The organism is Xylanivirga thermophila (assembly GCF_004138105.1).
GTDB lineage: Bacteria > Bacillota > Clostridia > Caldicoprobacterales > Xylanivirgaceae > Xylanivirga > Xylanivirga thermophila.
Window position 1 is genome coordinate 1 of the sequence record NZ_RXHQ01000016.1, and the last position, 57,671, is coordinate 57,671.

A 57,671-nucleotide genomic window follows, 5' to 3' on the forward strand; every position below is an offset into this window, starting at 1 on the left:
ACCTGGCTCTCTGTAGCCTTGTACTATAGATAGATAAACCCTTCCATTGGGTTTCCTGTCCTTCTTTAGAAACATTTTCATCACCATATATATTATACCATAGAACATCATAGAACAACAGGAAAAAAGATTAAAATTTGACAAATAATTTGGCTTGTATCAATTGGCATTGCAGGGCTATAGTTTTTAGAATTGTATTATTTGCTGCGAAACTAAGGATGTATACTGTAGGTAGGAATGTTAATAAATTAACAATCACGGCTTACATTTTACATAATTTAACATTTCATTAATGTTTAATATATTATTAATTTAAAGGGGGCAAAGGGATGGGTACTTGTACAAGTCTAAAAGATTATGGATTTAATGAAGAACAGTTAAAAAAGCTAGACGAGATAATTGACAAACATAGTTGTCAAGAAAAATTGATTCCCATGTTGGAAGAGATTCAGCAATTACTGGGCTTTATTCCAGTTGATGTGCAGGAACGTATATCTCAAAAAACTGGCATTTGTGAAAATGATATTTATGGAGTGGTTTCGTTTTATTCTTATTTTACTATGGAACCACGGGCTAGACATAGAATTCAAGTATGCCTAGGTACTGCATGTTATGTTAAAGGTGGTAAAGAAATCGCCAATAAGATAGAGTCTAAACTCCATATAAAGCCTGGTGAGAGTACTGAGGATGGGAAATTTACCTATGAAGAGGCAAGATGCTTCGGTACATGTGGTTTAGCACCGGTTATGGCTATAGATGGAACTGTTTATGGCAAGGTAAAAGTTGAAGATATAGACGAAATATTAAGTCAATATGAATAAGTGGGGGGGATTTACTTGCTAGTTAAAGATTTGGAAACCTTGAATGATATAAAGAATAAAGCTTTGAAAATGGGGCAGTTAGATGTTAATGGCAAAAAGGCAAGAATTACAGTGCATATGGGTACTTGCGGAATAGCTTCTGGTGCAAAGGATGTTCTGGATACATTTAAGAAACTTGTTAAAGAATCCAAGGCAAAGGATGTAAAGGTAGAGACTACAGGATGTATGGGCATATGCTCTAAGGAGCCTTTGGTTACAATTGAAGTGGTTAATCAGGAGCCCATAATATATGAATATGTAAACGGAGAAAAAGCTACTGAAATATTCAATGCCCATATAAAAAATGGAAAGATCTTGAGCGAATATGCATTAGCAAGGGGCAAAGAGGTCGAAATTGAAGAGAGAATTAAAAATAACGGCAAGATTGAAGGAAAAGAGGTGTTAGAGGATTCCATAAAAGGAATAGAGGAAATACCATTTTTTAGCCTTCAAAAAAGAATCGTGATGAGAAATAGGGGAGCTGTAGATCCCTTCAAAATAAACGATTATATTGCAAGGGACGGCTATCAGGCAGCATATAAAGCTCTTAAGGATATGGATAGCAACAATGTTATTGATACAGTTCTTGAATCTGGCTTAAGAGGAAGGGGAGGGGCTGGATTCCCCACAGGACTTAAATGGAAGTTTGCGTCAAAATCAGATTCTGATGAAAAATATGTTGTTTGTAATGCAGACGAAGGTGATCCAGGTGCTTTTATGGATAGGAGTGTCTTAGAGAGTGATCCCCATTCAGTTATAGAAGGTATGGTAATAGCCGGTAAAGCTATTGGAGCCAATAAAGGCTATATTTATTGTAGGGCAGAATATCCATTAGCTGTAGAGGTACTCAATAAGGCAATAAATCAAGCTAAGGCCTATGGACTGTTAGGCGAAAATATTTTTGATTCTGGCTTCGATTTTGATATTGAGGTATATGAGGGTGCTGGGGCATTTGTTTGTGGTGAAGAAACGGCATTAATAAGTTCAATCGAAGGCAAAAGGGGTAATCCTAGATTAAAAGTTCCTTATCCAGCAGAGAAGGGTCTATTTAAGGAACCTACAATTATAGATAATGTAGAAACATTAGCAAATATAGCCCCTATAATCTTAAATGGCAGCGAATGGTTTAAAAATATAGGTACGGAAAAGAGCAAGGGTACTAAGGTCTTCTCTATAACTGGAGATATAGTCAATGTTGGATGTGTAGAAGTTCCCATTGGTACCTCTATAAAAACGGTTATAGAAGATATAGCAGGTTGCCCAGTAGATGGTAAGAAGATAAAAGCTGTACAGCTTGGAGGTCCTTCCGGTGGATGTCTGCCAGTAGAATATTTTGATACTCCATTGGATTATGAGCCACTTCAAGAGCTTGGTACTATTATGGGTTCCGGTGGAATGATCGCTATAAATGAGGATAAATCTGCAGTGGATATAGCGCGATTTTTTGTAAAATTCTGTGCAAGTGAATCTTGTGGAAAATGTTTACCATGTAGAGAAGGTACACGTCAAATGGTAAATATCCTCGATAAGATTTGCAGTGGAAATGGGAGCAAAGAGGATATAGATAAATTGGAAGACCTGGCACAAGTGTTTAAGAAGACTGCACTTTGTGGACTCGGCAAAACTGCTCCAAACCCGGTCTTAAGTACATTGAATTATTTTAGAAATGAATATGAAGATATTGTTAAATAGATAGAAGAGGGGTGATATTTGTGATCTTTAGTAATTCGATAAAATATGAGGATTTAACCAGTCAGCTGGATAAGGAAAATGATGTTATTACCATAATAGGTTGTAATACATGTATAAGGGTTTCTGGTGCAGGTGGTCCGGAAAAGATGAGAGAATTGGCATTAAAGCTAAAAAAAGATGGATACAATGTAAAAGACGGTTTTATGTTGCCTATTGCATGTATGGAGCCATATCTTGCTACTGCAAAGCTATCTAACGAGGTCAATACAATTGTTGTTTTGGCATGTACTGCCGGGGTTTCTAATATTAAACGGAATTACCCCCATCTTAAGGTAGTGGAAACGGTGGATAATATAGGACTTATAGTGGCAGATACAAATAAAGGAGTTTTAAAAGTTGCAATGCCTTATGAAAAACATAATAAAAAATTGGGCGAAGAATATCCTATAGGTTCGGACGGGAAAAACAAGATGCCCAATCAACAGATACCTATACAAGTGGGGGTGAAGTAAATGATTATATCTTTAAGGGATTTAAGCTATGAAGAACTTAAGGGCAAATTAAGTAAAGACGATAAGGTATTATTGTGGAGCTGTAATACCTGTATAAAGTTTTGCGGAGTTGGCGGCTATGACAATATGGTATTATTGGAAGATATGCTTACTGCAGATGGATATGAGGTAGTGGGAAAAGAATTGGTTAGTATCGCATGCATGTATTCTTTGGCAGAACAGCATAGGGATGATCCAAATAAAAAAGAATTATTCGATGAAGCTACAGCTATAATTGTATTAGCCTGTGAAGATGGGTATGAAGTTGCAGAGGCAGCTTTTAGTGATAAGAAGGTTATTAGAATAGTTAAGACTGTAGGTGTTGGTAATTTCACTATGGATAGGGGTCCGGTACTAACTGCACCATTTGAAACTACTGGACTAGAGCAGACAGATAATGGTTATTCATTTCCAGAGGTTGCAGAAAAGTTAAACCTATATCCAACCTTTTTTGACAGAAATGAAGCTGCAAAAAATAGCGATGATGGTTTTATAAGTGTAACAATAAATGGGACTCAGTATAAAGTAAGAAAAGATGTAAATATAATGCAAGCATGTGAAGAAAATGGTATAAAAATACCTCACCTATGCAATGAGCCTGATTTGACACCTGATGCTAATTGCAGATTATGTCTGGTTAAAGTCAAGGGTGAGAGGGAATTGGTTCCTGCATGTGCAACACCGGTAAAAGAAAATATGGAGATTGTCACTGAAGATGATGAATTAAATCATAACAGAAGGATTTTGCTTGAACTACAGATGGCAGCCCATGAGCATAATTGCTTGACTTGTCATAAGGGAAATCCATGCATTGCCGGTTCATGTGAATTGCAAGAATTGATACGAGATTTTGATATTGAGGAATCTAGGTACGAGCAAAATAAAGAAAAGCTTCCCGTGGATAAAACCAGTCCGGTACTTGTATATGATCCAAACAAGTGTATATTGTGTGGAAGATGCGTGCGTGCTTGTAGGGAGATAGCATGCCAAAATAACTTAGGATTTGTAAATAGAGGTGATAAAACCTTTGTAGCTGCAGGGGCAAATAAGACATTTGATCAATCCCCTTGTGTTACATGCCTGGCATGTGTATTTGCATGTCCTACTGGTGCAATTACTGAAAAGATCTCCCATTTTGATGGGGACAACTGGGATGAAGAGTTGATTTTTCAGTCATAATGCTTAAAATATGCTAATAAAAATGTATTTGACAAAAGAGGGAATTCAAATTATAATCATTGTAAACCTAATCTACAATTTAGGTTTACAATGATTATAAGGAGATGTTTTTATGAATAGCAAAACAAAAGATATGATTTTGGTATCATTGTTTGCAGCTCTTACTGCAGTAGGGGCATTTATCAAGATCCCCCTACCACCTGTTCCATTTACACTACAGGTATTTTTTGTTATCTTTTCCGGATTGTTTTTAGGTTCAAAGTTAGGATTTCTATCACAGATTGTTTACATAGCCCTTGGGCTCATTGGCATACCTATATTTGCAAATGGTGGAGGAATACAGTATATATTCAACCCGGCATTTGGGTATTTAATAGGATTTGCGGTGGCAGCCTTTGTTGTTGGGAAAATGACTGAAAAATTGCCTAAGCCATCCTTCGGTAAGTATTTTATTGCTTCATTGGTTGGGTTAGTTATCAGTTATGTATTTGGGGTATCATATCTTTATATTATTTTAAAGTATGTAAATAGGGTTTCTACGTCATTTTCAAAGGTGATGATGAGCGGATGTATAGTATTTCTTCCCTGGGATATTGTGAAAATGGCTGCTGTTTCTTGGATAGCAAAAGAGGTTCGTATACGCATAAGGATAGGAAGTGGTCAGAGTGCTTAAAACAATAGAGGAAAAGGTATTAGAAGGTAATGGTATAACTTGGGATGAGGCATTGAACCTTTCAAAACTTAAAGGTGATGATATAAAAGCCCTTTTAGATCTGGCAAATAGAGTCAGAGAGAAAAATGCAGGTAATAGAATTGATCTTTGCTCCATAATGGCTGCAAAGGTGGGAAGATGTTCAGAAAACTGTAAATTTTGTTCCCAGTCGGCTCACCATTCATGCAATATTAATGTTTATGATCTAATAAGCGATGCTGATGTTTCAAAACGTATAGAGGAGATAGAAAACTCCGGTGCCCATAGATTTTGCTTGGTCACAAGCGGTGAAAAGTTAACGGATAAAGAATTTGAACGAATTCTTAAAATATATGATCTGTTAAATAGAAAGACAGATTTAAGCCTATGTGCTTCCCTTGGTGCCCTTGATGCGAATAGGGCTTATGCCTTGAAACAGGCAGGCGTAAAGATGTATCATCATAATGTAGAAACATCACGCAGTTATTTTTCTAAAATTTGTACAACCCATACTTATGATGATAGAATTAATACCATTAAGGCTGCTAAAAAGGCTGATTTAAAAATTTGTTGTGGTGGCATTATTTCAATGGGGGAGAGCATGGTCAATCGTTTGGAGATGGCGTTTGAGATAAAGGAGTTAGATGTGGATTCAATACCTATAAATATATTAACCCCTATTAAGGGAACTCCATTGCAGGATATTAAATTATTATCCCATGATGAGATATTAAAGAGTATAGCACTTTTCCGACTTATTATGCCCCATAAGGTTATTAGATTGGCGGGAGGAAAAGAAAATGGCCTTGGAGAAGATGAGAAAAAGGCCTATATAGGTGGGATAAATGGAGCTTTAGTAGGAAATTATTTAACTACCTCGGGACGAAGGGTAGAAGACGGCTTGAATATGTTTAGACAAATAGGTTATGAAATTAATTAAATATTTTTTATAAATAGGATTATTTAGGTCTAGTGATAGATATTATTTTTATGTATATCACTAGACCTAAATACTTTTTTTAATAGATGAAAGGCTATTATATCTCTATCTGCTGTAATTCACTATAGATCTTATTTTCCAACCGATGTATTGTCCTATAATAAGAGGGTATTAGAAGCAGGTCAGCGCTCAGCCATGCAAAAACTTCTGCTATGGCAATACCGGTAAATCCTAAAAATTTTGGTAAGAAGGCTGCAAGTGTAATCCGTGCTGCAAGCTCAAGACCACCAGAGATCATAGGTATTACTGTATTCCCAAATCCCTGCAATGCAGAGCGATAAATAAACAGTAAATTTAATACACAAAGCATACTAACAGTTATATGCAAATACTTATGAGCAATTGCAATGACCTCCACCTCTTCTTGTGAAACTATAAGTCCAATAAATGTTTCACCAAAAAGAAAAATAATAGCCATTATGCCAATGCAAAATCCCATTGATAGCTTTATGCATTTTTTTAATCCTAAGCGAATTCTATCAAATTTAACTGCACCCAGGTTTTGGCCTGCGTAGGTTGCCATGGCAAAGCCAAAGGTAGCTCCCGGTTGCTCAATGATGCCGCTAATTTTAATTGCTGCAGTATAAGCTGCAACATATAGAGCACCGTATCCGTTAACCACATATTGTAATACCATTGCACCTATAGAAATAATAGAATTCTGCAATGCCATAGGTAGGCCTAATATCAAAAGGTTCTTTACAAACTCTTTTTCAAACTTCCAATCTTTCTTTGCAATATGAAGAAAGTCTATCTTTCGAATAGCCAATATGCAAAACAAGCAGGAACTTGCCTGTGCGATTAATGTGGCATATGCAGCCCCTGCAATACCCATATTAAATTTCATGACAAATAATATATCCAAAACAATATTTATCGAACATGCTATCAATAAAGCAATCAATGGTGTTCTACTATCTCCTAATGCCCTCAATGTAGCAGATAAAAAGTTATAGAACATAGTAATTATGATTCCACCAAAAATAATACTGATATATAAATTTGAGTTATCAATAATATCTGCAGGTGTATTCAATATCTTTAAAATCGGCATCGATAATAGTTGGCTTATAATGGTAACTATAACAGCCACAATGGCAGTTAAGTAAAATGATGTTGTAAATGCTTTTTTTAATCCATTATAATCTCCCGCCCCAAATTTTTGTGCTATTAGAATAGCAAAGCCCTCCGATAATCCTATGCAAAATCCTAATATAGCCCAATCCAAAGAAAATGTAGCTCCAACAGCTGCTAAAGCCTCTACACCAATACCCTGTCCTATTACTATGCTATCGACCATACTGTAAAGCTGCTGAAATATATTCCCGATTAACATGGGGATAGCGAATGATAATAATAAGCGGGTTGGATTGCCACTTGTCATATCCTTTACCATATATACACCTCTAAATACAATTTTCATAACACAATATCATAATAAATCTATTTTGTAAAGCTCTGATTTGCAGCGATTTATCTTTGTTAATTATAGATAAATTGGGTATATAATAGAATAGTAGACTTTAAGGAAGGAGAGATATTATGAAGGCCATTGTATTTTTAGCAGAGGGTTTTGAGGAAGTTGAGGCTTTAACAGTAGTTGACTATCTTAGGAGAAAGGATATAGGAGTAGATACTGTATCCATTACACAAAATAATATGGTGAAAGGAGCCCACGATATTACATTAATAGCTGATAAAAAGATAGATGATATAAATAATCTAGATAGATATGATGGAGCCATAATACCGGGTGGTATGCCAGGTGCTATCAATCTCAGAGATAATGCCAGAGTAATAGAAATTTTAAGTATAATGAATAAAGATGACAAGATGGTAGCTGCAATATGTGCAGGTCCAATAGTACTCCAAAGGGCCGGGATTATAGCAGGAAAAAGGGTTACCTCCTATCCAGGCTTTGAAGAAAAGTTAAAAGATAGTATATATATGGAGGAGCCAGTTGTACGAGACGGTAATATTATAACTTCAAGGGGACCTGCATTGGCGGTAGATTTTGCGATTGAGATAATCAAATATCTAAGGGGAGAAGAAAAAGCAGAAGAACTTAAAGAGGATATATTATACAAATAGTCATAAAAAGCTGTTGATCTATATATTATCAACAGCTTTTTATTGAGAGACTAAATACCCATGATCTTTAAACCAAATAATAGTGTCTTTAAATGTTTCAATTATAGGGCGGACATTATAACCTAATTCAGATGTTGCCTTATCGTGGCTAAATAGCGCATTGCTTGATAAGGTATATAGGGAATAGGGGGTATACAGAGGCCTTTTGCCGGTTATCTGGGCATATTTTGTAACGAACGGATGACAAACTTTTGCAACCCATATAGGAATTTTTATCTTTGGAGGATTCATTCCAGTTATATTCTTTAATATATTAAAAATATCCTCTATAGAAAGGAGGTAGCCTGAGAGTATATAGTTATCTCCTATGGATCCCCTTTGCCCTGCTAATATTATTCCATCTGCCACATCTCTAACATCCACAAAGTCGTAGCTTCCATCAATACGAAAGGGGAGTTTGCCGTTTATAAAGTCCAATATCATTTGTCCCGTATATGAAAGTCTGTATTCATATGGACCTATAACACCTGATGGGTGTACTATAACAGCATTTAATCCATCTTTTACTCCCGCCAGTACGGCTGAAGTTGCTTCAGCTTTTGATTTACCATAATCGCCTATTATTTTCTGAGGTTCAAAATTCAATGTTTCTTTTATAGTTATACCTTTAGGCAGTTCGGTAAAAGCATGGACGGAACTAGTATATATGAGTTTCCCTACATTACATTCCAAACATGCCCTTATTACGTTTTTGGTGCCTTCAACATTAATTTCATACATAGTCTTAGTATCTTTAGATATTATCGATACGATTCCTGCAAGGTGATATACTGTATTCACTCCATTAAATGCTCTAATTAAATCATCAATATTTCTTACATCACCATATATTATTTTTAAATCTAGATGTTCTATGCAGGATGTGTCATCACCAGGTGCTACAAATGCTGATACCGATTCCTTGTTTGCAATAAGTGCTCGTACCAGTGCATTGCCAATATGACCTGTTGCACCTGTAACAACCACCATTTTTATTTCCTCCTTTTAAACAAATGTTTTAATTCTAATTTCAATATACACCAAATACGGTATAATGGCAATACTTTTTAGAGCATATGTCTGGGAAAACATTGATAAATATTCAGTACTATAGAGATCATTGGCATATTCATTTTTTAAAATTTTTGTTCAGTAGTATTTATATAAGTGGTTTCTTTAAAGGCATAGGTGGTTAAATTCGTCGCATATTCTGCCAAGAAAACATTAGATAAACTTTTTATTGACTAATGTGTGATACATGTGTATAATGTGATGTATAAAGAAGCACAGTTTGGGAGGAATAGTGTGAATATTATAATTTCAAATACTTCTGATGTACCTTTATATCAACAAATAAAAGATCAAATAAAAGATGCTATCTTAAGAGGAGAGCTTGAAGATGGAGAACTATTACCATCTATCAGGAATTTTTCAACGGATTTGCATGTAAGTATACTGACTATTAGGAGAGTATATGAAGAGCTTGAGAAAGAGGGTTTTGTATCTAGCCAAGCTGGTAAAGGAACATTTGTACTTGCGGGAAATGCTGATCTTATCAACGATACGAGAAGGCGAATGGTTGAAGAAAAAATGATAGAGACGGTCAACATAGCGAAATCAATGGGTGTTACTAAAAATGAATTAGCGGATATGCTATATATCTTATTTGAGGAGGAATAGTGTATAAATGAAATACTTAGAATAGACAATATATCAAAAAAATTCCCCGATTTTACCTTGAGTGGTATTTCGGCTTTTCTCAAAGAGAATTATATAACTGGATTATTAGGAAAAAATGGTGCAGGAAAATCAACTTTGATTAAAATTATCTTGGGTTGGTTTTTATATTCCTTTAACTTATAAAATGGGATATGTAAAACTGCAAGTTATTAGTGCTGGATTAATATTCATTGCACCTTTTGTTTTTTCCCTAATAATAAAAAGTTTAGGTAGTGACGTTTTAACATTAGCATTTATTGCCGATATTTCAATATGGGTTATCGCTTTTATAGTAATATCCATCTCTATTGTTTCAGTTGCAATCGGCGTGATAGTGTCTAGTCTGATTTTACGCGGTAAAGAATTTTGAGAGGTGAGGAGTATGACTGAGGAAGAGATAGCTATAATTTTAATGTTTGTTTTTGGAATTATTGCACTGCTGTATTCAGTTGGTCAATTCATTAATTTGAAAAAACATCAGGGCCAGATAGGACATGCTATAGGCACTATTATTGATACCCAGACTGTAGCCCCTGAAACTATGAGAATTAACAATTCGAAATGGGCAAAAGTAAGTTATCAAATTGGCGGGAGAGAATATATATCCACCAATTGGGTGCAAGTTTCAATGAATGCTTCACTAGGAGATGAAGTAGAGATATCATATTATAAAAATGATCCTTCAAAACTGTTTTTATCAAAAAATAGTCAGTTTATTATCTTCCTTATTATTGCAGCTGGTTGTATTATAGCAGGACTAATAATATTGCATATCTCTAAATTTCAATATTAAAAAAATATGTTTATCCATTTATCTTCTTTTGTCAAGGGAATAGAGAATGGTATAAGCGGTGATTAGGAATTTTTACAAATGCAATTGGCGTGTGTTTCTACCTACCATTTTATCTGCCATTTCTCTTGTATAATGAAAAATAAAAATGTTTGTAAAAAGCTGATTATGGTAGTAAAATATGAGCAAGTGATGATGGAATTTTTCAGGAAAGAGAGTGATATATATATGGAAAAAGCGGGACTCGTTCTTGAGGGTGGAGGCATGAGAGGTGCATATACTGCTGGATTATTGGCTGCCTTTATGGATGAGGGTATAACGTTCCCTTATGTAATAGGGGTATCAGCCGGAGCCAACAATGGAGCCAATTTCATAGCCAGGCAAAAGGACAGGGGTAAAAAGGTTTTTGTAGACTATGTAGTTGATAAAAGATTTTCAGGGTTAAAAAATATAATAAAGGAAAAAACTTATTTTGGTATGGATTTTTTATTTGATGTATTGCCTAATAAACTGGCACCCTTTGATTATAAGACATTTCATAATTCCAGTACCGTATTTAAGGTAGGGGTTACAGATTGTAAAACAGGCAAACCCATATATTTAAGACACCATGATTTTGATCCACACATATTTATGGAGAAGGTATTAAGGGCATCTAGCAGTTTGCCCCTCATATCAAAACCAGTGGATATTGACGGGCGGAAATATTTAGACGGGGGTATAAGCGATCCTATTCCCATAGAAAAATCTGTTCAGGATGGTAACCGTTATAATGTCGTTGTGCTAACTAGAAATGCTGGTTATAGGAAGGAAGCATCAAAGGTCAATATGCTAGTTAAACGCTCTATTTCAAAATATCCTAATCTTTTAGAAACTCTAAAGCAAAGACATAATACATATAATGAAACTTTGGACAAGATAGATACCTTGCAAGGAGAAGGGGATGTTTATGTATTTAGACCCAAAAAGGAAATAATCGTGGACAGATTAGAACGTGATATAGATAAACTAGATGATTTATATAAACAAGGTTATAATGAGACTATGGAAGAAATGGAAAAGTTTAAGATGTGGTTGAATGGTTTAGATATTGTGAATTATTGTGAATGAAATCAAGTCAAAGGGGTTATAAATTTGGCTTGATTTTTTGTAAATTAAGTTAGTGTAATATTAATGAATTTAGTATATTATATAATAAAGATGATAAAAAATAATGATGAAAAGGGGGTGCGCGTTTGAGAAAAAAGATATTGTTGCTATTGGTTATTATGCTTACTGTTCAAGGTGCTTTTTTTACTATAGTGTATGCTGATGATGTGGATATATCCAAATATACAATACATGCACAGATAAATAAAGATGGTTCTATGGACGTGGAGGAGATTTTGACATATGATTTTGGCGGGAGCTTTAACGGAGCCAGATGGACTATAAACTTAGATGAAAATTTGCCTATGGAAAATATAAAGGTTTTTTTGTCTTCTCAAATAGAACCAAATCAGGTGGATGAAGAAACTCTTATTCCATTTAAATTTGTTGATCAAGCTCAAAAAGGCGATGATGGTGTAGTAAAATTAGAGGATTATGGTGGGAAGAAAGAGATTTGGATATATTCACCTTCTAAAGGGGAGAAAAAGACATTTGTTATCAGTTATACACTAAAGCATGTTATAAAAAGTTACGAAGATACTGCAGAACTATATTGGAAATTCGTGGGTGAAGGTTGGGATCTTCCCATACACAATGTGGATATATCCATAAATTTGCCTAAGGCTACATCAGAAGATTATATAAAGATATTTGGACATGGTCCTCTCACAGGAGAGTCAAAAATAGTTAATGATAAAACAGTTGCTCTGTTTGCAACAGATGTGAAGCCAGGGCAGTTTGTAGAAGCAAGGCTTCTTTTTCCAACGGGTTTAGTATCTGATGTGGAAAATGTAATACCTGAAAAGGCATATGATAGCATTATGGAAGAAGAGGCAAGATGGGCAAATGAAGCGAATGCCGAAAGGGAGACCCATAGGAGAAGGCTTATTATAACAAATATAATAGTAATTGTTTTTATTTTATCTAATGTTATTATATTTATATACCTATATACAAAATATGATAGAGAGTTTAGACCTAAACAAGATATAAAATATTACAGGGAACTTCCTGGGGATTATTCACCTGCAGAAATGAGCGTGCTGTATAACTTTGGTTCGATAAACACCAGGGATGTTACAGCAACATTAATGGATCTCGTTCGTAGAGGCTATCTTAAAATTGAAACATATAAAGTGGAAAAAAGAGGGTTGCTAAAAAATAAACAGGAAGAGGAATATAGGTTTGTAAAGATAAAGGATGCAGATAATGGCATTATTCCACATGAAGCCTACCTGCTAAAATGGTTTATAGATTCTATTGGAGATGGTACATCAGTAACCCTTAAAGCCATTGAAAATTATCCCAAGTCAGCATCAAAAGCTCAGAAATTTAAGAATAAATATGATGTATGGACACAGATGGTCAAGGATGAAGCGAAGGAACGGGGATTTTTCGATGATAGTATAAAGATGGCAAAGGCAAAGGGTGCTATATTTGCATTTGTGGAGTCTATTATAGGATTTATAATAATGCAGATGGGGAATTTAAATGCTGTATTAATGCTTATTGCCGGAATAATACTTTTTATATACAGTATAATGTTTAAAAGGCGTTCCCATTATGGAGCTGAGCAGTTCTATCTTTGGAAAGCATTTAGAAGATTTTTGCTAGACTTTAGCAATATGAAGGAGCATACTATTCCTTCCATAGTCATATGGGAACATTATCTTGTATATGCCATATCCCTTGGGGTGGCAAAGGAAGTAATAAAACAGCTGAAATTGGTTATACCGCCAGAAGAGTTTGCAAATCCATCCCTTACCTATCTATATATGTCTAATTTAAACCACCAATATATATGGATGGACAGGATGGATCATATGACTGGCACATTTGATAGGACCATAAATGCTGCCATTGCTGAAAGCGTAAAATCATCTGCTAGTGGAACAGGTGGTGGATTTAGCGGAGGCGGTGGAGGTGGTGGCGGAGGTACCGGTGGCGGTGCCTTCTGATCATCGACTTTGATAATATAACAAAAAAGGAAGGAGAAAAGTAAATATGAAGTGGATTATATTAGCCATAATTTTATTGATAGTATTTTATGTTATAGGCATCTACAATTCATTGGTTGGAAAGCGAAATAAAGTAAGAAATTCATGGGCCCAGATCGATGTACAGCTAAAGAGAAGGTTCGATCTTATACCAAATTTGGTAAATACGGTTAAGGGGTATGCTGCTCATGAAAAGGATACCCTGGAGAAAGTTGTGCAGGCTAGAAATAAGTTTATGTCTGCTACCACGCCAGATGAAATGATGGAGGCTAATAATGAGCTTACACAGATGTTAAACAGGCTTATGGTGGTAGTGGAAAGGTATCCGGAATTAAAAGCAAATGCTAATTTTATGGAATTACAAAAGGAATTGTCAAATACAGAGGACAAGATAGGATTTGCAAGGCAGTTCTATAATGATACAGTTATGAGTTATAATACATCTATTGAGAGATTTCCTAATAACATAATAGCGAATTCCTTTAATTTTAAGCAGGAGCCCTTTTTTAGAGCAGAGGAAGAGTCAAGGAAAGCACCTACGGTTTCATTCTAGCTATAAGGCTAGTAAACAGGCTATTGGATAATATGGGGTTGATTATGAAAGAAGGTCAAATAATAAAAAGGCATCAAAGCTAACCACAGCTTTGATGCCTTTTTATTAATAATTGGTATGATCATTTCCAATATAATTAAGCTGATATTTTATAGATATTATGTTATTGTTTTTATCATAATTAAAGTCGATATTTTCAGGTCTGCCATCATCTTCTCTGTCTAAAAGATAGCTATTGATGATCTCTTTAGCTATTTCAGTGTTTATACTGTCATATGTTCTGAAAAAATCTTTTCCTGAGATCTCTAAAACAGATATATATGAGCCATCTTTATTTCTTGCTTTTGTTTCTCTTATTTCCCTTAACATTTTATCACCTGCCGGTTATTTGTGATTATTTATATACTGTAGTATTTTATGCGATCTTATAAATTTTAAACTATTTATTATAATATGGTCCAAAAGATTGCGGAAATTGTCGTTTATTGGAGTTTGTGCTATAATTACATAATACACATATATATGAATATATATATATTGACTACTTTGCATAATAACAAGTGGCAGCTAGGAGGGGAGCTGATTATTCATGAAAGAAATATTGCATTTGGGACTTGATATAGGATCTACCACCGTTAAACTGGCAGTACTAGATGATGATAATAATATATTGTTTAATGAATATCGCAGGCATTATACAGATATAAAGAGTACTACGGCAGATTTGATAAATAATGCATATAAAAAGTTTGGAGATGCTCCGATTACTATAATGGTCAGCGGTTCTGGAGGGTTAGGTGTAAATAAATGGCTTAATATTTCTTTTATACAAGAGGTAGTAGCATGCACAAACTATATAAGGAAAGTGGCTCCACAGACAGATGTAGTTATAGAACTTGGTGGCGAAGATGCCAAGATAACCTATCTGCAAGGTAATGTGGAACAGAGGATGAACAGCATATGTGCAGGTGGTACTGGTGCATTTATAGACCAGATGGCCTCGCTTATTCAAACCGATGCTGCAGGATTAAATGATCTTGCAAAAAATTATAAAAATATATATCCAATAGCATCTAGATGTGGAGTATTTGCAAAAACGGATGTACAGGCACTAATAAATCAAGGTGCTTCTAAAGAGGATATAGCTATTTCGGTATTTCAATCTGTAGTCAATCAAACTATAAGTAATTTGGCTTGCGGCAGGCAGATAAAGGGAAATGTGGCATTCCTAGGTGGACCATTATACTTTTTGTCTGAGCTTAGGATGAGGTTTATTAAAACTCTAAAATTATCAGATAAGCAGGTTATTAATCCTAAATATTCTCAATTATGTGTTGCTATAGGAGCTGCTCTTGCCTCTAAAGACCAACCAATTATTGAATTTTCTAAACTATACAGTAAAATTAACAGTATTGGTGGATATTCAGATATTTATATAAAAAGATTAGAACCGCTATTTTCAAGCGAAGAAGAGTTGAAGAAATTTAAAGCAGCACATAATGTACACCGTATGAATAGAAAGGATATAAAAGAGCATAAGGGAGCATGTTTCCTTGGTATAGATGCAGGCTCTACAACCACAAAAGCTGTACTTATAGATAGGGATAATAATATCTTATATGACTATTATGGACATAACCAAGGAGAACCTCTAGACCTTACAGTTCGTATATTAAAAGATATATATATAAAGCTGCCTGATAATGCATATATTGCTTCTTCAGCAGTAACAGGTTATGGAGAGGATCTCATAAAGGCAGCCTTAAAAATAGATTTTGGGGAAGTAGAGACCATAGCCCATTATAAGGCGGCCAGCTATTTTCAGCCGGGAGTAGATTTCATATTGGATATAGGCGGTCAGGATATGAAATGTATGCGTATAAAAGATGGCGTAATTGAAAGTATATTACTAAATGAAGCATGTTCCTCAGGCTGTGGTTCATTTATTGAAACCTTTGCCCATTCTGTAAACATGGATGCACAGGAGTTTTTAAACGAAGCATTACTTGCTAAAAAACCTGTGGATCTGGGATCAAGATGCACTGTGTTTATGAATTCCCGTGTAAAACAAGCTCAAAAAGAAGGGGCTGAAGTTGGTGATATTGCTGCAGGTTTAGCCTATTCTGTCATAAAAAATGCCCTTCAAAAGGTTATAAAGATCAGAAATACCGATGAGCTGGGAGAAAAGATCGTAGTACAGGGTGGTACATTCTATGGAGATGCCATACTAAGGGTGTTTGAAATATTATCAGGTAAGGAGGTAGTAAGGCCTGATATAGCTGGACTTATGGGTGCATTAGGTGCAGCTTTAATTGCAAAAGAGAAGGGTGGTTTAGATTATAGATCTTCTCTAATTGCCCAGGATAAGCTGGAGAAGTTTGATTATAGCACAAAGATGGCCCGATGTGGCAAATGCGGGAACAACTGTCTCCTTACGATAAGCCTTTTCCCAGATGGCACGAAATATATCACTGGTAACAGATGCGAGAAGGGTACAGGGATATCAAATAACAAGGGGGATATTCCTAATCTCTATAGATATAAGTATCATCGTATTTTTGATTATGAACCTTTGAATATTGAAAAAGCCTCTAGGGGTATTGTAGGCATTCCAAGGGTACTTAATATGTATGAGAACTATCCTTTTTGGTTTGCATTTTTTACCGAACTAGGGTTTAGGGTAGAGCTTTCTAGTCAATCATCTAAAAGGATATATGAAAAGGGCATGCATACTATACCATCTGAATCGACATGTTATCCGGCAAAGCTAGTTCATGGACATATAATGGATCTTGTAGAGCGGGGTGTAAAGTTTATATTTTATCCTTGTATATTTTACGAGCATAGGGAGCAGAAAGAGGCAGATAACCACCTTAACTGTCCAATAGTTGCCTCATATCCTGAGGTAATAAAAAATAATATGGAAATATTCAATAAGAAGAATATAAATTTTAAAAATCCATTTTTAACATTAGATGATAAGGAAGGGTTAAAAAAGAGACTGTATACTGAACTAAGGGAGTTTAATATATCGAAGGATGAAATAAGTAATGCGGTAGATTTGGCTTGGGATGAGCAGCAGAAGATGAAGCAAGATATGGAACAAAAGGGCATAGAGACTTTAGAATTTTTAAATCATACAGGGAAGAAGGGTATTGTATTATCCGGAAGGCCTTATCATATAGACCCTGAAATAAATCACGGGATTGATACACTCATTACTTCTTTAGGGATGGCTGTGCTTACGGAAGATTCAGTTGCCCATATTGAAACTATACCAAGACCTCTTAGAGTGGTAGATCAATGGGCATATCACTCCCGCCTTTACGCAGCTGCTAGTTTTGTATCAAAGCAGAGCAATATAGAGCTTGTGCAACTTAATTCCTTTGGCTGTGGTTTGGATGCAGTGACTTCTGATCAGGTACAGGAGATATTAAATTGCAAAGGCAAGATATATACCATGATAAAGATAGATGAGGTAAGCAATTTAGGGGCAATAAAAATAAGGCTTAGATCCCTCAAGGCTGCCATGGACGAGCGGGATAAAAATGGATTTAAGCTAGGTAATAAAGAATATGGAGAAAAACGGATAGTATTTACAGAGGAGATGCGTAAAAACCATACTATATTGATGCCCCAGATGGCGCCTGTACATTTTTATCTTATACAGAAGGCTATGAATACCTGTGGATACAATCTCGAGGTATTGCCATCTGTAGATAGGGAGGCCGTGGATGAGGGGCTTAAATATGTAAATAATGATGCCTGTTATCCAGCAATAATAGTGACTGGCCAATTTATATCTGCATTAAAATCAGGCAAATACGATCTTGATAGGACATCAGTCCTTATTTCCCAGACAGGTGGAGTATGCAGAGCTTCAAATTATATAGCATTTATACGTAAGGCATTAAGGGATGCAGGTTTTGGAAATATCCCAGTTATATCTGCAAATCCAGGTACATTGGAGGATAATCCTGGGTTTACCTATTCATGGGATATGGGTAATAAGGCGTTGATGGCAATACTGTATGGGGATCTACTTACAAAGGTACTTTATAGGGTAAGGCCTTATGAAAAGGTTGAGGGTTCAGCAGATGAGCTTTATAAGTATTGGCTAGATAGGTGTTCAGAATCGGTAATGAATGGTAATAGATCCCAATTTACCAAGAATGTGCGTAAAATAATACATGACTTTGACAATTTGGAGCTAAGGGACTGTGTAAAACCACGAGTGGGTATAGTAGGTGAGATACTGGTTAAATACCATCCTACTGCCAATAATGATATTGTGAAACTTTTGGAACGTGAGGGTGCCGAGGTAGTGGTGCCGGATCTTACAGATTTTATATTATATTGTGCATATAACGAGAATTTTAAATATAAATATCTTTCTAAGGCAAAGTTAAACAAGATGGTAGGGGATATTGCAATAAGGTATATAGAATTCTATAGGCGGGAGATGAAGGTGGCATTGAAAAAGAGCAATCGCTTTAGCCCTCCTGTCAATATAAAACGATTGGGAAAAATGGTTAGTCCTATACTATCGCTGGGCAATCAAGCAGGGGAAGGTTGGCTGCTTACAGCGGAGATGATAGAACTTATAGAGGATGGAGTAGATAACATAGTATGTGTTCAGCCCTTTGCATGTTTGCCAAATCATGTAACAGGTAAGGGCATGATAAATGCTGTTAGATCCATGCACCCTCAAGCTAATATAATAGCGGTGGATTATGATCCAGGTGCAAGTGAGGTAAATCAGCTAAACAGGATAAAACTTATGCTTTCAAACGCTACAAAAAAAATAGAAAAAGAGGACAGCTATACTGCCTCTTTAAGTTGATTATATATATTGCCGTCCTCTTTGTTTGACTTCTTCTTAAAAAAAGACATCCCAAAGCTACTGGCTATCCAAAGCCCCAATCTACGTATGCCGGCTTCAAAACCAAATATTTTAAACATTTTCATGGCGCCTGAAAAACTATAAAATTCTTTTACAGCGTGAAAGAATTCTGATTGTAGTTCCCAAGGCGTCATATTTTTGGGTCTAAATACCACATTCATCATGTCATAGTATTGCCAATCATCTATGAGCATTCTATCTTCTTTTACAAATTGGTCATAGACAGGGGTGCCTGGGTAAGGAGTAAGTATTGCAGGTTGAAGCTGATATGCATTTATGTTTTTGCAGAAATCCACTGTTTTGCGTATGTCTTCTTTTGTGTCATAATCAAGGCCCAATACAATGCTGGCGATGAGTTTTATCTTATATTTTTGCAGTATATTACCGCACCTTTCTATATCTTTTATCTTTTGGTGTTTATCTATATATTCAAGGGATTCTTGATTTAATGATTCTATGCCAATTAGTACTCTGTTTAAATGTGCATCCCTAAGAAGGGCCAATAGTTCTTCATCATTTGCCATATCGGTTCGGCCAAAGAAAAAGGTTTCCTTAAAAATCAAATCATTTTGGATCATTTTTTGCAGTATTTCTTTTGCCCTGTTTTTATCAGCGGTGAAATTATCATCCTCAAAATTTACATATTTAAAACCCATATCCTTGTACATTTGAAGTTCTTCTATTACATTATCGGGAGTTCTTTTTCTATATGGATAGAACATACGGGATGTAGTACAAAATATACATCCAAATGGACAGCCCCTTGATGTCATTACATTTGCTACTTTGCAGGGAGTTTTGAGTATGCTGTAATCCGGGAAGGGAACTGTATCTAGGTCTTTTACAGGTGGAGCATATACTATAGAATCGGTTATATTGCCCTCTACTACATCTAGTATTGCGTTTTCGCCTTCGCCTACTATAATTTGATCAGCATGCTTAAGTGCCTCATCGGGCTTAGAGGAGGCATGTATTCCTCCCATCAATACTCTCTTTTTATATTTATTTCTAAATATATCACCTAGCTCGTACGCCCTTGTTGCATTGGATGTCATTGTATATATACAAAAAACATCGGCATCTTTTATGGCGTCAAAATCCAAATTTTTATAGAGTTCCTCATAAACTTCTACCGTATGTCCTGCGTCCTTGAGTATCCTGCCTAATATAAGAGGACCTGTTATTGAATTACTTCTACCGTAGAAGGAACCTCCCAACCTATAAATGGCATTACGCCTGATATCGGCAGCAGGAGTTATAAATACAATTTTCATGATATTCACCTCTCAAATATTTTAGAATTCCTACTATCCAAATACCATATTATTTGAACTTTATCATTAATTATACTCTAGTGATTGACATTTTACAACTTAATACGCCAAAAAAGGACAAGCTATAGGGTAAAATTTATATAAACATTTGTGAATATTACATGTAAAATCAATGAACGCAGGTACTTCTTTTAGAATCCACTTCCTGTATATGACATTATCATAGAATAATCATAGAGTTTTAAAATATATGTTGACATGGTTAATGTTCCCTGCTAAAATGTAAATCAAATTATATTAATGCTAATAAATATCCAATGACGGAGAGAAAAGATCCATAGCCATCATCTTCAGTGAGCCGGTGTTAAGTGGGAACCGGTGGATGGAGGATTTAATGCTCACTCCAGAGGTGTAAATCTGAACGATATATTCTAGTAGGGTTTAACGGTGGATCCCGTTATAGATTAGGGGTTTGATAGAACCTTTTGAGGCTGTATGTTATAAGACATCAGCAAAGCTTGGTGGTACCGCGAAAGTAACCTTTCGTCCTTGCATAAGGATGGGGGGTTTTTTATTTATAAAAATTTACTTAACGAGCAGAATACTAGTTTATAAGGAGTTGATGGCAAATTGGGGATTTTAAACGTCTAAATGGCAAGGTGTATATATATGATTCTACCCTTCGTGATGGGACGCAGTGTGAGGGCATATCTTTTACGGTACTAGATAAGATAAAGATTGCAAAAAAACTTGATCGTTTAGGAGTAGATTATATAGAAGCTGGTAATCCGGGATCAAATCCAAAGGATTTAGAATTTTTCAAAGAGGCAAAAAAAGTTTGTTTTAAGCATGCAAAACTTACTGCCTTTGGCAGCACGCGGAGGGCCAATGTACCTGTATTAGAGGATAAAAATATTCAGGCTCTTTTAGATGCAGAGACACCGGCAGTAGCCATATTTGGGAAGATATGGGATTTTCATGTGACGGATATTATAAGAACCACCTTAGGGGAAAACCTTCATATGATATATGATACGGTTGAATACATGAAATCAAAGGATAAGGAAGTTATATTTGATGCGGAGCATTTTTTCGATGGATATGAGGCGAATAAAGAATATGCATTAAAGGTGCTTAAAACGGCTGTAGAGGCTGGTACTGACTGGCTGGTATTATGTGATACAAATGGAGGTACATTTCCGTCTGAAATAGGAGGTACAGTATCATATATAAGTTCTCTATTTGATGTACCAATCGGCATCCATTGTCATAATGACTGCGACATGGCGGTTGCTAATTCTATAATTGCAGTAGAAAATGGTGCAGTGCAGGTACAGGGTACATTTAATGGTTATGGTGAGAGATGTGGTAATGCAAATCTCACAACTATCATACCAAATCTACAGCTGAAGCAGGGGAGAAGATGTATATCTGAGGGCCATATGATAGATTTAACGGATGTATCAAGATATATAAGTGAACTTGCAAATCTATCCCATGATTCCCATATGCCATATGTAGGGAATAGCGCATTTGCACATAAAGGTGGTATGCATATAGATGCTATTATAAAAAATCCGAGATCGTTTGAGCATATCTATCCAGAGTTAATAGGTAATCAGCGCCGGATACTCATGTCGGAGGTAGCAGGACGTAGTACAATATTAAGTAAGATCCAAAAGGTAGCACCATGGGTCACTAAGTATTCTGAAGAGACTCAAAAGGTTATAGATAGATTAAAACAGTTGGAGTATGATGGATATCAATTTGAAGGGGCTGAAAGCTCTTTGGAACTTATGATAATAAGGGCACTTGGAATGCAAAAGACATTCTTTGATGTAAAGGATTTTAAGGTGATATGTGAAGATCATTGGGAGAGCGAGTATAATGCTAGTGCAGTAATAAAGGTAGCTGTGGATGGAGTAGATGAGATAACGGCAGCGGACGGTGACGGTCCAATAAATGCCCTAGATAAGGCATTAAGAAAGGGCCTTGAAATATTTTATCCCCAGCTTAAAAGCATAAGACTTACCGATTATAAGGTTAGGGTACTTGATACATCCTATGCAACTGCATCTAAAGTTCGAGTGCATATTGAAACTACCAATGGAAAGGTTACATGGGGGACTGTAGGAGTGTCTAGCAATATAATTGAAGCCAGCTGGAATGCCCTTGTAGATTCTATAGAATATTTTCTTTACCATGATGACAAATTAAATACTATCCAAAATTAAACGAGCACGTAACGATCTACCTTGCACCATCATAGATAGCTTATTGTCCAACCATGATCCCTCGACCATGATTGAACAGTTCACCACCTATGGTGATGGTTTGTTCGACCATATACGATACCTACCCGGCCATATGCAATCTCTCGACTGCATACAGCTACACAAATTCCCAGCACCGTATATTATCTTAGCTCGACACTATGAAATAGGTTGGAACCCTATTACAATCAATACCCTAAGACGATACGACTGTAATAAAGCTTTTCCCAACTCCATAGTATCTTCCCTCCGACTGTATACAAGCGGTTGTACCTGTATACAATCTTTGGCCGACCTATATATACCCCAACGCACCAGACGCGGAGCATATATAAGTCTGGGCTCGACCGTTACGTACCCGATACTATTATAATAACCGATTGTAAAATTAATATTCTGAAAAATAATGGGATTTATATTGATGTATCAGTTCAATGGGTGGACAGATTTATATTTTGCGTATAAAAAGAAAACCGCCTAATCCCTACGGATAAGCGGTTTTTTCTGGTCTGGGTGAGAGGAATTGAACCTCCGACCTCTTGAACCCCATTCAAGCGCGCTACCAAGCTGCGCCACACCCAGTCATTTGAACGCAGATATTATGATACTATAACATAGCAAAAAAATCAAGTGCTTTTAAAAAAATATCTTAATAATGACTATTTACCTTCTTCTTCAGTATTTAATCTTGTAGTATTTCTCCATCCCCTGTAGTTATGACAATATTATTAACATCTAGTTTTTTTGTGATTTCTATTATAACATGGGGATAGGTGAGCATCTCTGCAACCATAGCATCCTTTGCATGTGAGCTTTATTATTTTAGACGGTATAAGGCTTGAAAAGTTTCAAAATATAATAAAAAAAGTAAATGGCATTTGACAATAACATAATATGGGTATATACTATACTGAAGATAAAGAGTGGAATTTAATTCAAATGGAGTGATGGATATGGCAAGACCGGTTAAATGGAGGAAGGTTGGATTTATTCCAGATAACACATACTTTACCCCCTGTATGAATAGAGGTTGTACATGCAATGATAATATTAAGAAAATTGAGCTTAAGGTGGAAGAGCTTGAAGCTATAAGGTTAAAGGATGTGGAAGGGCTAACACAGGAAGAGTGTGCTCAAAAAATGGAGATTTCAAGGCAAACTTTTCAAAATGTAATAGATGCTGCTAGAAGAAAAGTGGCAATTGCTTTAGTGGAAGGCAATGCCATATCTATACAAGGAGGTCATTACACTAGAAATATATGTCATTATAAATGTACAAATTGTGGCAATGAATTTGAAAAGCGTTTCGAGGACAACATAAAACAGTGTAATGTATGCGGCTCAGATGCGGTAAAGTGCAGGTGTCAAGGTACTTGCAGTATGGGCTGTAATTGTCATCAATAGAAGTGATAAATACAATTAAAAGGAGGGAATTTTATGCCAGATGACAAGAATTATAATGATAGATCATTGAATGATCGAGAAGTTTTGATTCCCATAGAGGGTATGACTTGTGCTGCCTGCTCAAGGGCAGTAGAAAGATCTATTGGGAAGCTAGATGGTATAGAGGAGGTAAGTGTCAATCTTGCAACTGAAAAGGCAAAGGTAGGATATGATCCTGACAAGGTTAGACTTTCAGATATAAAAGAGGCGGTGGCAAAGGCGGGGTATAAGGCATTGGATCCTCAAACTAGTGTCCAGCCTGATGTGGAGCAGGAAAAACGTGATAGGGAAATCAAGCATATGTGGATCAAGTTTAGATTGTCTGTCATATTTGCGATACCCCTATTATATATAGCTATGGGGCATATGATTGGACTTCCGCTCCCGCCTTTTCTTCATCCGGAGCACCATCCCCTTGCATTTGCCATTGCACAGCTCATATTGGTAATACCCATAATAGGTGCAGGGTATAAATTCTATACGGTAGGCTTTAGAGCGCTCTTTATGGGCAGTCCCAATATGGATTCCCTGGTTGCCATAGGTACCTCCAGTGCACTTATATATGGTATATATGCTGTTTTTCAGATTGCAAATGGTCATACGGAATACGTAATGCAATTATATTTTGAATCAGCAGGAGTAATAATAACTCTCATACTTCTAGGTAAAACATTGGAATCGGTGGCAAAGGGAAAGACTTCAGATGCTATAAAAAAGCTTATGGGTTTAACGCCTAAGGAAGCCATCATAATAGACCATGATGGGACAGAAAAGGTAATACCAGTAGCTGACGTAGAGGTAGGGGATATAATTCTAGTAAGACCGGGAGAGCGTATTCCGGTAGATGGTGATGTAATAGAGGGATATACGGCTATAGATGAGTCTATGCTTACGGGAGAGAGTATACCAGTGGATAAAAAGGCGGGAGATGTGGTAATAGGCGGGAGTATAAACAAGACTGGGACCATAAAATTTAGGACTACTAAGGTAGGAAGTGATACTGTTCTATCCCAAATAATAAAGATGGTAGAAGATGCCCAGGGTAGCAAGGCACCGATAGCACGTCTTGCAGATATTATTTCTGGGTATTTTGTACCTACGGTTACTGTAATTGCCATAGTATCGGCAATTGCTTGGCGTATTGCTGGGCATACTACAAATTTTGCCCTTACCATATTCATATCTGTACTGGTCATAGCCTGTCCATGTGCCTTAGGTTTGGCAACGCCTACTGCTATAATGGTGGCCACTGGAAAAGGTGCAGATCTCGGGATACTCATAAAGAGTGGAGAGGCATTGGAGAGACTTCATGATATAAATACTGTAATATTTGATAAGACAGGTACTATAACAAAGGGTTCGCCCCAGTTAAATGACATAATAGTCTATAATGATATGAAAAAGGATGCACTTATAGGATTTGCTGCTGCCGGGGAGAGGGCGTCGGAGCATCCAATAGCACAGGCTATAGTGGAGTTTGCAAAGGTAAAAGGTATTGAGATACCAGAAGCAGATGGATTTGAGGCAATACCTGGCCATGGCATAACATGCATGGTGGATGGGCACTCTATACTCATTGGCAATAAAAAGCTTATGGAATCAAAAAATATAGAATTGGAAAAGGGTTTAGATGATTTTAAAAAGCTTGCTAATAAAGGGCAGACTCCCATGTATGTAGCTATAGATGATAAGCTATCTGGTGTTATAGGGGTGGCCGATGTGATAAAGGATACCAGTAAGCAGGCAATAGAGCAACTTCACAGGATGGGTATACAGGTATTTATGATAACAGGAGATAACAGGGCTACTGCATCGGCCATTGCAGAGCAGGTGGGGATAGATAATGTATTGTCTGATGTACTGCCGCAAGACAAGGCTGAAGAGGTGAAAAAGCTGCAGGATGGCGGGAGAATAGTAGCCATGGTAGGTGATGGTATAAACGATGCCCCTGCCCTTGCTCAGGCTGACGTAGGTATAGCTATTGCATCAGGCACGGATATAGCCATGGAATCGGCAGATGTAGTGCTTATGAGAAATGATCTAATGGATGTACCAGTTGCTATACAGCTTAGCAATAGGACCATAAAGAATATAAAAGAAAATCTTTTCTGGGCTTTTGCCTATAATTCACTAGGTATACCCATAGCAGCAGGGGTACTATATCTATTTGGTGGTCCACTTTTAAACCCCATGATTGCGGCAGCTGCCATGGCGTTTAGTTCTGTTTCTGTAGTATCAAATGCCCTTAGATTAAAGGGCTTTAAGCCAGAATACAAGATATAATGAAAGGATGGATATAATGAAGAAAAAGATTTTTATAGATGGCATGAGCTGTCAGCATTGTGTAAACAGGGTGACTGTAGCCCTCAATAACATGGAAGGTGTATCATCTGCAAAGGTAAATCTTGATGGTGGATTTGCTGAGGTGGAACTGGATAAGGATATATCTGATGATGCATTTAGAGAGATTATAGATGATGCAGGTTATGATGTAATAAAGATAGAAAATGAATAATAAAAATGGCTGTGCAACATAAATAGTGCACAGCCATTTTTATTGTACTTAATATTAATAGGTTTCTTTGAACACCTGGAAGAAGGATTGTGGATGTAAACAAGCGGGACAAACTTCGGGAGCCTTTTTTCCCTTATGAATATAACCGCAGTTTAGACAAATCCATTCTACCTCTTCATCCTTTTCAAATACCTTATTATTTTCTACATTACTAATGAGCTTGTTGTAACGTGTTTCGTGGTTTGTTTCAGCTTTTGCTATCATACGGAAGCAAGCAGCAACATCTGAAAAACCTTCTTTTTCAGCTACATCGGCAAAATGGGGATAAAGTTCACTCCATTCCTCATTTTCGCCAGCAGCAGCAGCTTTTAGGTTTTCCAAAGTATTGCCCATTGCTACTGGATAATCTGCTGTGATTTTAATTGTAGTAGGAAGCTCATCGGCAAAGCCTTCGCGTAAAAATTTGAAGAACCTCTTTGCATGCTCCTTTTCATTGTCAGCAGTTTCTAAAAAGATATTCCTTATCTGTTTATAACCTTCCTTATCAGCAATTGATGCATAGTATGTATAGCGATTACGTGCTTGTGATTCGCCTGCAAATGCCTTTAATAGATTTTCAGCAGTTTGTGTACCTTTTAAGCTTTTCATGTTTATTAAACCTCCATTTACTTAAGTATTGCTTACATATTAATAGTACCCTTTTATCATATATTGAAACATAATTTTGTGAATAATGTCAATTGATTTATTTCCAATAAATATATAAACTCAAATTAAGCGATAAGATAGGGATGGTTGGCATGGAAATAATGACAAATGCAGACAAGATATTAAACAAATACTTTGGGTATGATGAATTTAGACCGGGACAAAGGGAGGTTATAGAATCCATTTTATCTGGAAGGAATACTGTTGCTATTTTCCATACAGGTGGTGGGAAATCTATATGCTATCAGATCCCAGCGCTTATGTTTAATGGGACTACAATAGTTATTTCACCCCTTATATCCCTTATGAAAGACCAGGTAGATGAGCTTTTAATGAGGAATATATCAAGTACTTTTATAAGCAGTACCCTATCGGATAAAGAGATATCAATCAGGCTGGATAATATAAAAAAAGGGATGTACAAGATAGTATATATAGCACCTGAGAGATTTTATTCAGACGATTTTATAAATGCATTATCTTATATTCACATTCCATTTGTCGCAATAGATGAGGCCCATTGCATATCTCAATGGGGACATAATTTTAGGCCTGCATATTTAAAGATAAAGGATTTTATATCTGCTATAGGTTCACCCGTAGTGGCAGCTTTTACTGCTACTGCCAATCATAAGGTGCAAAAGGATATAATACGTTTTTTGGGGATGGAAAAATGCCGATTATATATTGCAAGTTTCGACAGACCCAATCTTACGTTTAAGGTAGAACATCCTGAAGATGAAGGATTATTCATATTAAAATATATAAAAAAGCATATAAAAAAGCCTGGTATAATATATGCTGCTACCCGTGCTAATGTGGAGAAGGTATATATCATGCTGTTGGAGCGTGGCATAAAGGTGGGTATGTACCATGGCGGAATGGATGGTGTTGCAAGGAATGCTACTCAAGAAGCTTTTCTTTCTGGAAAGACCAAGGTAATGGTGGCCACTAGCGCCTTTGGCATGGGCATAAACAAAGAGGATGTAAGATATATTATTCATTACAATATGCCAAAATCCATAGAGGATTATTACCAAGAGGCAGGCAGGGCAGGAAGGGATGGCAAAAGCGCTGAGTGCATCCTTCTATATTCTCCTAATGACTATAATATAAATAGGTATCTTATAGAGTCAAATTATCCACCTTTAAAACTGGTGGAGCGGGTATACAATAGAATATATAACAGAGGTGGTGTGGGGATTCCCATGCCGTTTCTAGTAAGGAGTTTTAATATAAGTCCAAATCTTGTTGAAAGTGCTATCAAAAAATTAGTTGAATATGATTATATACAAATAAAGGGTGGTGTGGCCTACGATATAAATAAAGGCCAATTCGATCTTACCCAGGACGATATAGATACTCATAGGCAAATAGAACTTGATAAGCTAGATAAGATACAGGAATATTGCATGACTGATGAATGTCTAAGGGTATTTATACTTAAATATTTTAATGAAAAACCTGATTTTAAAAAGTGTAATAACTGTAGTAGTTGTGGTGTCATGCCAAATAAAGAGGAACAGTTTTTGGTAGAGAATCTATTGGACGATATATTGGGAGTGGCAGATGAATCTTCCAAACCTGATATAGATACAAAGCTTTTATCAAAGCTTAAGAGATTGAGAAAAAGAATAGCCAAAAGGCAGGGGCAGGATGCCCATGCAGTTTTGGAAGATGATATACTAAAGGATATTGCAGCTATAAAACCCACCAGCAAGAGGCAGTTGGCCAAGGTGGTAGGTTTTACTAGTGATAAAATGAAGATATATGGAGAAGAATTATTGCAGGAAGTCCACAGATATCTAAAGGGATGTTAATTGTTTTCCGTTTCGCAGATTTTTTGGTTTAGACCATTCATTTCTTTAAATATCCATATGGCTGTTATTATGGATGCACCTAAATCTGATGCGGGGCCAGATGCCCATATGCCTTTCAGTCCCCAAAAATTAGGTAATATATATAACATGGGAATAAGAAGCAATACCTGCCTTGATAGGCTTAAAAACATGGCCTGTTTTGGTTTTCCAACTGCCTGGAAATAATTTGAGCTTACTACCTGAAATCCCACTATTGGCATCATTAAAAGGAATATATGAAGTCCTTCCGTACCTATCTGTATAAATTCCTTATTGTTTTTACCAAACAAACCTATAAGTTGTGCTCCCCAGATGCGGGTTATTATAAATCCTGATGTAACTATTACGGTTGCCCAAAATATTGCAAGCTTTAAAGCCTCTTTTACCCTGTCATATTTTTGCGCCCCATAGTTATATCCTATAATGGGTTGAGCCCCTTGGTTTATACCAAATACCGGCATTAAAATCATCATGGATATGCTATTTATAGCGCCTATTGCTGATATGGCCAAGTCACCTCCATATTCAGACAGGCTATTTAATAGAATTACATTTAAGATGCTAGATGCTACCTGCATGGCAAAAGGAGCAGAACCAATAGATATAATATCCCTTACTATACTCCATTTTAACCGGAAATTTTTTACCCTAACCTTTAGCATACTTTTACCGCCAAAGAAATATAAAAGGACCCAAGCAGCAGATATGCCTTGTGATATTATGGTGCCAATGGCTGCTCCCCTTACTCCCATTTTAAACTTGAATATAAATATGGGATCCAATATTGTATTTGTTATGGCGCCTATGAGCATAGTGGCCATGGCTATCCCAGGATTACCTTCGGCGCGTATAAAATTGTTCATACCAAAACTAATGCCTTGAAAAACTGCCCCATATAGTATTACACTCATATAGTCCCTAGCATATGGAAGTACTGCGTCACTTGCTCCAAATGCCCTGAGCAGCGGGTCTAAAAACATCAATCCCAATATTGGATATGGCGGCATGTACTAATACTGACAGAAGCATTGCATTTGCCAGTATAAGCTCTGCCTCTTCCTTTCTCTTTTGTCCCAGTCTTATGGATATGAGGGATGTAGCACCAACCCCTATAAGCATACCAAAGGCCATGAGCATTATCATGATGGGCATACCTATTGTTATGCCTGCTATGCCTAGGGGATCTACACCCTGGCCTACGAATATTCGATCCACTATATTGTATAGCGCATTTACCATAGTACCTACAATGGCAGGAATAGCAAATTTAAATAACAGATTGGATATCTTATCTTCTTCTAGTTCTTTTGATCTGTCCATTTCTACCTCCTAACAACATTTAGTCTATTAAAATAGTTAGTTAAAAGTTTAAATAGTTTTACTCCAAAAGTCAAACATTTATATGCTATAATAAATATAAGCATTTATAAGGAATGGAGTATGACAAATGAGCGGACAAAGTATTCTGGTTGTAGATGATGAGAAGGAAATTGCGGATCTTATAGAGATATATCTAAAAAATGATGGATATAACGTGTATAAGGCAGATAATGGTGAAGATGCATTGAGCATAGTGGGAAAATACCCCATACACCTTGTTATATTGGATATTATGATGCCAGGACTGGATGGCTTGGAGGTATGTAGACGCATAAGAATGGATAAGAATATACCTATAATAATGCTGAGTGCCAAATCACAGGATATGGACAAAATTATGGGCTTAACTACCGGTGCAGATGATTATATAACCAAGCCATTTAATCCGTTGGAGCTACTGGCCAGGGTAAAATCCCAGCTTAGGCGATATATATATTTAAACCCAAAGGCAAGAATAGAACAACGGCAAAATGCAGATATAGTCCAAGCAAGCGACATAACTATAGACAAGTCATGTCATAGGGTATATGTAGGCGATAGGGAGGTTAACCTTACCCCGACGGAGTTTGGGATACTCCTCCTTTTAGCTAGTAGTCCAAACAGGGTGTTTAGTAGTGAAGAGATATTTGAAAAGGTTTGGGAGGAGAGATATTTTGAATCCAATAATACGGTTATGGTACATATAAGAAAACTAAGGGAGAAGATAGAGGTAAACCCGAGAAATCCTCAATATATAAAAACCGTATGGGGGGTAGGATATAAATTTGAAGACTAAATTTTTCTCCAGTATACGCTGGAAGATGATACTTATGTTTCTATTGAGCATAGGTCTGACAATATTTACTGTATTTATATTATTGATGATTGCGGATTATTCATACAATACATCAAGTTTTATAGGAGGTGTTCTAAGACTTTTATCCAAGACTGTTGGAGCTGTATTTATTATAATTGTTACAGGTATAATGCTATTTGTTTTTTATTTTTTCCTATTTACCCGGGGCAGTATAAAGTATATAGAGGAGATATCAAGGGCCCTTGGAGAGATATCTGAAGGGAATTTACATATTACCATTCCCATAAGAACCAGGGATGAGCTGGGTGAACTGGCAGAAAACATAAATGAAATGGCGGAAAAACTGGATCGTTCCATACAGGATGAGCGAAATGCTGAAAGGACTAAGAATGAACTTATAACTAGTGTATCCCATGATCTTAGGACACCCCTTACATCCATAATAGGATATTTAGAGCTAATATCAGATGATAAATATGATGATGAAATAAGGCTTAGGCATTATGTAGATATTGTATACCAAAAATCAAAACGTCTTAAAAGCCTTATTGATGATCTGTTTGAATTGACTACATTGAGCTATGGAGGAGTAAAGTTAAAATGTCAGGATATAAACATAGGACAGCTTTTAGAGCAGCTGGCAGAGGAATTTGTACCTATTTTAAATGATGCACATATGGAGTATAGACTGCATTTGCCGGATGAGAAGGTTATTATATATGCAGATCCTGATATGCTAGTTAGGGTATTTGAGAACCTTATATCCAATGCTGTACGCTATGGACGGGAAGGTAAATATATAGATATACATATGAAGAAGCGGGAGAATAAGGCGATAACAGATATAATAAATTATGGTGATCCCATATCCCCATCTGAACTTCAGCATATTTTTGATAGGTTTTATAGAGTTGAACAATCACGCTCCCGGGAGACGGGAGGTACTGGTCTGGGGCTTGCTATAGCAAAAAATATAGTGGAGCTCCATGGGGGAAGTATAAGGGCGTATACCAAAATGAACAGTACAATATTTGAGGTAGAGCTCTTCATAAAATCTTAAGATATTCTTTAGAAATTATCTGTTAAGTATTTAAGGATATAGCTTTATAATTGGTGTTTAGAAGTAAATTGTTGGGAGAGATGTTTATGAAAAAAGTTATATCCATTATATTAGTAATAGCAATATTGCTTTTATTTCCATATATTATGATGACTGTAAACCTTGATGCCCAAGGAGCAGTGCTCATGGATGCAACAAATGGGAAAATATTATATGGAAAGAACAAGGATAGAAGGATGTATCCTGCAAGTACGACAAAGATACTTACTTCAATAATAGTAGCAGAAAACACCGATTTGGATAGTATGGTAACGGTAGGGGATGAGATAAGCCTTATCCCGGGGGATAGCAGTAAGGCTGGTATAGAGAAGGGAGAAACGCTTACGGTGAGAGATCTTCTAATGGGACTTATGCTTGCTTCTGGTAACGATGCTGCCTGTACTTTAGCTGTATATACTGCAAGATTGCACAGTCAAAGGTCTGATATGCCGGTAAATGATGCGATGGAGTATTTTGTAGGGCTTATGAACAGACGGGCTGGCGAGATAGGAGTAAAAAACTCCCATTTTGTAAATCCCCATGGTTATCATCATCCTGATCATTATAGTACGCCTAAGGATATGGCACTGATTACAAAGGAAGGTATGAAGTATCCTATTATTAAGGAAGCTGGGGATATGGAACAATACAAGTCAAGCACAGGGAAGGTATGGAAAAATAGAAATTTGCTTATACAAGAGAATGATCCTATTCATTACTATCCCTATGCTAAAGGACTTAAGACTGGATATACGAGTGCGGCAGGATATTGCGTAGTATCATATGCCAAAAAGGCGGATAAAGAACTTATATCAGTGGTGTTTAAAAGTACTAGTGAAGGCAGATGGCTAGATAGTAGGGCACTTCTATCCTATGGATTTGGAGATAGGCTGATAAATACACGTAGGATAGACATAATTGTTGAGGATTTAGCTATTACGCCGTGTTGTGGTATAATAGGGGTAATAAGTAGGATAGACATAATTGTTGAGGATTTAGGAAGAAAAATAAGGCAGACAGGTTTATTTGGAGCAGTTGAATATAAAAAATAGAGAGAGGAAGATGTGTTTTGAATATATTAGGACTTGAAGCTAGTACATCTTCTGCAAAGGCAGTAATATATTCTACGGAGGAAGGTGTAATAAAGGTTATTACATCTCCATATGGGGAAGATATAAGCGATGTAGTATCTCAAGATGCTGATGGTATGTATAATGCCCTCATAAATTGTGCCAGGGAGGCTTTGACCGGCGAAGCATTAGATATACATGGTATAAGTATTACAACCACATGGCACAGTTTGTTATTTTTGGACAATGCTAGACAGCCTATAGGCCGTATATATACATGGGCAGATACATCGCCTGCAGAAACTGTAAAGAGGTACAGGGCTGATGGACGATTTAGCAGTTGGTTTTATCATAAGACCGGGTGTGGCATACATAGTACATACCCCATATGGAAATGCATGCATCTAAAGGAAACAGATCCTTCTATGCTGCATAGAATACACTATATTTCATCTCAGCAGGAGTATATTTTTGAGAAGTTGACTGGAGAGGGAGTTGTATCCACTACAGTGGCATCGGGAACCGGGTTTTTTAATATTCACACATTAAAATGGGATGAAGAGCTATTGGATATGGCAGGGATAAATCTAAATACGTTATCTTCCATAAAAGAACCTGAATACAAAGCCCCGCTATGCAAGGAGGCTGCCGATATAATGGGATTGCCAGAAGGTATCCCTGTAATACTTGGAGGTGCTGATGGAGCCCTGAATCAAATAGGGGCGGGAGGTATGGGAGAAGGTATAATGACCTTATCAGTAGGTACTAGCGGTGCACTTCGTATGGCAACATCTGAGCCTATATTGCCCCATTATCCGTCTACATGGTGCTATTATCTGGCAGAGGGTAAAAGGATTGCAGGTGCAGCAACAGCAGGTGCAGGAAACTGTGTAAACTGGTTTAGAAATAAATGGCAGTATGGATTTAAAGAGCTGGAGCATATGATAAAATCAGCAGATATAAAAAAAGTGGACGACGCACCTTTTTTCATGCCATTCCTATATGGAGAACGCTGTCCCGGCTGGAATGATGAACGATTGGGAGGTTTTCTAGACATTAAAGGTAGTCATGACATAGGACAGCTTTACTATGCTGTTTTAGAGGGCATATTATTTAATCTATACCACTGTTATTCAATACTTACTGATATTATGGCTGAGCCAGATGAGATACGCATATCAGGTGGTATTACCCATTCCGACTTATGGCTTTCTATGGCGGCCGATATGTTTGAAAAGGATATGGTAACATCGGAAATAGAGCATGCTTCTATACTCGGGGGTATAGCATTGGCGCTTAAATCCCTTGGATATATGGATAGTCTGGCAGAATTTACACCGAATCTTGGAAAAGTGGTGAAGCCACGGGCGGGGATGGCAAATTTTTATAAAAAGCGGTTCGATAGATATATTGAGCTATATAATGATTAATAGCTCAATACTAAATTTCTATTTTATTATATCCATCTCCCGCCATTTTAAAAAGGGATAACAAGCTAGGTATTAAAGCGATTATCATTATAAGGGTGAGTATAAAATATACGAGCCCTTCTTTTGCGCCTAATTTTAACAGAAATAATAATATAATGGATATTATCCCTATTATTACAATAGTAGAGATTATGCCAAACAGGCCATTTAGGTTGGATTTTACTGCCTCTTGTGGGTTGGTCCAGTGAAGTTTTGGTCTATTTATATCTATCATAAGGTTCAGTATATTTATAAATAGTGCTCCAAGGAGGGAAAACATCACTATAATGGCTATGCGCCATATATTAATGCCTAAGATTATGGAAAATAATATGGTATTTATACCTATTCCTATTCCTGATATGGACATTGAGTGGATAATTTTCCCTATTACTTGTTCCCTAGGGGATATGGGAATTATCTTCGATATCCAAAATGTATTTCCCTCCCTTGATATAGAAGTACATGCGGCCATATTTGTGCCTGATATGAACAGGTTAAATCCCAATATGATCAATACTATATATGGTCCGGCAAGGGGACTGTCTATTAGGTTGTATAGTTCATCTAAATCTTTTGTCTGTGTAAAAAATGGCATAGCCAATATAAAGGGTGCTATTATCATGGGTAAAAGTCCATTAGTTGAATATATGGGGGTTCTTAAAAATATCCGCCACTCCCGCCCAAATATCGCCCAAACAGGATTCTTAGCCCTATATTTTCTACTATATATATCTTCTTTGGAAGTTTTTTTATTGGCATGTGATACTTCAGTTCCGGCTAATACGCCCTTATAGAATACTATATTGGCAGTCCATATGAGCAGGGCTAAAAGGGCAATTGATAAACCGGTAAATAGAAAAAGATACAAAAGACTATCAATACCCGTTTGGGTGATTGAGTATACTGCCCACAGACTTGGTGGGAAACTCTTTCCCATGGAGTTTATAATACCATATTGTGTAGTTATAAACCTATCTAAAAATTCCTGCTCGCTGCCAGGGGGGATGGTCTGACCAAAATAATTTATGCTAATGGCTATCAGTATGACTAATATACTGCCTATAACAGTTAAGGCATCCTTGTGCCTGCGAAGATTGATAAATCTCATCAATATAATGACCAAAAGGCTTGATATTGCAAGGGGCATTACAGGTGTCATCAGTATGAGTATTATGGATTTTAGCCAGTATATAAATCCCATACCCATTTTTATTCCATAGATTAATAGGGGAGGAAGCATAAAAGGTATGAGAATAAGATATTCATTTACCATTATTACAATAAATTTTGATATAAGTACTTCCCACTGTGTAAGGGGCAGAGGTATCAATATATTAAGGTCATTGGCAAAATAGAAGTATGATAATATATAAAATATCCCCATAAACATTATAATCATTTGAGCTCCTAAAAAAGCCATTCCCAGTATAATTTCTGGCTGATTTATGGTTCTTCCCTTGTCAAACAATATATTCAATAAATATGCATATCCAAATACAAGGCTTCCAACCCCTACTATTAAAGCTATTATGGTAGCTATAATTTCAGTTCGCCTGCCTTTATCATTTTTCAATTCATATCTGCGGGCAGATATGCCAAAGTTTACATTAAGACTTATCTTTATAAGTGACCATAGCCTATTCATCTTCTGTCAACTCCAAGAATATATTTTCAAGGGTCATGGAATGATCCATATGGCGCAGTTCTTCCATTGTACCAGCTGCTACCAGTTTTCCCCTGTTTATTATACCTATGCGATCGCATAGCTTTTCCGCAACTTCCAGGACATGGGTGGAGAAGAATACCGTATTGCCGTTTTTGCAGTGAGTATGCATGTATTCCTTTAAAAGATGGGCTGATTTAGGATCCAATCCAACCATGGGCTCATCCAGTATCCATACGGTAGGGTTGTGAAGAAGTGCCCCTGTTATTACCAATTTCTGCTTCATGCCATGGGAAAAACTTTTTATTATGTCCCCTGCAGCATGTTCAAGCTCGAACATCTCCAGGAAAAATTGTATCTGCCTTTTCCTATAATCTGCGGAAACGCCATATACATCTGCCATGAAATTTAGGTATTCCATGCCTGTAAGCTTTTCGTATATATCAGGATTGTCAGGCACATAACCTATACTTTGCTTGGCCATTATTGCATCCTTTTGTATATCAAATCCATTAATATTTATGCTACCACAATCGGGGTTTAAAAGGCCGGTCATCATCTTGATAGTAGTGGTTTTACCGGCACCGTTTGGGCCTAAAAATCCAAATATTTCACCAGGATGGACGGTAAGGGATAGATCGTCTACTGCCTTTATACTGCCCTTGTTATAACTCTTTGATATGTTCTTTATCTCTATCATAGATATCTCCTAAATTGATGTTATTAGATATTTAGATGATTAACTAAATATCTAATAACATTATACTATTCTTAAAGGACTTTAGCAATACTAATTGAAAAAAAGAAGCTGGAATGGTAGTATAAGTATAAAGACGATGCAAAATGGAGTTGATTTTTTAATGGATATTACGTTCTGTGGAGGAGCCGGTGAGGTAGGGGCAAGCTGTTATCTTGTGCAGATGGAGGGCAAAAATCTACTTTTGGATTGTGGCGTAAGGATGTCACGCACAAAGGATGTACTGCCGGATTTTAGTTTAATACAGGATTATGGAGGGGTGGATGCCATATTCATCACCCACGCCCATCTGGATCATACCGGTTCCCTGCCTATAATTAGCAGAGAGTATCCGAATGCACCCATATACATGACCCATGCTACCAAGGACCTTGTTAGGCTTCTTCTATATGACAGTCTTAAGATAATGGATATGAATGAGGGGGATATTCCCATATATGCAGAAGCCCATGTAAGGAGTATGTTGAGCAAAATAATTTGCTATTCTCCTGAATTTACCATACAGCCCTTTGAAGATGTAAATATAAGGGTCACATTTTATAATGCCGGACATATAGCAGGCGGGAGTGCGGTATATATTCAAGGCAGCGAGGGAAGTCTTTTTTATTCTGGGGATATATCTATGACGAATCAGCGCACTGTAAGCGGTGCTTCTATACCACGGCTTAGACCCGATGCAGCTATAATAGAGTCTACATATGGGGATAAACTACATGCCAATAGGGAAGTTGAGGAAGATAGGCTTACAGATATGGTAAAGGGAGTAATACTACAAGGCGGCAAGGTGCTTATTCCCGCATTTGCCCTCGGTCGAGCACAGGAGATAATACTCATATTAAAAAGGGCAATGAATAAAGGGACTATTCCAAAATTCAATATATTTGTAGATGGCATGGTGCGTGATATATGTAGAATTTATAGTTTAAATCCTAATTATCTAAAAAACGACCTTGCTAAAAGGATATGGAAGGGAAATGATATATTCTTTGATGACTTTATACAGCGTGTAGAAAATAGAGCGGATAGGGACGAGATAATAGCATCAAAGGATCCTTGCTGTATAATATCCAGTTCGGGAATGTTAAATGGGGGACCAAGTCAATGGTATGCCCAGAGGTTGGCGGGAGATGAAAAGAACTTTATAGCCATTACTGGATATCAGGATGAAGAGGCGCCTGGGCGTATCCTTTTGAATTTGATCGATGCACCTCCTGAAGAGAGGGTATTAAGAATAGATGATACAACATTTCCCGTAAAATGTGGTATAGGCAAATATAATCTGTCTGCCCATGCAGATAGTGATCAAATAATGTCCCTTGTACATGCATTATCGCCAAAACGGATATTTTTTGTTCATGGCGAAGGTGAAGTTATTATGAGATTGGGACAAAATGTTCAGCGGGAAGTACGGGGGAGGATTTATCTGCCTGCAAATGGTGAAAGATATGATGTTCGTATAGGCAGGCCTAGAAAGCAGCTTGAGCGGGCAAACATACCATCTATGAAAAGGCAGGGTATGCCTGAAGAACAGGATATAAAGGAGATATGGGCTTATATATTAAATAATGGAGGCAGGATGTTTGCCTTTAGCGCTGAACAGATTATATATATATGGAAGGGGAATGATGACGGCAATCTAGACGAGATAAGGGCATTTATGTATATGCTAAGTCAATCATCCTATTTTGAACCGGATGCAAAAAGACCATTTTTATTTCGTCCCCTCCCGCCTGATGAGGTAAAAAAGTGTGAGCTCGAATATATGGAGCTTAATCAAATGCTTTCAAAGGTAGATGAATTCTTTCCACCAAGTACGGGACTTTATAAAAAGGGCGCAAGGCATGATGAAGGTATAGCCATATTATATTTTGATTTTCCACCAGTAGCTGAGAAAAAGTATGGGGATGATATAAAAAGGTTTGAAGCTGAGACGGGGTGGAAGGTAGAACTAAACCAGGAGTATAATATGGATTCAATAGAGAGGGCGATATACAGTATACTACCAAAGGATGTATATATAGATGGTAAGATATCATACTATAGGGATCAAAAAAAGGTAAAGGTAAAACTTATGGGTGAGTATAACTTAGGAGAAGTTATAAATACATTTTATGATATTACCGGGCTTACATTGGATGTAAATGATACATCATCTACAAGACAAAATACTCCTCCATCGGCACAACCGGGGCAGATGGAGCAAAATGCTGCTTTTAGTATGATAGACGAGGCATTTCGTAATGTGAGACATAGATTGTATAAAAAGGGGCTAAAGCAGGATGATACTGGATCGTATATAGAACTATCATTTATTTCCCCGGAAATAGGTATTTCGTATGATGACCTTATAAAGGATCTATCCTCTAGGACTAGATGGGATATAAGGATAAGTCCAAATCCGAATCAAAACGAAATATTAAAATGTATAAAGCAGATATTATTTAAGAAAGGCTTATATACAAAGAAAAATCCCAGTATATATGTAGATAGGGGAGAAGTAAGGCTATATCCTGCGGGTGAATGGAATGGGGATATTTTAGAGTGCATTAAAGCAGAATTCAAAGAAGCTACAGGTTATGATATTATCTTGTAGGGAATGGGATTTGAGTATATAATTAATGTGATTATAGTATTAGAGGTGAATAAATATGAAGGTAAGGAAGGCCGTTATACCGGCTGCAGGATTGGGTACCAGATTTTTGCCAGCTACCAAGGCTCAGCCCAAGGAGATGTTGCCAATAGTGGACAAGCCCACTATACAGTATATAGTGGAAGAGGCTATAGCATCTGGTATTGAATCTATAATAATAGTAACCGGTAGAAATAAGCGCTCAATAGAGGATCATTTTGATAAGAACTGGGAACTTGAAGAAGCGTTGAAGAAGAGTCATAAGGATGACACACTTAAACTTATAGAGGACATTAGCAATCTAGTGGATATATATTATATAAGACAAAAGGAGCCTAAAGGATTGGGACATGCAATATCCTGTGCCCGGGCATTTATAGGTGATGAACCATTTGCCGTGCTTTTAGGAGATGACATAGTAGATTCAGAGGTGCCGTGTTTAAAACAGCTAATGGATGTATTTGAAGAATACAACACTACCATATTGGGCTGTCAGGATGTAGATAAAAAGGATGTCTGTAAATATGGTATAGTGGACGGGAAATATATAGAAAACGACGTCTACAAAGTAAGGGATATGATAGAAAAACCTTCTATTGAAGAGGCACCGTCTACACAGGCCATATTAGGTAGATATATAATAACCCCCCGTATATTTGACTTTTTAGAAAATACAAAGCCGGGAGCCGGAGGGGAGATACAGCTTACAGATGCATTAAAGGCATTGGCACAGGAAGAGGCTATGTATGCATATAATTTTAGCGGTAGACGATATGATGTGGGCAATAAACTTGGATATCTTCAGGCTACAGTAGAGTTTGCCATGAAGCGAGATGACATAAGGGACGAGTTTAAGGAGTACTTAGATGAGTTTATAAAGAGTGATCTGTATACCAAGGATATTAAATAAGTATAATATTATAAGGAAGGTGATGAGTATGGAATATATGGACAAATACAAAGAATGGCTAAGTAGCCCCATAATAGATGATGGCACCAGAAAAGAATTGGAGTCTATAAAAGATGATAAGGTTGAGATAGAAGATAGATTTTTTAAGGACTTGGAATTTGGAACAGGGGGACTTCGTGGTGTAATAGGTGCAGGCTCCAATCGCATGAACATCTATACAGTTGGCAAGGCCACTCAAGGTTTGGCAAACTACATAAAAAAGCAGGGCGTTAAAGCTGTAGAGCAAGGTGTGGCCATTGCCTATGATTCTAGGCGCATGTCAAAGGAATTTGCAGAGCATGCAGCGCTGGTTTTGAATGCAAATGGCATAAAAACCTATGTATATGGGGAACTACAGCCTACCCCAGTGCTTTCCTTTACTGTAAGAGAGCTTAAAACTACCGCCGGGATTGTAATAACTGCCAGTCATAATCCACCACAATATAATGGATATAAGGTATATTGGTCCGATGGCGGACAGATACCACCGGAGCGTGCTAGTGAGATAATAGGTGAGGTAGATTCAATTTCCAATTTTAATGATATAAAGCGCATGTCAAAGGATGAAGCAAGGGAAAAGGGACTTTTTAATATTGTAGATCAAAAGGTATTGGATAAATATGTAGAAAAAGTCAAAGAGTTATGTATAAATAGGGATTTAGTTGCCCAGGTAGGTAAGGATATGAAGATTATTTATACGCCCCTGCATGGTACGGGGAATAAGCCAGTAAGGCGCGTACTTAAAGAGTTGGGTTTTGAGCATGTTGAAGTGGTACCTGAACAGGAGATGCCCGACCCAAATTTCTCTACTGTTTCTTATCCAAATCCTGAGGATAGGGATGCATTCAATTTAGCCATAGAAAAGGCTAAAAAGGAGGGAGCAGATCTTATTCTGGGAACTGATCCTGATTGTGATAGGGTAGGTGTAGTAGTAAAGGACAATAGGGGTGAATACATAGTTTTATCTGGCAACCAAACTGGTTCGCTGCTTGTCAATTACTATCTAGGTGCCATGCATCGTCAGGACAATCTTCCTTCTAATGGCAAGGTTATAAAGACCATAGTTACAAGTGAACTGGGACGTGAGGTTGCAAAATCTTATGGTATAGATACCATAGATACCCTCACAGGATTTAAGTTTATAGGTGAAAAGATACATGAGTTTGAACAAAATGGTGATAACGTATTTTTATTCGGCTATGAGGAGAGCTATGGCTATTTGGCGGGAGATTTTGTGAGGGATAAGGATGCCGTAATAGCTTCGATGCTCATATGTGAAATGGCAGCATATTATAAGTCAAAGGGTATGACTCTATATGATGGACTGGAGGCCCTATGGGGAAAATATGGATGTTATCTTGAAGAATTAAAATCTGTATCCTTGGCAGGAAAAGAAGGTATGGAAAAGATAAAGTCTACAATGGATAATTTAAGGAATAATGTCCCGGAGTCCATAGATGGTGTAGAAGTGGCAGTGGTTGAGGATTATCTAAAGGGCGAGGCAGTGGATATTTTAGGCGGGAATAGAAAGAATATTGAACTGCCAAAATCCAATGTGCTCAAATTTATAATGAAAGATGATTCATGGTTTGCTGTACGTCCATCGGGTACTGAGCCCAAGATAAAGTTCTATTTTTCCGTGATAGAGGATAATTTGGATAGTGCAAAGGAAAAGATGTCAAGAGTGATAGACGAAGTAATGGATAAAGCTGGTTTATCAAAATAAAAAAGATGATATAGTTTGTCAAAATGGTTTATATATAAGGGCAGCTGCTTAAAGTAATATATGGGTAGCTGTCCTTTAATATAATGTAAATAGGGAGGAATTACAATGTACCCCAAAAAGATACTTATAGTAGGCGGAGTAGCAGGCGGAGCAAGTACAGCTGCCAGGCTGAGGCGTATGGATGAAGAGGCAGAGATAGTACTCTTTGAGAGAGGTGAATATATATCCTTTGCCAACTGTGGACTACCCTATTATGTGGGAGATATTATAAAGGATCGGGAAGCACTTTTTGTGCAGACTCCCCAGGGGATGAGTCGCAGATTTAATATTGATGTACGGGTAAATAGTGAAGTTATCCACATAGATAGCTATAAAAAGCAGGTAGAAGTATTGGATCATGTAACTGGGATAACATACGATGAATCATATGATAGGCTTGTATTATCCCCTGGTGCAAATCCCATAAAGCCATCTATACCAGGTATAGATAGGGAAAATGTATTTGTAGTGAGGAATATTCCCGATACATTTAGGATAACTAACTATATACAAAGGTATAGTCCTAAAAAGGCGGCAGTAATAGGTGGCGGTTTTATTGGCTTAGAGATGGCTGAAAATTTGATGTTAAAGGGTCTAGATGTATCCCTTATAGAGATGGCCAATCAAGTTATGCCCCCTATTGATTATGATATGGCTGCATTTGTACATCCATATATGAAACAAAAAGGCATAAGGCTTTACCTGTCCGATGGAGCTCAAGAAATAAAACACAATAACAATAAGACCATTATAAAACTCAGGAGTGGCGAGCAGGTTGAAGCAGATCTAATAGTATTGGCAATTGGCGTCAAACCTGATGTAACCCTTGCAAAGGATGCAGCACTTGAAATAGGACCAACAGGAGGCATAAGGGTAGATAAATATCTTAGGACTTCAGATCCTGACATATATGCTATAGGAGATGCTGTGGAAGTTATGGATTTTGTAAATGGTCACCCTGCCGTAATACCTCTAGCAGGTCCTGCTAATAAGCAGGGAAGGATCGTGGCCAATAATATTTGCGGAATAGAAGATGCCTATGATGGTACTCAAGGTACATCCATTGTAAAGCTTTTTGATATGGTAATTGCCTCAACGGGAAATAATGAAAAAATACTCAAAAAGTACGATATACCCTATATAAGATCATATACCCATTCTCCTTCCCATGCAGGTTATTACCCCGGTGCCGGCCTTGTGTCCATAAAACTTCTGTTTAGATCTGATGATGGCAGGATATTAGGTGCACAAATAATAGGAAGTGACGGAGTAGACAAGAGGATAGATGTGTTGTCAACTGCAATTAGGGCAGGCCTTACCGTATATGATTTAGAAGAGCTGGAGCTTGCATATGCACCGCCGTTTTCATCTGCCAAGGATCCTGTCAATATGGCAGGATATGTGGCAGCCAATATTCTAAAGGGGGATCATCCGGTTATATATTGGGATGAGATAGATGATCTTACAGATGAGCAGGTTATAGTGGATGTGAGGACGGGAGCTGAATATGGTCAAGGAGCTATACCCGGTGCATGGAATATTCCATTAGATACACTTAGGGATAGAATTGATGAACTGCCAAGGGACAAGGAAATAATCATATACTGCAGAGTAGGACTGAGGGGGTATTTAGCTGCCCGAATACTCATGCAGAATGGATTTAAGGTGAGAAACTTGAGCGGAGGGTATATAACTTATAAAATAACTCATTGAATATATGGCAATCAGAGGATTTTGCACCTATCTATAAAGGATAGGTGTTTTTTCTTGATTATGTTTATTGCTTATTATGAAGAACTGCATATTGATAAAAAAATGTCCATATGCAACAAAACTTATGTATTTTATAATAAAAATGAGGGCTGTATTATTTGTCTATATATCTGAAAATAAAAGGCAGGAGGTTTTAAATATGGTAGATAGACATAATTTAATTTTTATCATGACCGATCATCAAAGGGCAGATAGTATAGGTATGATTCAAGATGGAAAAGAAGTTACACCAAATTTAAATAAGTTTGCAAAACAATCTGTGAGATTTACTAGGGCTTATAATACATGTCCTTTATGTGTTCCAGCACGTACTGCTATTGCTACAGGGGAAAATCCTATTTCTAATGGAGTAGTACTTAATAAAGGACAGAGGGCCAAAAATTGCAAGACTATACATGAATATCTATATGAGGCAGGCTACAGGGTAGGCCATGTAGGTATACATCATATAATGCTTGAACCTGATTTAAAGGATAGAATTAAATTCACAACTTGGGTAGATGACAATAGTTATTTTGAGTATGCCGCTGATAGAGGAATTGATATGAAACGTTCATCACTTGATGAACGGGAAATTGAAGAACTGCATGGGTGTAAGTATGAAAAAAAACGGTACTCGAACGCTAGGACTTCTGTTTGGTCTTATACTTTAGAGAGCTTTAAGGATAATTATTTTTGCAGTAATGCTGTAGAATTTATAAAGCAAAATTATAATAAGGATCAACCGTTTGCCCTATTCTTGTATTTTTGGGCTCCACATCCGCCGCTTAAGGTACCAGAGCCGTATGCTTCAAAGTTTGATCCCCTTAATTTGAATTTACCACAAAACGTAGGAAAATTCTCAAAAAATTTACCTTCGAGCAGATTTAAAAGTGTTCCAGTACAATTGGCACAAGGTCTTACAATGGAAGAGTGGAGAAATGTTTGGGCTGCCCATCTTGGCCTTGTTAATTTAGCAGATGAGGCAATAGGGCGCATATTAAAAACGGTGGAACAAATGGGAATAGATGATGATACTATGATACTTTTTACAGTGGATCATGGAGATCATCTAGGTCAACATAATATGTACCAGAAGATGGAGATGTATGAACAGGCAATAAGGATTCCACTGTTATTTAAAGTGCCCAGTGTTGCTCCTAAAGAATTTGATATGCTAGTTAGCCATCTTGATATATTGCCAAGTATACTTGACCTGCTGAATATTGAAGTAACTCATCCTTTTGAAGGTGTTTCTTTAAAACATGCCATTATAGATGGAATTCCTCCAGGAGATAGATATCTTTATTGCCAATATTCAGGTAATCCTCAGATTGGAGATATACGTAGGGCTGTTATTACACAGCAATATAAATATATATATGATGGTACTATATATAGGGAACTTTATAATTTAAAAACTGATCCATTGGAAATGAATAACCTTGCAGATGAACCAGATTATAGAGATATAATAAATAAACTTCATCAACAATGCAAAAATTGGGGAGAGAGAAGTGGAGACTGGGTGGATTATTAAGATATATGCGAAATTTGACGAGTATGCATAATTTTATTTTATATGATTTCAGAAGATCTATACCTATAATTTAGGGAAATAGTTAATTGGAAAAATAGTGTGTATTTACAACAGTAAATAGAGATAATACAATATTAATACACAGATTATAGTAGCTACTTAATTAAATATCCTTTGAAAGGAGTCGAATATTTAATGGAAATGCCATCTTCTATTCAGAAACATTCGGATATAACAAGTTATAACAGGACATATAGGAAGACATCCAATATTGGAAAAACTTTAAAAAGGGATTATCAACTATATCTTTTAGCATTGCCTGCAGTTATATATTATGTAATATTTCACTATGTTCCAATGTATGGCATTCAAATTGCCTTTAAGGATTTTATTGAGGTAAAAGGTATATGGGGGAGTCCTTGGGTTGGTCTTAAACATTTTAGACGGTTTTTTTCTTCATTTCAATGTGGCAGATTAATAAAGAATACTTTAGGAATAAGCTTATATCAATTGGCAATAGGTTTCCCATTACCTATAATAATGGCTTTACTTCTAAATCAGACGCGTAATAAAGTTTTTAAGAAAACTGTCCAAACTGTAACCTATGCACCACATTTTATATCTGTAGTGGTTTTAGGAGGTATGTTGTATATATTCCTATCACCCAGAAGCGGGCTTATAAACTTTATTAGGATATTTTTTGGCAAGGAACCGATAAACTTCTTGGCTGAACCCCAATGGTTTAAGACAATATTTGTTTTATCAGGGGTTTGGCAGAATACAGGCTGGGGTACAATAATATATCTTGCGGCATTAGCTGGCATAAATCCAGAGCTATATGAGGTTGCAAAAGTTGATGGTGCAAGTAAATGGGGAATAATAAAAAATGTCGAACTGCCAGGGATAATGCCCACGGCAATAATAATGCTCATAATGAGATTGGGTAGTATAATGGATCTGGGTTTTCAGAAGGCCTATTTGCTACAGAACCCATTGAATGCAGAGTCTTCAGAAATAATATCTACGTACGTATATAAGGTAGGTCTTATACAGAGTCAATATAGCTATTCTGCTGCCATAGGACTTTTCAATACTGTGATAAATATTATATTACTTACTTTGGTTAATAAACTTGCCAGGGAAGTAAGTGAAACTAGTTTATGGTGAAGATTTCATGGAAGGGAGTGTAAGTTATGGCTAAAATAAGATCATCTAAAGAGGATATCATATTCGATATTATAAATTATATAATACTCGCTGTTGCCCTTATAGTCACTCTGTATCCCCTTTATTTTATTGTAATAGCTTCTATATCTGATCCTGTTGCTATAAACAATGGGAAAGTATGGTTAAGACCGGTGGGTGTTACGTTTGAAGGATATAGAAGGATTTTTAAAGATGAAATGATATGGACTGGATATAAAAATACTATATTATATACGTTGGTTGGGACAGCTATAAATGTTATGCTTACTATGATGATTGCATATCCCCTATCACGCAAAAATTTTTCAGGTAGAAGATTTTTAACCATTTTCTTGGTTATAACCATGTATTTTAATGGCGGACTTATTCCAACATATATAGTTGTTAAAAATCTGGGTTTAGTAAATAACTGGTGGGTAATGGTTTTGTTAGGCGCGGTTAGCACCTATAATGTAATTATTTGTAGAACTTTTTTACAAGCCAATATACCAGAAGAACTATATGAAGCAGCAGCAATAGATGGATGTTCTCATTTTAATTTTTTTATAAAACATGTATTGCCTTTGTCTAAAGCAATCATAGCGGTATTGGCATTGTATTATGGTATTGCCCACTGGAATGAATTTATGAAGGGACTTATATATTTGAGAGATGAAAAGTTATATCCCCTACAGTTGATATTAAGGGCCATACTTATTGAGAATCAAGCTAGAGATCAAATGATGGATGATGTTCAATATACCATGGAAAAACAGCAAGTAGGAGAGCTCATCAAATATGGAATTATTATAGTAGCAAGTTTGCCTGTTCTTATAATTTACCCATTTTTACAAAAGTATTTTGTAAAAGGGGTAATGGTGGGGTCTATAAAAGGGTGAATAATTCTCCTTTTATAATAAATAAAAATATTTAGGAGGGAAATTTTATGAAAAAGTATAGGCATTTATGTATTATACTTGCTTTGGTGATGCTAATTTCGTTGACAATTAGTGGTTGCAAAGGAAAAGATAAAGATTCAGAGCAAACTAATAAGGATAATGATATAGTAGAAGATAAAAAAGAGAAAGACGAAAAAAATAAAGAGGATACAAGCAAGACAGGGTATCCTATAGTAGATGAAAAAACTACTTTAAAAATTGTAAGCAGAAAAAGACATGATGTGAAAAATTTTGATGAGTTAAAATTTTTTGAAGATTTGGAAGCAAAGACGAATGTGCATATAGATTGGGAGGTCATACCAAATGAAGGCTGGGAGGAAAAGAAGGGTTTGATATTTGCCAGTGGTAGTTTACCCGATGCATTTTTTGGCAATGGCATAATTGATGATATTGCCCTTGTAAAATACAGCTCACAAGGTTTGATAAAGCCTATTGAAACGTATATTGATGAGTGTTGTCCCAACTTCAGTAAATTAGTAAAGGAGAATACAGAATATTTGAAGCTGATTACAGCACCGGATGGACATGTATATGGTATCCCTACAATTAGTGAAGCAGAACCGGATGTTTCTGCACCACTTTTTATTAATACTAAATGGCTTAAGGATTGCGGTAAGGATATGCCTACTACTACTGATGAATTTTATGATGTTTTAAAGACGTTTAAAGGCAAAGATCTGAATGGAAACAGTAAAAAAGATGAAATTCCATTTTCATTTAGATATGGGGATGCAAACACTGGTATGGACTCTCTTTTTGGGGCGTTTGGAGTGTTGGATAATAAAAGTCATCTGATGGTAACTGATGATGATGAAGTACAATTTACAGCGATACAGCCAGGATATAAAGATGCTATAAAATATTTCTATAAGTTGTCTTCAGAAGGGCTAATAGATAATGAAGCCTTTACCCATGATCTGCAGGTTATGACTTCAAAGATAAAAAACGATGAACATATTTTAGGAGCATTTTTTGGATGGAGTCTTAATTGGGCGTTTAATACAACGGATGTAGAATATGAACGGGTTGCCCCCTTAAAAGGTCCAAATGGAGATCAGATGTGGAATTGTGCAAAAACATCGGAAATATCCAACAAGACATCTTTCTGTATAACTTCAGCATGCAAAGAACCAGAGGTTGCAATGAGATGGGTTGATTTGATGTATGATGTGGATACTGCTGTTCAATCAAAATTTGGTTTAATAGGTTATTCACTTAAAGAAAATAGCAATGGGAAATTGGAATTTGCAAAGGCGCCAGAGGGTATGACAATAAACGAATATAAGCATCAGCATGTACCCGGGGTATCTGGTATGGGCGTATTTACTAAGGAGATGAGAGATAGATTTGAAGCTATGACCCCATCTCTAGAGGAAAAATATGAATTGGATAAGATATATGAACCTTATTTGCCTAAGAAAGTGTATCCAGATGTATTCTTTACATTGGATGAAGCAGAGGAAATATCTACGCTACAGACTGATATACTTGATTATGTGGATCAGATGTGTGCAAAATGGATTACACAAGGCGGTGTTGATGAAGAATGGGACGCCTATGTAAAGAGATTGGAAGGTATGGGATTAGATAAAATGATAAAGATCCGCCAGGATGCATATGACCGATTTTTAGCCGCTAAATAAAAAAGAATTCTAAAATAGTGTTATAGTCTATTGAGCCATCCTTTGATTAGTTTTGTTCTTTTTGAAGTTTGCTATGATAAAGTGATGGCTCAATTTGTCATTTAATATAAATAACAAATTTATGTCATAAAGGAGTATTGTATTAAAGGTTAGAAGGGAAGATCAGTTTATGAATAAAAACGGAAAATATCCTAATATGGTATTTGTGCTGCCAGATCAATTTCGTCGTCAAGCAATGGGGTTTTGGTCTAAGGAAGAGTATACAAATGTGTTAAATGGTACAAGTGATCCTGTGTATACCCCAAATATTGATAAGTTTGCTGATGAAGGCATAGTATTTAGTCAAGCTATAAGCATTCAACCTGTATGTAGTCCATACAGGGGTATGCTCATGTCCGGGAGATTTCCTCGGCAAAACGGTGTAAATTTAAACTGTAAGGCAGGACGGGATAGTAGTTTGAGAGAAGATATAGACTGTTTTACAGATATATTGGCAAAGGTAGGGTATAGCTTGGGGTATATAGGAAAATTACATCTTGATAAGCCTTTACCGCATTTTGATATGGAAGGAAAATATGTTGGAGAAGGTGGCGGATATTTTTCTGATGGTTCACCTGAAGGTGCAACAACTTGCTGGGATATGTATACGCCAAAAGGTCCAAAAAGACATGAAATAGACTATTGGTATTCATATGGTACATTTGATGTACATAAACATCCACATTATTGGGATAATTATGGGATAAAGCATGAAGTAAATATGTGGTCTCCAAAGCATGAGGCAGATAAGGCGATAGAGTATATAAAAAACACTGCAGGACAACGGGATCTCGAAAGGCCATTTTGTTTGTTTGTGGGTATGAATCCTCCGCATAGTCCGTATGATTCTGTAGATGACACTGATGGAGAGATGTATGAAAAGTATTATTCACCTTCAGTTGTAAAAGATATCTCAGATCTTTTGAATAGGGGGAATGTTACAGGAAACATTGCAAAGGACAAGGTAAGATACTATTTTTCTCATATTACAGGTGTGGATAGACAGTTTGGGCGTATATTAGATGCAATAGATGACTGTAAAATTACAGATAATACAATTGTGGTATTTTTATCTGATCATGGAGATATGATGGGGAGTCATAACCTTTTAACCAAGAATGTACCTTTTGAGGAATCCATAGGGGTACCGTTTATTATAAGATATCCGGATAAATTGGAACACAGAATAGAAGATCTATTGCTGACTCCCGTGGATATCATGCCTACCATCTTGGGACTTATTGGATTAAGGGAAGATATACCTGAAGATGTTCAAGGAATTGATTACTCTTCTTTACTTATATCTCCGGAATATTGTAACATTAAAAAGCCGGAATCTGCCCTCTATATTTTTGATGCAGAAGGGGATATACTACAGAGGGGATTGCGTACTAATAGATATACCATGGTCATTGAATGCAACATAAAATCCAATACAACAAATATTAAACTGTATGATAATATCCAGGATCCATATCAGATGCATAGTTTGGCATTAGGTGATATAAATAAAGAAACTATGTATTTTCTTGCTAAAGAATTGGGTTATTGGTTAAAAAAAGCAAATGATATATGGTACGAAAATAGGTTATGCTCAGATTTTATAAAATATCCGTAAGTATTATTATGAAAAGGCTTCATTTTTAAGAAAAAATTTTATATAATAAATATAGCAAATGCAATCGATTGTAGTGCACATAAAAAATAATAACATAGTGGGGGCATGTGTCAGTGAAAAAAATAAGCAGGCATGGTTATTCTTCACTGTTTTTCAAGTATCTAGTTTCATATATTGTTATCTTAACAATCTCGGTTATTGCAGTTACTGGAATTATGCGTGGTAGTTTTGTCAATATGTTTGATAAACAGCTTATAACAGATAATTTAAATACTCTCAATAGGCTCATGTATGTTATAGATAATCAGTTGAGTCAAATGCAAAAAACTGCATTACAGATAGAGATAAACAAGAATTTGAGACCAGTTAATCTAAATGATAATCCTACAAAGGTATTCACCGTAAAAAATGAATTGGCAAACTATGTTGCTACAAATAACTTTATAGAGAATATATTTTTATATTACAGAAGTGATGAATATATTTATTCATCATTTGGCTCATGCTCTACTACTATGTTTATTGACGATGTCTATAATTATGGTAGCTGGAATAAGATTACTTTTTATGAAGATATTAATTCAATTAGTAGTAATACCGTTTATTATTCCAACAATGCAGCAGGAAAGCAGAATAGAAATTTTATATTTTTATACCCGTTACCTGCAAATAGTATGCACCCATATGCTACTTCTTTATTTATCGTACCGGAAAAATCGTTTAAGAATATAATGAAGAGCACCTTAAAGGATTGGACAGAGAATACTATTATATTGGATAATGATAATCGTATTATTACTTCAATAAATGATAATGAATATATATATACAGAGGAATTTTCTAAAGCAGTAGAAACATTGGGAAACTCTAGGAAGGTTAAAAATTTAAATATAGATGGAAAAAAATACCTACTGTTTTCTATATATTCGGATAATACTAGTTGGAGATATATATCGATAGTTCCAATTTATAAGACTAGAGAAGAGATTTCTAATATGCAAATGAAATTAATATATAGCATTATCTTAGTATGGGTATTTGTAGGCATAATTGCATATTTTATTTCAAGATTGAATTATAGGCCTATAAAAAATCTTGATGCATATGCAAAGATGATATGGAGCGGTAATAAAGAGGGCTTAAATGAGGTAGAGACGGTTAAAGAAACGTTGAAATTTTTGTCGGATAAGAATATACAACTGGATCAAAAATTAAAAAGTGAGGAAATTGCACGAAACGAGCATCTACTTACCAAGATTTTAAAAGGAGAGATAGGTACTGTTTATGAAGTTAATCAAAAGGGAAGAGATATAGGTGTTATATTTACTAAAGATAACTATAGAGTAAGCATGCTAAAATTTAGCTATGGTTCAGATATACTTTGCAATATTAAAGGGAATGTTATAAAATTTATTGAGGAGTCATTGCCCAATCAATGTGAGGCATATATAAGAGATCATATAGATGGTGATAAGGCATCTCTGATAATATCATATGCACAGGAAGATGAAAAAAACATACTAAAAGCATTGGATCAAATAAAGGGATCCATAAAGGAAAAATGGAATATAGTACTTACGATAGGAGTGGGAGGGGAGTATAATTCCATACATGATATTCCAAAATCATACATCGAGGCATGTACTGCACTAGATTTTAGATTTGTAAAAGGGAATAGCACTATCATATTTTATGAAGAAATGACAAAAGAACAGAGTAATTGTAATTCATATCCACATGAAGATATAGCTAAACTAGAGGTATTTATAAAACAAGGGGATACAGATAATATAGAAACTATTTTAGGCAGATTGATTGATTTTATTAAAGATCAAGATACACCAATATTCATTGCAAGGAGAATCTGCTATGATATCATAAATATTGTAATGCGTACTATGAATGAGATATACAAAGAATTTGCATTTGTAAATGCAAAATATCCGGATGTATTTGCGCTTAGAGAGTTTGAAACAGTTGATCAGTTTGTAGATATAATAAAGATCATATGCTATGATATTTGCAATTATGTGAAAGAAAATCAGTATAAAAAATGTGAACAAATGCTTAGAAATATACTTGATTATATAGATGAGAATTATACCCATTGTAATTTTTCTATACAGAATATGGCAGATCGGTTCAATATGTCTACATCTGGTATTAGCCAATATTTCAAAGATCAAACCGGACAGAATATTCTTGATTATGTTTCATACTTGAAAATAGAGAAGGCTAAAAAGCTATTGATGGAAACTGGCATACCTGTAAAAGATGTTTGTAAGGATATAGGTTATTACAATGTGTCTAGTTTTATAAGGCGTTTTAAACAGATGACAGGGTTAACACCAGGAGAATATAGAAAAAATAATGTGATATGAGAAGGTATTTTAAAAAAAACATAGAATATATAATGTATACAAACGTTTGCACAAACGATTGCCTATACTAAAAAAGGGGGAGATCAAGTGGCAATTACATGTGGATTGGAGAATCAGGCATATAAATATGTATATGGTGTTTATAATAGATGGATCCCACCATTTGATCCTGATAAGGAAATGCACATAACCTGTGGGAAAAATGATTGGAGTGCAGTACAGCTATTGCTCTATTCAGAGAAAGATATGATGGTATGTGTAAACGAGGATTCATGTTTTTATGAGCGGGGTCCCATCGATATAGTAAGGGTTATGGTAGATGTACCCGGAATAGACAGGAACGACATAGATGTAAAATTAATAGGTCTTATAAAAGACGATGATAGGCAGGAAAAATCTGATGTGCTCCTTGATACGCCATTTATATATGTACAATCAAGAAAGGTTCAGCCGGTCTGGATAGAGATAAAGATCAGCAAGGAGATGAAACCAGGCGTATATAAACCTCAGATAAAAGTGTTTTCAAGGCAGATGTTTGAGGATGAAAAGCTAATAAGGACATTGAATTATACAATTAATGTAGTAGATGTAACTATAAATGATGAAAAATCTTTTTATTTAGATCTATGGCAGCATAACTCTAATATAGCAAGAAAATATGATCTATCACTATGGAGCGGTAAACATTTCGAGATAATGGAGAATTATATAAAGACTATGGCAGATTTAGGACAAAAATCTATTTCTGTAGTGGTATCCGATATCCCGTGGTCAGGGCAGAATTCTGCATATATTGCTACTTCTCCATCTAATATGTTTGAATATAGCATTGTAAGAATTGTATTGAATAAAAATGGTGAATGGCAGTATGATTTTAGCTCACTAAATAGATATATAAAACTATGCATGAAATACGGTATTGATCAGGAAATAGAGGTATTTGGTCTTATAAACATATGGGTAAATGAGGATGCAGGATATAGTAAGGTTATAGAGGATTATGATGATGGTATCAGGATACGATATTTTGATGAGGCATCGGGAACCTATAGGTACATGAAAAGGAAGAGTCAACTGGCAGACTATATAAAAAAATTAGAGCAAAACTTTATTGAAAATGGTTGGATTGAAAAGGTTAGAATATTAGGCGATGAACCTAGTGATTTAGAAATATTAAAGAATAGGTTGAGGGAGATAAAATCTATGGCCCCTTCCTTCCAGTTTAAGATATGCATAAATAATGTTTCTGTAATGGAGGAAAACCTACCGGGAGTGGTAGATTATGTACCCAAGCTTATGTGCATATGCCATGATTACGACAGAGCCATGAGAATAAAAGAGGATATAGATGGAAAATTGTTATTCTATCTATCGTGCTGGCCTAAGACGCCCAATACCTTCATATGTTCACCTCTAATTGAGAGCAGGATAATACCATGGCTGACACTATACATGAAATTTGATGGATTTCTAAGATGGGCATATACGGCATGGCCTGATGATCCATTAGAAGAAATTTCATATAGATATCCAAGATGGCCGGCTGGTGATACATGCTTTGTATATCCTGGGAAGGATGGCAAACCGCTGTTGAGTTTGAGATATAAGAATCTACAGAGGGGGATAAGGGATTATGAAATCTTTCAAGCATATATAAGGCAAAATGGTAAAGAAGCATTGAATGATAGGATGAGAAAGGTTTTTTACTGGGAAACAAATAGCGTATTCCATCCCGATTCCAAAAAGAAAGCTGAGGATCTTTATGCATTGGATTATGAAAGCTATGAACAGATAACTGGTAATATATTGAATGATCTCCAGAAAGACAGATAAATCATCCTTTAAAAATGTACGGGGAGCTGATCGGATGAATATAAACAAAAATAATTGTATTATAGATATTAAAATAGATTATGCTGAAGAAGCCAAGGCATTTAGACATTTTTATAATGCAGTGGGATATGCCAATGTAGATTATACTTATACAGCACCTACTAAAAAGATGTACGATTATCTTTCATCTTTTAATAATCATTTTAAGTATATGAGAATGCATAATATCTTAACCGCCCATGGTAAAGGGGATTATTACAGACTATATCACGATATACCCTATGGAGACCCTCCGGGAGATGGCAGGTATGTAGATGGAGGCGATTCAGTAGTTGACATATCAGATGGAAAATTACGATTTAATTGGACAGCAGTGGACAGGATATATGATATCTTGATAGAGCATGATATTTGTCCCATTGTAGAGACTGTATTTATACCCCATTGTATACAAAAAAGTCGCAAGTTTTGGTATATACCAAATGATTTTAATATGTGGGGTGAGATATTAAAGGAATTTATAATACACGTTCAAGGGCGATATGGAACGAACGAGGTAGAAGATTGGTATTTTGAGGTATGGAACGAACCGGACAACCGGCAGGGTTGGGTGGATGATCCTAGTACATTTCTTGCCCTATATGACTATATGGAACATGCCATTCATTCTGTAAATCCAAATCTCAAGGTAGGTGGCCCAGCTACCAAGCAGTGGGATGAAGGATATGATATATTCAAAGCTTTTTTAGAACATTGTGCAAATGGACTCAACTATGCTACTGGACAATTTGGTACTCGGCTGGATTTTATATCGGTCCATTGTAAAGGAGGGTATCCAAGAAGTACCTACAATCCTTCTACAGAAGTGATGTTCAATAGTCTAGATAGGTATATAGACATTGTAAAAGAGTATCCTCAGTTTAAAGATCTTGAATTCTTTAATGATGAGTCAGATGTGGTATGGAATGGTAATGAGGGTATATGGAGTGAGAGCTGGTTTAATTTTCGTAATACCCACTATTTTCCTGGATTCGTATGTAAGATGGTAAATGCCTATTGTAAGATAGTAGAGGATAGGCATGATATGAACTTATCTATAGTGTGCAGCGACAATTGCCATCTACAGTGGGAAAGATTCTTATTTAGCGGGAATAGATCCCAGTTTACCCCTTTAAATAGATATCCATCTACTGATTTAATAAAGAAACCCGTGTTCAATTCATATGTACTTTTGAGTAGACTTGGAAGTCAGAGGTTGCCTACAAAATCTAAGGCGGAAGGGTTTGGCAGGAAATTTGGAGTATTGCCTACAAAAGATGGAGATATACTCTCTATTATGGTATGGAATTTTGAAGATGGTATAGAAGATCATGTGAATGACAGAACTATAAGGCTATATATAGAAAATACAAACATAAAAGGAAAATACAGATTGGTTCATTATAGGATAGATGATGAACACAGCAATGCCTACAGCATATGGTTAAAATTGGGTAGACCTTCATCACCTTCCATAGATGAAATTAAGATGATCAGGGAAGGAGAGGGCTTACAACTCTATGAGCCTGTAAAAGATGTGGCTTTAGATGGAGATATGGAGTTAGAATTTTATATGCCTATGCATTCAGTTTCCCTATTATTGTTTTTACCATTCAATATACAAAAACCATGCGTACCATCCTGCCTAAATGGAAGATATGAAAAGGGGTTCAATGAAAATCCTCAAGTATTCTTAAAGTGGAAGCCTAATAAAGAAAAGGATTTCCTATATTACAGGATATGGAGGCAAGCTAAAGGGCAAGGGGATTATGAGATTATATCCGATAATATGAGTATTAATACTGCAGTATATATAG

At 36.2% G+C, this 57,671-nt stretch carries 42 protein-coding genes, 1 tRNA gene, 1 pseudogene and 1 other annotated feature (1 of these 45 running past the window's edge); of the genes and pseudogenes, 35 read left to right on the plus strand and 9 right to left on the minus strand.

The genetic code is table 11. The features are described 5' to 3' along the window. Positions 1–329 precede the first annotated feature (329 nt). The 6 genes from EJN67_RS08450 to bioB all read left to right on the plus strand — a co-directional run bounded on the left by EJN67_RS08450 (position 330) and on the right by bioB (position 5,913). Complete coding sequence (locus EJN67_RS08450; RefSeq protein ID WP_129723895.1) at positions 330–821, plus strand: NADH-quinone oxidoreductase subunit NuoE family protein; 492 nt, start codon at positions 330–332, stop codon at positions 819–821. Between the two features lie 15 nt (positions 822–836). Beyond that, on the plus strand, positions 837–2,552 hold the full coding sequence (locus EJN67_RS08455) for a NuoF family protein (RefSeq protein WP_243641262.1): 1,716 nt from the start codon (positions 837–839) through the stop codon (positions 2,550–2,552). A gap of 20 nt (positions 2,553–2,572) precedes the next feature. Continuing rightward, complete coding sequence (locus EJN67_RS08460) at positions 2,573–3,064, plus strand: hypothetical protein (RefSeq protein ID WP_129723896.1); 492 nt, start codon at positions 2,573–2,575, stop codon at positions 3,062–3,064. Next, positions 3,065–4,282 carry a 2Fe-2S iron-sulfur cluster-binding protein gene (locus EJN67_RS08465; RefSeq protein ID WP_129723897.1) on the plus strand — a complete coding sequence of 406 codons (1,218 nt, stop codon included), beginning with the start codon at positions 3,065–3,067 and terminating at the stop codon, positions 4,280–4,282. A gap of 112 nt (positions 4,283–4,394) precedes the next feature. Then, entirely contained in the window at positions 4,395–4,955 is a 561-nt protein-coding gene (locus EJN67_RS08470) for a biotin transporter BioY (RefSeq protein WP_129723898.1), read from the plus strand. Further along, on the plus strand, positions 4,948–5,913 hold the full coding sequence (bioB, locus tag EJN67_RS08475; RefSeq protein WP_243641263.1) for a biotin synthase BioB: 966 nt from the start codon (positions 4,948–4,950) through the stop codon (positions 5,911–5,913). The genes EJN67_RS08470 and bioB overlap by 8 nt, the downstream gene beginning before the upstream one ends. A 97-nt stretch (positions 5,914–6,010) precedes the next feature. Here the strand turns inward: bioB and EJN67_RS08480 are convergent, their stop codons facing one another. Then, on the minus strand, positions 6,011–7,369 hold the full coding sequence (locus EJN67_RS08480; protein WP_129723900.1) for an MATE family efflux transporter: 1,359 nt from the start codon (positions 7,367–7,369) through the stop codon (positions 6,011–6,013). A 143-nt stretch (positions 7,370–7,512) separates the two neighbouring features. Between EJN67_RS08480 and EJN67_RS08485 the strand changes: the two genes are divergently transcribed. Next, positions 7,513–8,064, plus strand: a complete 552-nt coding sequence (locus tag EJN67_RS08485; protein ID WP_129723901.1) for a DJ-1 family glyoxalase III — start codon at positions 7,513–7,515, stop codon at positions 8,062–8,064. Between the two features lie 39 nt (positions 8,065–8,103). On the opposite strand, the gene EJN67_RS08490 is transcribed toward EJN67_RS08485, so the two are convergent. Continuing rightward, positions 8,104–9,093 carry an SDR family oxidoreductase gene (locus tag EJN67_RS08490; RefSeq protein WP_129723902.1) on the minus strand — a complete coding sequence of 330 codons (990 nt, stop codon included), beginning with the start codon at positions 9,091–9,093 and terminating at the stop codon, positions 8,104–8,106. A gap of 315 nt (positions 9,094–9,408) precedes the next feature. Between EJN67_RS08490 and EJN67_RS08495 the strand changes: the two genes are divergently transcribed. From EJN67_RS08495 to EJN67_RS08520, 6 genes are all read left to right on the plus strand, one after another. Next, positions 9,409–9,783, plus strand: coding sequence for a GntR family transcriptional regulator (locus tag EJN67_RS08495; protein WP_129723903.1), 375 nt, complete (start codon positions 9,409–9,411; stop codon positions 9,781–9,783). 57 nt (positions 9,784–9,840) lie between these two features. Further along, complete coding sequence (locus tag EJN67_RS14535) at positions 9,841–9,966, plus strand: ATP-binding cassette domain-containing protein (protein WP_165000806.1); 126 nt, start codon at positions 9,841–9,843, stop codon at positions 9,964–9,966. 238 nt (positions 9,967–10,204) lie between these two features. After that, positions 10,205–10,615, plus strand: a complete 411-nt coding sequence (locus tag EJN67_RS08505) for a DUF3592 domain-containing protein (protein WP_129723904.1) — start codon at positions 10,205–10,207, stop codon at positions 10,613–10,615. A 225-nt stretch (positions 10,616–10,840) separates the two neighbouring features. Then, the gene (locus EJN67_RS08510; RefSeq protein ID WP_129723905.1) at positions 10,841–11,722 is read left to right on the plus strand and encodes a patatin-like phospholipase family protein; all 882 of its coding nucleotides are present in this window, start codon (positions 10,841–10,843) and stop codon (positions 11,720–11,722) included. A 125-nt stretch (positions 11,723–11,847) separates the two neighbouring features. Then, positions 11,848–13,719: a DUF2207 domain-containing protein gene (locus tag EJN67_RS08515; RefSeq protein WP_129723906.1), complete on the plus strand. Its 1,872-nt coding sequence runs from the start codon at positions 11,848–11,850 to the stop codon at positions 13,717–13,719. 46 nt (positions 13,720–13,765) lie between these two features. Next, entirely contained in the window at positions 13,766–14,311 is a 546-nt protein-coding gene (locus tag EJN67_RS08520; RefSeq protein ID WP_129723907.1) for a LemA family protein, read from the plus strand. A 105-nt stretch (positions 14,312–14,416) separates the two neighbouring features. Here the strand turns inward: EJN67_RS08520 and EJN67_RS08525 are convergent, their stop codons facing one another. After that, positions 14,417–14,680, minus strand: coding sequence for a hypothetical protein (locus EJN67_RS08525; protein ID WP_129723908.1), 264 nt, complete (start codon positions 14,678–14,680; stop codon positions 14,417–14,419). Positions 14,681–14,900: 220 nt separating this feature from the next. On the opposite strand from EJN67_RS08525, the gene EJN67_RS08530 reads away from it, so the two are divergent. Beyond that, positions 14,901–19,154, plus strand: a complete 4,254-nt coding sequence (locus tag EJN67_RS08530; RefSeq protein WP_129723909.1) for a 2-hydroxyacyl-CoA dehydratase — start codon at positions 14,901–14,903, stop codon at positions 19,152–19,154. Here EJN67_RS08530 and EJN67_RS08535 read toward each other — a convergent pair. Continuing rightward, positions 19,133–20,488 carry a B12-binding domain-containing radical SAM protein gene (locus tag EJN67_RS08535; protein WP_129723910.1) on the minus strand — a complete coding sequence of 452 codons (1,356 nt, stop codon included), beginning with the start codon at positions 20,486–20,488 and terminating at the stop codon, positions 19,133–19,135. The two genes, EJN67_RS08530 and EJN67_RS08535, sit on opposite strands and share 22 nt — an antisense overlap. A 308-nt stretch (positions 20,489–20,796) precedes the next feature. Then, positions 20,797–21,042: a binding site (T-box leader), on the plus strand. Positions 21,043–21,147: 105 nt separating this feature from the next. Between EJN67_RS08535 and cimA the strand changes: the two genes are divergently transcribed. Continuing rightward, positions 21,148–22,722 carry a citramalate synthase gene (gene cimA / locus EJN67_RS08540; protein ID WP_243641264.1) on the plus strand — a complete coding sequence of 525 codons (1,575 nt, stop codon included), beginning with the start codon at positions 21,148–21,150 and terminating at the stop codon, positions 22,720–22,722. 544 nt (positions 22,723–23,266) lie between these two features. On the opposite strand, the gene EJN67_RS08545 is transcribed toward cimA, so the two are convergent. Beyond that, positions 23,267–23,343, minus strand: a tRNA-Pro gene (locus tag EJN67_RS08545). A gap of 371 nt (positions 23,344–23,714) precedes the next feature. On the opposite strand from EJN67_RS08545, the gene EJN67_RS08550 reads away from it, so the two are divergent. The 3 genes from EJN67_RS08550 to EJN67_RS08560 are packed head-to-tail and all read left to right on the plus strand — an operon-like array spanning position 23,715 to position 26,718. After that, the gene (locus EJN67_RS08550; protein ID WP_129723912.1) at positions 23,715–24,164 is read left to right on the plus strand and encodes a DUF134 domain-containing protein; all 450 of its coding nucleotides are present in this window, start codon (positions 23,715–23,717) and stop codon (positions 24,162–24,164) included. Between the two features lie 33 nt (positions 24,165–24,197). Further along, a complete protein-coding gene (locus EJN67_RS08555; protein ID WP_129723913.1) occupies positions 24,198–26,486 on the plus strand; it encodes a heavy metal translocating P-type ATPase in 2,289 nt (762 codons plus the stop codon). Between the two features lie 16 nt (positions 26,487–26,502). Continuing rightward, positions 26,503–26,718 carry a heavy-metal-associated domain-containing protein gene (locus tag EJN67_RS08560; protein ID WP_129723914.1) on the plus strand — a complete coding sequence of 72 codons (216 nt, stop codon included), beginning with the start codon at positions 26,503–26,505 and terminating at the stop codon, positions 26,716–26,718. 54 nt (positions 26,719–26,772) lie between these two features. Here the strand turns inward: EJN67_RS08560 and rbr are convergent, their stop codons facing one another. Further along, positions 26,773–27,366 carry a rubrerythrin gene (gene rbr / locus EJN67_RS08565; RefSeq protein ID WP_129723915.1) on the minus strand — a complete coding sequence of 198 codons (594 nt, stop codon included), beginning with the start codon at positions 27,364–27,366 and terminating at the stop codon, positions 26,773–26,775. Positions 27,367–27,518: 152 nt separating this feature from the next. Between rbr and EJN67_RS08570 the strand changes: the two genes are divergently transcribed. After that, positions 27,519–29,246: a RecQ family ATP-dependent DNA helicase gene (locus tag EJN67_RS08570; protein ID WP_165000807.1), complete on the plus strand. Its 1,728-nt coding sequence runs from the start codon at positions 27,519–27,521 to the stop codon at positions 29,244–29,246. On the opposite strand, the pseudogene EJN67_RS08575 reads toward EJN67_RS08570, so the two are convergent. Next, a pseudogene (locus EJN67_RS08575) lies at positions 29,243–30,605 on the minus strand (MATE family efflux transporter). The gene EJN67_RS08570 and the pseudogene EJN67_RS08575 overlap by 4 nt on opposite strands. Positions 30,606–30,732: 127 nt before the next feature. Between EJN67_RS08575 and EJN67_RS08580 the strand changes: the two are divergent. From EJN67_RS08580 to EJN67_RS08595, 4 genes are all read left to right on the plus strand, one after another. After that, positions 30,733–31,440, plus strand: a complete 708-nt coding sequence (locus tag EJN67_RS08580; protein ID WP_129723917.1) for a response regulator transcription factor — start codon at positions 30,733–30,735, stop codon at positions 31,438–31,440. Further along, positions 31,430–32,521, plus strand: coding sequence for a sensor histidine kinase (locus tag EJN67_RS08585; RefSeq protein ID WP_129723918.1), 1,092 nt, complete (start codon positions 31,430–31,432; stop codon positions 32,519–32,521). The genes EJN67_RS08580 and EJN67_RS08585 overlap by 11 nt, the downstream gene beginning before the upstream one ends. Before the next feature lie 86 nt (positions 32,522–32,607). Continuing rightward, entirely contained in the window at positions 32,608–33,612 is a 1,005-nt protein-coding gene (locus EJN67_RS08590) for a D-alanyl-D-alanine carboxypeptidase family protein (protein ID WP_165000808.1), read from the plus strand. A gap of 17 nt (positions 33,613–33,629) precedes the next feature. After that, a complete protein-coding gene (locus tag EJN67_RS08595) occupies positions 33,630–35,060 on the plus strand; it encodes a gluconokinase (RefSeq protein ID WP_129723920.1) in 1,431 nt (476 codons plus the stop codon). A 10-nt stretch (positions 35,061–35,070) separates the two neighbouring features. Here the strand turns inward: EJN67_RS08595 and EJN67_RS08600 are convergent, their stop codons facing one another. Further along, on the minus strand, positions 35,071–36,747 hold the full coding sequence (locus tag EJN67_RS08600) for a putative ABC transporter permease subunit (protein ID WP_129723921.1): 1,677 nt from the start codon (positions 36,745–36,747) through the stop codon (positions 35,071–35,073). Further along, positions 36,740–37,465: an ABC transporter ATP-binding protein gene (locus EJN67_RS08605; protein ID WP_129723922.1), complete on the minus strand. Its 726-nt coding sequence runs from the start codon at positions 37,463–37,465 to the stop codon at positions 36,740–36,742. The genes EJN67_RS08600 and EJN67_RS08605 overlap by 8 nt, the downstream gene beginning before the upstream one ends. 94 nt (positions 37,466–37,559) lie before the next feature. On the opposite strand from EJN67_RS08605, the gene EJN67_RS08610 reads away from it, so the two are divergent. From EJN67_RS08610 to EJN67_RS08665, 12 genes are all read left to right on the plus strand, one after another. Next, complete coding sequence (locus tag EJN67_RS08610) at positions 37,560–40,115, plus strand: MBL fold metallo-hydrolase (protein WP_207207998.1); 2,556 nt, start codon at positions 37,560–37,562, stop codon at positions 40,113–40,115. Positions 40,116–40,170: 55 nt separating this feature from the next. Continuing rightward, complete coding sequence (gene galU / locus EJN67_RS08615) at positions 40,171–41,061, plus strand: UTP--glucose-1-phosphate uridylyltransferase GalU (RefSeq protein ID WP_129723923.1); 891 nt, start codon at positions 40,171–40,173, stop codon at positions 41,059–41,061. Between the two features lie 28 nt (positions 41,062–41,089). Further along, positions 41,090–42,826, plus strand: a complete 1,737-nt coding sequence (locus EJN67_RS08620) for a phospho-sugar mutase (protein ID WP_129723924.1) — start codon at positions 41,090–41,092, stop codon at positions 42,824–42,826. Between the two features lie 105 nt (positions 42,827–42,931). Continuing rightward, entirely contained in the window at positions 42,932–44,578 is a 1,647-nt protein-coding gene (locus tag EJN67_RS08625) for an FAD-dependent oxidoreductase (RefSeq protein ID WP_129723925.1), read from the plus strand. 199 nt (positions 44,579–44,777) lie between these two features. After that, the gene (locus EJN67_RS08630) at positions 44,778–46,157 is read left to right on the plus strand and encodes a sulfatase family protein (RefSeq protein WP_165000809.1); all 1,380 of its coding nucleotides are present in this window, start codon (positions 44,778–44,780) and stop codon (positions 46,155–46,157) included. A 201-nt stretch (positions 46,158–46,358) separates the two neighbouring features. Further along, on the plus strand, positions 46,359–47,324 hold the full coding sequence (locus EJN67_RS08635; RefSeq protein ID WP_129723939.1) for an ABC transporter permease: 966 nt from the start codon (positions 46,359–46,361) through the stop codon (positions 47,322–47,324). Between the two features lie 26 nt (positions 47,325–47,350). Continuing rightward, positions 47,351–48,241 carry a carbohydrate ABC transporter permease gene (locus EJN67_RS08640; RefSeq protein WP_129723927.1) on the plus strand — a complete coding sequence of 297 codons (891 nt, stop codon included), beginning with the start codon at positions 47,351–47,353 and terminating at the stop codon, positions 48,239–48,241. Between the two features lie 47 nt (positions 48,242–48,288). Further along, a complete protein-coding gene (locus tag EJN67_RS08645; protein ID WP_129723928.1) occupies positions 48,289–49,944 on the plus strand; it encodes an extracellular solute-binding protein in 1,656 nt (551 codons plus the stop codon). Positions 49,945–50,113: 169 nt separating this feature from the next. Next, complete coding sequence (locus tag EJN67_RS08650) at positions 50,114–51,601, plus strand: sulfatase family protein (protein ID WP_129723929.1); 1,488 nt, start codon at positions 50,114–50,116, stop codon at positions 51,599–51,601. Between the two features lie 113 nt (positions 51,602–51,714). Beyond that, entirely contained in the window at positions 51,715–53,982 is a 2,268-nt protein-coding gene (locus tag EJN67_RS08655) for a helix-turn-helix domain-containing protein (protein WP_129723930.1), read from the plus strand. An 87-nt stretch (positions 53,983–54,069) separates the two neighbouring features. Continuing rightward, complete coding sequence (locus EJN67_RS08660; protein ID WP_129723931.1) at positions 54,070–55,815, plus strand: DUF4091 domain-containing protein; 1,746 nt, start codon at positions 54,070–54,072, stop codon at positions 55,813–55,815. Between the two features lie 34 nt (positions 55,816–55,849). Continuing rightward, positions 55,850–57,671: the 5' portion of a GH39 family glycosyl hydrolase gene (locus EJN67_RS08665; protein ID WP_165000810.1), read on the plus strand. The gene runs 107 nt beyond the window's last position; 1,822 of the gene's 1,929 nt are visible here — the first part of the coding sequence; the start codon lies at positions 55,850–55,852; its stop codon lies off the right edge, out of view.

Coding starts and splice junctions, on each gene's coding strand:
- EJN67_RS08510 (WP_129723905.1), top strand. CDS start 10,841: ATGGAAAAAGCGGGACTCGTTCTTGAGGGTGGAGGCATGAGAGGTGCA.
- EJN67_RS08605 (WP_129723922.1), bottom strand. CDS start 37,465: ATGATAGAGATAAAGAACATATCAAAGAGTTATAACAAGGGCAGTATA.
- EJN67_RS08590 (WP_165000808.1), top strand. CDS start 32,608: ATGAAAAAAGTTATATCCATTATATTAGTAATAGCAATATTGCTTTTA.
- EJN67_RS08505 (WP_129723904.1), top strand. CDS start 10,205: ATGACTGAGGAAGAGATAGCTATAATTTTAATGTTTGTTTTTGGAATT.
- EJN67_RS08555 (WP_129723913.1), top strand. CDS start 24,198: ATGCCAGATGACAAGAATTATAATGATAGATCATTGAATGATCGAGAA.
- EJN67_RS08625 (WP_129723925.1), top strand. CDS start 42,932: ATGTACCCCAAAAAGATACTTATAGTAGGCGGAGTAGCAGGCGGAGCA.
- EJN67_RS08620 (WP_129723924.1), top strand. CDS start 41,090: ATGGAATATATGGACAAATACAAAGAATGGCTAAGTAGCCCCATAATA.
- EJN67_RS08650 (WP_129723929.1), top strand. CDS start 50,114: ATGAATAAAAACGGAAAATATCCTAATATGGTATTTGTGCTGCCAGAT.
- EJN67_RS08560 (WP_129723914.1), top strand. CDS start 26,503: ATGAAGAAAAAGATTTTTATAGATGGCATGAGCTGTCAGCATTGTGTA.
- EJN67_RS08635 (WP_129723939.1), top strand. CDS start 46,359: ATGCCATCTTCTATTCAGAAACATTCGGATATAACAAGTTATAACAGG.
- galU (WP_129723923.1), top strand. CDS start 40,171: ATGAAGGTAAGGAAGGCCGTTATACCGGCTGCAGGATTGGGTACCAGA.
- EJN67_RS08570 (WP_165000807.1), top strand. CDS start 27,519: ATGGAAATAATGACAAATGCAGACAAGATATTAAACAAATACTTTGGG.
- EJN67_RS08645 (WP_129723928.1), top strand. CDS start 48,289: ATGAAAAAGTATAGGCATTTATGTATTATACTTGCTTTGGTGATGCTA.
- EJN67_RS08535 (WP_129723910.1), bottom strand. CDS start 20,488: ATGAAAATTGTATTTATAACTCCTGCTGCCGATATCAGGCGTAATGCC.
- EJN67_RS08530 (WP_129723909.1), top strand. CDS start 14,901: ATGAAAGAAATATTGCATTTGGGACTTGATATAGGATCTACCACCGTT.
- EJN67_RS08600 (WP_129723921.1), bottom strand. CDS start 36,747: ATGAATAGGCTATGGTCACTTATAAAGATAAGTCTTAATGTAAACTTT.
- EJN67_RS08470 (WP_129723898.1), top strand. CDS start 4,395: ATGAATAGCAAAACAAAAGATATGATTTTGGTATCATTGTTTGCAGCT.
- EJN67_RS08640 (WP_129723927.1), top strand. CDS start 47,351: ATGGCTAAAATAAGATCATCTAAAGAGGATATCATATTCGATATTATA.
- EJN67_RS08480 (WP_129723900.1), bottom strand. CDS start 7,369: ATGGTAAAGGATATGACAAGTGGCAATCCAACCCGCTTATTATTATCA.
- EJN67_RS08520 (WP_129723907.1), top strand. CDS start 13,766: ATGAAGTGGATTATATTAGCCATAATTTTATTGATAGTATTTTATGTT.
- EJN67_RS08450 (WP_129723895.1), top strand. CDS start 330: ATGGGTACTTGTACAAGTCTAAAAGATTATGGATTTAATGAAGAACAG.
- rbr (WP_129723915.1), bottom strand. CDS start 27,366: ATGAAAAGCTTAAAAGGTACACAAACTGCTGAAAATCTATTAAAGGCA.
- EJN67_RS08580 (WP_129723917.1), top strand. CDS start 30,733: ATGAGCGGACAAAGTATTCTGGTTGTAGATGATGAGAAGGAAATTGCG.
- EJN67_RS08490 (WP_129723902.1), bottom strand. CDS start 9,093: ATGGTGGTTGTTACAGGTGCAACAGGTCATATTGGCAATGCACTGGTA.
- EJN67_RS08630 (WP_165000809.1), top strand. CDS start 44,778: ATGGTAGATAGACATAATTTAATTTTTATCATGACCGATCATCAAAGG.
- EJN67_RS08465 (WP_129723897.1), top strand. CDS start 3,065: ATGATTATATCTTTAAGGGATTTAAGCTATGAAGAACTTAAGGGCAAA.
- EJN67_RS08550 (WP_129723912.1), top strand. CDS start 23,715: ATGGCAAGACCGGTTAAATGGAGGAAGGTTGGATTTATTCCAGATAAC.
- EJN67_RS08525 (WP_129723908.1), bottom strand. CDS start 14,680: ATGTTAAGGGAAATAAGAGAAACAAAAGCAAGAAATAAAGATGGCTCA.